The organism is Pseudoalteromonas sp. SG41-1, assembly GCF_014164575.1.
GTDB lineage: Bacteria > Pseudomonadota > Gammaproteobacteria > Enterobacterales > Alteromonadaceae > Pseudoalteromonas > Pseudoalteromonas rhizosphaerae.
In genome coordinates, this window is record NZ_JACJFL010000039.1 from 1 (window position 1) to 45,789 (window position 45,789).

The 45,789-nt window shown below is 41.0% G+C and carries 46 protein-coding genes; 11 read left to right on the forward strand and 35 right to left on the reverse strand.

Going from position 1 to position 45,789, the window contains the following annotated elements; all coding sequences use genetic code 11:
- Nucleotides 1–799: 799 nt before the first annotated feature.
- The 18 genes from rplQ to H5203_RS17320 form a co-directional block, all read right to left on the reverse strand.
- Nucleotides 800–1,201, reverse strand: a complete 402-nt coding sequence (gene rplQ, locus H5203_RS17235; RefSeq protein ID WP_016710207.1) for a 50S ribosomal protein L17 — start codon at nt 1,199–1,201, stop codon at nt 800–802.
- A gap of 39 nt (nt 1,202–1,240) precedes the next feature.
- A complete protein-coding gene (locus tag H5203_RS17240; protein WP_145241913.1) occupies nt 1,241–2,227 on the reverse strand; it encodes a DNA-directed RNA polymerase subunit alpha in 987 nt (328 codons plus the stop codon).
- Nucleotides 2,228–2,251: 24 nt separating this feature from the next.
- On the reverse strand, nt 2,252–2,872 hold the full coding sequence (rpsD, locus tag H5203_RS17245) for a 30S ribosomal protein S4 (RefSeq protein ID WP_016710205.1): 621 nt from the start codon (nt 2,870–2,872) through the stop codon (nt 2,252–2,254).
- Nucleotides 2,873–2,893: 21 nt separating this feature from the next.
- Complete coding sequence (gene rpsK, locus H5203_RS17250; RefSeq protein ID WP_002959471.1) at nt 2,894–3,280, reverse strand: 30S ribosomal protein S11; 387 nt, start codon at nt 3,278–3,280, stop codon at nt 2,894–2,896.
- Between the two features lie 12 nt (nt 3,281–3,292).
- Complete coding sequence (gene rpsM / locus H5203_RS17255; RefSeq protein WP_145241916.1) at nt 3,293–3,649, reverse strand: 30S ribosomal protein S13; 357 nt, start codon at nt 3,647–3,649, stop codon at nt 3,293–3,295.
- Between the two features lie 125 nt (nt 3,650–3,774).
- Nucleotides 3,775–3,888, reverse strand: coding sequence for a 50S ribosomal protein L36 (gene rpmJ / locus H5203_RS17260; protein WP_002959476.1), 114 nt, complete (start codon nt 3,886–3,888; stop codon nt 3,775–3,777).
- A gap of 22 nt (nt 3,889–3,910) precedes the next feature.
- Nucleotides 3,911–5,239, reverse strand: a complete 1,329-nt coding sequence (gene secY, locus H5203_RS17265; RefSeq protein ID WP_145241918.1) for a preprotein translocase subunit SecY — start codon at nt 5,237–5,239, stop codon at nt 3,911–3,913.
- A 10-nt stretch (nt 5,240–5,249) separates the two neighbouring features.
- Complete coding sequence (rplO, locus tag H5203_RS17270) at nt 5,250–5,684, reverse strand: 50S ribosomal protein L15 (protein WP_064668467.1); 435 nt, start codon at nt 5,682–5,684, stop codon at nt 5,250–5,252.
- A 5-nt stretch (nt 5,685–5,689) separates the two neighbouring features.
- Nucleotides 5,690–5,872 carry a 50S ribosomal protein L30 gene (rpmD, locus tag H5203_RS17275; protein WP_016710201.1) on the reverse strand — a complete coding sequence of 61 codons (183 nt, stop codon included), beginning with the start codon at nt 5,870–5,872 and terminating at the stop codon, nt 5,690–5,692.
- 3 nt (nt 5,873–5,875) lie between these two features.
- Nucleotides 5,876–6,382: a 30S ribosomal protein S5 gene (gene rpsE / locus H5203_RS17280; protein ID WP_002959485.1), complete on the reverse strand. Its 507-nt coding sequence runs from the start codon at nt 6,380–6,382 to the stop codon at nt 5,876–5,878.
- 9 nt (nt 6,383–6,391) lie between these two features.
- Entirely contained in the window at nt 6,392–6,742 is a 351-nt protein-coding gene (gene rplR / locus H5203_RS17285) for a 50S ribosomal protein L18 (protein ID WP_008115388.1), read from the reverse strand.
- A gap of 9 nt (nt 6,743–6,751) precedes the next feature.
- Nucleotides 6,752–7,285, reverse strand: coding sequence for a 50S ribosomal protein L6 (rplF, locus tag H5203_RS17290; protein WP_145241920.1), 534 nt, complete (start codon nt 7,283–7,285; stop codon nt 6,752–6,754).
- 13 nt (nt 7,286–7,298) lie between these two features.
- Complete coding sequence (gene rpsH / locus H5203_RS17295; protein WP_145241923.1) at nt 7,299–7,691, reverse strand: 30S ribosomal protein S8; 393 nt, start codon at nt 7,689–7,691, stop codon at nt 7,299–7,301.
- 21 nt (nt 7,692–7,712) lie between these two features.
- The gene (gene rpsN, locus H5203_RS17300) at nt 7,713–8,018 is read right to left on the reverse strand and encodes a 30S ribosomal protein S14 (RefSeq protein WP_058562128.1); all 306 of its coding nucleotides are present in this window, start codon (nt 8,016–8,018) and stop codon (nt 7,713–7,715) included.
- 10 nt (nt 8,019–8,028) lie between these two features.
- Nucleotides 8,029–8,568, reverse strand: coding sequence for a 50S ribosomal protein L5 (rplE, locus tag H5203_RS17305; RefSeq protein ID WP_016710195.1), 540 nt, complete (start codon nt 8,566–8,568; stop codon nt 8,029–8,031).
- A gap of 16 nt (nt 8,569–8,584) precedes the next feature.
- Nucleotides 8,585–8,899, reverse strand: coding sequence for a 50S ribosomal protein L24 (rplX, locus tag H5203_RS17310; protein ID WP_016710194.1), 315 nt, complete (start codon nt 8,897–8,899; stop codon nt 8,585–8,587).
- 10 nt (nt 8,900–8,909) lie between these two features.
- Nucleotides 8,910–9,278 carry a 50S ribosomal protein L14 gene (gene rplN, locus H5203_RS17315; protein WP_011329449.1) on the reverse strand — a complete coding sequence of 123 codons (369 nt, stop codon included), beginning with the start codon at nt 9,276–9,278 and terminating at the stop codon, nt 8,910–8,912.
- Between the two features lie 277 nt (nt 9,279–9,555).
- On the reverse strand, nt 9,556–11,496 hold the full coding sequence (locus H5203_RS17320) for an AsmA family protein (protein WP_182820030.1): 1,941 nt from the start codon (nt 11,494–11,496) through the stop codon (nt 9,556–9,558).
- Nucleotides 11,497–11,734: 238 nt separating this feature from the next.
- Between H5203_RS17320 and H5203_RS17325 the strand changes: the two genes are divergently transcribed.
- The 4 genes from H5203_RS17325 (at nt 11,735) to H5203_RS17340 (ending at nt 14,642) form a co-directional block, all read left to right on the forward strand.
- Entirely contained in the window at nt 11,735–12,154 is a 420-nt protein-coding gene (locus tag H5203_RS17325; protein ID WP_145241927.1) for a hypothetical protein, read from the forward strand.
- Between the two features lie 8 nt (nt 12,155–12,162).
- Nucleotides 12,163–12,363, forward strand: coding sequence for a helix-turn-helix transcriptional regulator (locus H5203_RS17330; RefSeq protein WP_145241929.1), 201 nt, complete (start codon nt 12,163–12,165; stop codon nt 12,361–12,363).
- 148 nt (nt 12,364–12,511) lie between these two features.
- Nucleotides 12,512–13,675, forward strand: a complete 1,164-nt coding sequence (locus H5203_RS17335; RefSeq protein WP_145241931.1) for a hypothetical protein — start codon at nt 12,512–12,514, stop codon at nt 13,673–13,675.
- 289 nt (nt 13,676–13,964) lie between these two features.
- Nucleotides 13,965–14,642 carry a TorF family putative porin gene (locus tag H5203_RS17340; protein WP_145241933.1) on the forward strand — a complete coding sequence of 226 codons (678 nt, stop codon included), beginning with the start codon at nt 13,965–13,967 and terminating at the stop codon, nt 14,640–14,642.
- 134 nt (nt 14,643–14,776) lie between these two features.
- Here the strand turns inward: H5203_RS17340 and H5203_RS17345 are convergent, their stop codons facing one another.
- The 3 genes from H5203_RS17345 to H5203_RS17355 all read right to left on the reverse strand — a co-directional run bounded on the left by H5203_RS17345 (nt 14,777) and on the right by H5203_RS17355 (nt 16,540).
- A complete protein-coding gene (locus H5203_RS17345) occupies nt 14,777–15,670 on the reverse strand; it encodes an aldo/keto reductase family oxidoreductase (protein ID WP_145241935.1) in 894 nt (297 codons plus the stop codon).
- Nucleotides 15,671–15,899: 229 nt separating this feature from the next.
- Nucleotides 15,900–16,229, reverse strand: coding sequence for a Bor/Iss family lipoprotein (locus tag H5203_RS17350; protein ID WP_145241937.1), 330 nt, complete (start codon nt 16,227–16,229; stop codon nt 15,900–15,902).
- The gene (locus H5203_RS17355) at nt 16,226–16,540 is read right to left on the reverse strand and encodes a Bor family protein (protein WP_145241939.1); all 315 of its coding nucleotides are present in this window, start codon (nt 16,538–16,540) and stop codon (nt 16,226–16,228) included. The genes H5203_RS17350 and H5203_RS17355 overlap by 4 nt, the downstream gene beginning before the upstream one ends.
- Nucleotides 16,541–16,732: 192 nt before the next feature.
- Here H5203_RS17355 and H5203_RS17360 point away from each other — a divergent pair, with 192 nt between their 5' ends.
- Nucleotides 16,733–16,921, forward strand: a complete 189-nt coding sequence (locus tag H5203_RS17360) for a hypothetical protein (protein ID WP_145241941.1) — start codon at nt 16,733–16,735, stop codon at nt 16,919–16,921.
- Nucleotides 16,922–17,133: 212 nt separating this feature from the next.
- Nucleotides 17,134–17,508, forward strand: a complete 375-nt coding sequence (locus H5203_RS17365) for a DUF5329 domain-containing protein (RefSeq protein WP_145241943.1) — start codon at nt 17,134–17,136, stop codon at nt 17,506–17,508.
- 55 nt (nt 17,509–17,563) lie between these two features.
- Here the strand turns inward: H5203_RS17365 and H5203_RS17370 are convergent, their stop codons facing one another.
- Complete coding sequence (locus tag H5203_RS17370) at nt 17,564–21,142, reverse strand: M1 family aminopeptidase (RefSeq protein WP_145241945.1); 3,579 nt, start codon at nt 21,140–21,142, stop codon at nt 17,564–17,566.
- A gap of 10 nt (nt 21,143–21,152) precedes the next feature.
- Nucleotides 21,153–22,034: an ABC transporter ATP-binding protein gene (locus H5203_RS17375; protein ID WP_145241947.1), complete on the reverse strand. Its 882-nt coding sequence runs from the start codon at nt 22,032–22,034 to the stop codon at nt 21,153–21,155.
- Nucleotides 22,035–22,590: 556 nt separating this feature from the next.
- Here H5203_RS17375 and H5203_RS17380 point away from each other — a divergent pair.
- Nucleotides 22,591–23,268: a nitroreductase family protein gene (locus H5203_RS17380; RefSeq protein WP_145241949.1), complete on the forward strand. Its 678-nt coding sequence runs from the start codon at nt 22,591–22,593 to the stop codon at nt 23,266–23,268.
- Here the strand turns inward: H5203_RS17380 and H5203_RS17385 are convergent.
- The 3 genes from H5203_RS17385 to H5203_RS17395 are packed head-to-tail and all read right to left on the reverse strand — an operon-like array spanning nt 23,261 to nt 27,907.
- On the reverse strand, nt 23,261–24,322 hold the full coding sequence (locus H5203_RS17385; protein WP_145241951.1) for an efflux RND transporter periplasmic adaptor subunit: 1,062 nt from the start codon (nt 24,320–24,322) through the stop codon (nt 23,261–23,263). The two genes, H5203_RS17380 and H5203_RS17385, sit on opposite strands and share 8 nt — an antisense overlap.
- On the reverse strand, nt 24,312–27,599 hold the full coding sequence (locus H5203_RS17390; RefSeq protein ID WP_182820031.1) for an efflux RND transporter permease subunit: 3,288 nt from the start codon (nt 27,597–27,599) through the stop codon (nt 24,312–24,314). Before H5203_RS17390 ends, H5203_RS17385 begins: the two co-directional genes overlap by 11 nt.
- A gap of 5 nt (nt 27,600–27,604) precedes the next feature.
- Nucleotides 27,605–27,907 carry a metalloregulator ArsR/SmtB family transcription factor gene (locus H5203_RS17395; RefSeq protein WP_087532521.1) on the reverse strand — a complete coding sequence of 101 codons (303 nt, stop codon included), beginning with the start codon at nt 27,905–27,907 and terminating at the stop codon, nt 27,605–27,607.
- 130 nt (nt 27,908–28,037) lie between these two features.
- Between H5203_RS17395 and H5203_RS17400 the strand changes: the two genes are divergently transcribed.
- Together H5203_RS17400 and H5203_RS17405 are read left to right on the forward strand one after the other, a co-directional pair.
- Nucleotides 28,038–28,226: a DUF2892 domain-containing protein gene (locus H5203_RS17400; protein ID WP_145241955.1), complete on the forward strand. Its 189-nt coding sequence runs from the start codon at nt 28,038–28,040 to the stop codon at nt 28,224–28,226.
- 1 nt (nt 28,227) lies between these two features.
- Nucleotides 28,228–28,572, forward strand: a complete 345-nt coding sequence (locus tag H5203_RS17405; protein ID WP_145241957.1) for a rhodanese-like domain-containing protein — start codon at nt 28,228–28,230, stop codon at nt 28,570–28,572.
- 63 nt (nt 28,573–28,635) lie between these two features.
- Here the strand turns inward: H5203_RS17405 and H5203_RS17410 are convergent, their stop codons facing one another.
- Nucleotides 28,636–30,651, reverse strand: a complete 2,016-nt coding sequence (locus H5203_RS17410) for a diguanylate cyclase domain-containing protein (RefSeq protein ID WP_145241959.1) — start codon at nt 30,649–30,651, stop codon at nt 28,636–28,638.
- Between the two features lie 168 nt (nt 30,652–30,819).
- On the opposite strand from H5203_RS17410, the gene H5203_RS17415 reads away from it, so the two are divergent.
- On the forward strand, nt 30,820–32,601 hold the full coding sequence (locus tag H5203_RS17415; protein WP_182820032.1) for an alkaline phosphatase: 1,782 nt from the start codon (nt 30,820–30,822) through the stop codon (nt 32,599–32,601).
- An 87-nt stretch (nt 32,602–32,688) separates the two neighbouring features.
- Here H5203_RS17415 and H5203_RS17420 read toward each other — a convergent pair whose 3' ends face one another.
- The 8 genes from H5203_RS17420 to H5203_RS17455 all read right to left on the reverse strand — a co-directional run bounded on the left by H5203_RS17420 (nt 32,689) and on the right by H5203_RS17455 (nt 43,935).
- Nucleotides 32,689–33,603, reverse strand: coding sequence for a DMT family transporter (locus H5203_RS17420; protein ID WP_145241963.1), 915 nt, complete (start codon nt 33,601–33,603; stop codon nt 32,689–32,691).
- A 295-nt stretch (nt 33,604–33,898) separates the two neighbouring features.
- On the reverse strand, nt 33,899–34,462 hold the full coding sequence (locus H5203_RS17425) for a hypothetical protein (RefSeq protein ID WP_064668489.1): 564 nt from the start codon (nt 34,460–34,462) through the stop codon (nt 33,899–33,901).
- Between the two features lie 37 nt (nt 34,463–34,499).
- On the reverse strand, nt 34,500–35,042 hold the full coding sequence (locus tag H5203_RS17430; protein ID WP_064668490.1) for a PH domain-containing protein: 543 nt from the start codon (nt 35,040–35,042) through the stop codon (nt 34,500–34,502).
- Between the two features lie 125 nt (nt 35,043–35,167).
- Nucleotides 35,168–39,478 (reverse strand): alpha-1,6-glucosidase domain-containing protein, encoded by a 4,311-nt coding sequence (locus tag H5203_RS17435; RefSeq protein WP_182820033.1) that lies wholly within the window; start codon nt 39,476–39,478, stop codon nt 35,168–35,170.
- A 21-nt stretch (nt 39,479–39,499) separates the two neighbouring features.
- A complete protein-coding gene (locus H5203_RS17440) occupies nt 39,500–42,406 on the reverse strand; it encodes a TonB-dependent receptor (protein WP_182758471.1) in 2,907 nt (968 codons plus the stop codon).
- Between the two features lie 303 nt (nt 42,407–42,709).
- The gene (locus H5203_RS17445) at nt 42,710–43,327 is read right to left on the reverse strand and encodes a LysE family translocator (RefSeq protein WP_182820034.1); all 618 of its coding nucleotides are present in this window, start codon (nt 43,325–43,327) and stop codon (nt 42,710–42,712) included.
- Nucleotides 43,328–43,336: 9 nt separating this feature from the next.
- A complete protein-coding gene (locus H5203_RS17450) occupies nt 43,337–43,525 on the reverse strand; it encodes a hypothetical protein (protein WP_182820035.1) in 189 nt (62 codons plus the stop codon).
- Nucleotides 43,526–43,536: 11 nt separating this feature from the next.
- Nucleotides 43,537–43,935 carry a DUF3224 domain-containing protein gene (locus tag H5203_RS17455; RefSeq protein ID WP_145241975.1) on the reverse strand — a complete coding sequence of 133 codons (399 nt, stop codon included), beginning with the start codon at nt 43,933–43,935 and terminating at the stop codon, nt 43,537–43,539.
- Between the two features lie 78 nt (nt 43,936–44,013).
- On the opposite strand from H5203_RS17455, the gene H5203_RS17460 reads away from it, so the two are divergent.
- The coding region (locus H5203_RS17460) for an ABC transporter transmembrane domain-containing protein (protein WP_182820036.1) at nt 44,014–45,789 on the forward strand (1,776 nt) is incomplete at its 3' end.

Here is a 45,789-nt window from a genome sequence, read left to right on the forward strand (position 1 = left end):
ATTGCTTTATATTGTTAAAGAACGTTGCGGTTAAAGTTAAACTTTATCTCGCTAGGGCTGCGCATATTACGCTTTCCTATTTTTTTGTCAACACTTAATTTTAAACTTTCTTAAAAATCTAAACTCAAGTTTTACTCGACTAACTGATTAACTCTTGCCTCGCTAAGCGTTGCTGTCTGCCGTCTCAGTGGGGTCGCATTATAGGGAGATCCAAAAACAGATCAACCTTTTTTTGAAGAAAACTTAAAATAAAACACTGTTCGCTGAGTATTTAAGCTAAACGCTCAAAAACAACACTAAACTAGACTGTTTTTAACTATATAAGTGCAAGTTAAATGAAGAAACCCAGATTCAATCTTTAATCGAAAAAACGATCCACTACTGAAATGATCAATATTTTGATCAAATGACCTAAGTTTATAATCTTTACCTATGTATATTGTTAATAACTTATGAGGGTCAAACACTGACAGTCGCAGTTATCACGCATTTAAATCATAGGTAAAAGTAGACTCTATAGATTTATACAGCTACATATTCAGTAGCAAGATAACTTTCAAAGCTATAAATGTTATTACCGACCATGAAATTTAAATTAACAAGCTAGTTGAATAACAAATGGTTATTAAGGGAAGTAGATTCTAGTGACGCTTAGTGGGCTTACAAAGATGTTGGTTTGATAATGGTATAGTTGAAATGTTGCGCTATATACAGGGATACTGATAGCGATATTATTTTTTGCCAAATTTTAGATATTAAAAAGCCGAGCTTATGCTCGGCTTTTTGGTGTCTTTAAGACTTACTCAGCAGACTGCGCGTCTTCTTGAACTTCTTCGTTCGCAGATGTGCGACCTACTAGTTCAATATAAGCCATTGGTGCATTGTCACCAGCACGGAAGCCACACTTAATAATACGAGTGTAACCACCTGGACGGTCTGTATTGCGAGGACCGATTTCACTGAACAACTTACCAACTACTTCTTTATCACGCGTGCGAGCAAACGCTAAACGGCGATTTGCTACACTGTCAGTCTTAGCCAGTGTGATTAAAGGTTCAATTACACGACGTAACTCTTTCGCTTTTGGCAAAGTAGTTTTGATGATTTCATGTTTCACCAAAGAACCTGCCATATTGCTGAACATCGCTTTACGATGGCTGCTGTTACGGTTTAATTGACGACCACTCTTACGATGGCGCATGACCCTATCCTTCTAACTAAACTAATATAGTGATTTAGATTATTCAGCTAGGCTTGCAGGTGGCCAATTTTCTAGGCGCATACCTAGAGATAGACCACGTGAAGCTAGCACGTCTTTAATTTCAGTCAGAGACTTCTTGCCTAAGTTAGGCGTTTTAAGAAGCTCGACTTCTGTGCGCTGAACTAAATCACCGATATATTGAATTTGCTCGGCTTTCAAACAGTTTGCTGAACGCACTGTTAGTTCAAGATCATCAACTGGACGAAGTAGAATAGGATCGAATTCTGGCTTCTCTTCTTTCTCTTCTGGCTCAGTAACATCACGTAAGTCTACGAATGCTTCTAGCTGCTCAGCTAAGATAGTCGACGCACGGCGGATCGCTTCTTCTGGATCTATAGTGCCGTTTGTTTCCATATCAATGATTAACTTGTCTAAGTCTGTACGTTGTTCAACACGTGCTGATTCAACCGAGTACGCAATACGTTCAACTGGGCTAAATGATGCATCAAGCAACAATCTACCAATTGGACGCTCATCGTCATCAGAGGATAAACGGCTAGATGCCGGCACATACCCACGACCACGTTCAACACGAATTCGCATGCTGATCGCACTATTATCTGCCGTTAAATGACAAATAATATGATCTGGGTTGGCAATGGTTACATCGCCGTCGTGCTGAATATCAGCCGCAGTCACAGGGCCTACACCAGACTTAGTCAGGGTAAGAAAAACTTCATCTTTACCTTCCAAAGTAACTGCTAGACCTTTAAGATTTAACAGAATTTCAATGATGTCTTCTTGTACGCCTTCTTTCGCGCTGTATTCGTGCAACACACCGTCGATTTCAACTTCGGTTACTGCACATCCTGGCATTGACGAAAGAAGTATACGGCGTAAGGCATTCCCAAGAGTATGACCGAAGCCACGCTCTAATGGCTCTAAAACTACTTTAGAACGAGTTGGGTTAATAGCGTCGATATCGACTAACCTTGGTTTTAGAAATTCTGTAACAGAACCCTGCATTTTATCCTCTCTTAACTCTTAACTTTACTTAGAGTAAAGTTCGACGATTAGTTGTTCATTGATGTCCGCAGACAGGTCTGAACGCTCTGGTAGGCGTTTGAAATTACCTTCCATTTTCTTACCGTCAACTTCAACCCAAGTCGGTTTTTCACGTTGCTCGGCTAGTTCTAGAGCAGCGATGATACGAGCTTGTGTCTTAGACTTTTCACGGATAACTACTACATCTTCTGGAGTAATTACGAATGAAGGAATGTTCACTACACGACCATTAACTAAAACCGCTTTGTGGCTTACTAACTGACGTGCTTCAGCACGTGTGCTTGCAAAACCCATGCGGTATACAACATTGTCTAAACGTTGCTCTAAAAGCTGTAACAAGTTTTCACCTGTGTTGCCCTTAAGGCGAGCAGCTTCTTTGTAGTAGTTACGGAATTGCTTTTCTAATACACCGTAGATACGACGTACTTTTTGCTTTTCACGTAATTGTAAACCGTAATCAGATAAGCGACCTTTACGAGCGCCGTGCTGACCAGGTGCAGTCTCAAGTTTACACTTAGAGTCGATAGCTCTTACGCCGCTCTTAAGGAACAGGTCAGTACCTTCACGACGACTCAGCTTGAGCTTAGGGCCCAAATATCTTGCCATGTTATTTCTCCTAACCTATTGTTAAACGCGACGTTTCTTCGGTGGACGACAACCATTGTGTGGTATTGGCGTCACGTCAGTAATGTTGGTGATACGGTAACCAGCAGCATTCAAAGCACGTACAGCAGATTCACGACCTGGACCTGGACCTTTGATGAAAACTTCTAGATTTTTTAAACCGTATTCTTGAGCAGCAGTACCTGCACGCTCTGCAGCAACCTGAGCAGCGAATGGTGTAGATTTACGTGAACCACGGAAACCTGAACCACCGGCAGTAGCCCATGATAATGCATTACCTTGACGGTCGGTAATTGTAACAATAGTGTTGTTGAAAGAAGCATGAACATGAGCCATACCATCAGCAACTTGCTTTTTAACCTTTTTACGACGAATTGGTGTCTTAGCCATAATACTATCCCCTTATCGCTTAATAGGCTTACGAGGACCCTTACGGGTACGCGCGTTAGTCTTTGTTCTTTGACCACGTAGTGGTAAAGAGCGACGGTGACGTAGGCCACGGTAACAACCAAGGTCCATAAGGCGCTTGATATTCAAAGTAACTTCACGACGAAGATCACCTTCTACAGTGTACTTGCCAACTGCTTCACGCAATACGTCAAGTGTTTCGTCTGAAAGTTCACCGATTTTTGTGGTTTCGGCGATACCAGTCGCTACTAAGATAGCCTTAGAGCGAGTCTTACCTATGCCATAAATAGCTGTTAAACCAATAACTGCATGTTTATGATCAGGGACGTTAATGCCAGCGATACGGGCCACTAACACATCTCCTATATTTGAATTCGGTTATCATCTGTTTGAAGAGCCCGTAAGGATACTCAAACGAAGACCAAATCACAACTGAAAACACAGGCCGAGAAACCTCAGCCTGCACGACTTATAAATTAACCTTGCCTTTGCTTATGCTTAGGCTCACTGCAAATTACACGTACAACACCGGCACGTTTAATAACTTTACAGTTACGGCATATTTTCTTAACGGAAGCACGTACTTTCATTGCTCAACTCCGTAAACTGACCTTATCGACCGTAGCCTTTAAGGTTCGCTTTTTTCAGCACAGAATCATATTGATGAGACATCATATGAGTCTGTACTTGTGCCATAAAGTCCATGATCACAACAACGATAATCAAAATTGATGTACCGCCGAAGTAGAATGGCGTTTGCCATGCCATGGTCATGAATTCGGGCACCAGACAGATAAAGGTTATATACAAAGCACCTGCCAATGTCAGGCGTGTCATCACTTTATCAATGTATTTCGATGTCTGCTCGCCTGGACGAATACCTGGGATAAATGCGCCAGATTTTTTCAGGTTATCTGCTGTTTCACGTGGGTTAAAAACCAACGCTGTGTAGAAAAAGCAGAAGAAGATAATAGCCGCAGCTAAAACTATTGCATACAAAGGCTGACCTGGAGTCAACGTTGTAGCAATCGCTTGTAGCACATCAGCGACAGGACCTTCACCCTGGCCGAACCAGCTGGCAATAGTACCAGGGAACAGAATTATACTGCTAGCAAAGATTGGTGGAATAACACCCGCCATGTTTACTTTTAGTGGTAAATGCGTGCTTTGGGCAGCAAATACTTGACGACCTTGTTGGCGCTTTGCGTAGTTAACGACGATACGACGTTGTCCACGTTCAAAGAACACTACAAGATAAGTAACAGCGAATACGATTACCGCAATCAATAACAGTGCTAAAACATGTAAATCACCTTGGCGCGCCATTTCGGCTGTCGAACCAATAGCAGACGGCAGGTTAGCTACAATACCAACAAATATTAGAACTGAGATACCGTTACCGATACCACGTTCAGTTATTTGCTCGCCCAACCACATCAGGAACATAGTACCAGTTACTAAACTCACCACTGCGGTGAAGTAGAAACCGAGACCTGGGTTAACAACTAACCCGTCCATCATACCCGGTAAGCTTGTGGCAATACCGATCGATTGGATAGTAGCAAGCAAGAGCGTGCCGTAGCGTGTGTACTGGCTAATTTTCTTACGACCTTGTTCACCTTCTTTCTTAAGCTCTATAAACGGAGGATACATATGCGTTAATAGTTGCGTAATAATTGAAGCTGTGATGTAAGGCATTATACCCAGTGCTAACACCGAAGCGCGCTCAAGCGCACCACCGCTGAACATGTTGAACATTTCAACAATGGTGCCCTTTTGTTGCTCGAAGAAATCGGCAAGTACAGCGGCGTCAATCCCAGGGATTGGCACAAATGAACCTAGACGGTAAATAATGATAGCGCCCAATACGAATAGTAATCGACGTTTCAATTCCGAAAGCCCACTTTGTGCACTTTGTGTATCTTGACCTGGTTTAGCCATTAGTACTTCCTTAGTCTTCTACCTTGCCTCCGGCGGCTTCGATAGCTTCGCGAGCACCTTTAGAGGCTTTAAGGCCTTTAACGGTAACAGCGCGTGAAACTTCGCCAGATTTAACAACTTTAACGAACAGAACGTTCTTTTTAACTAGACCAGCTGCCTGTAGCGTACCTAGGTCTACCACATCGCCTTCAACTTTAGCGATCTCGTATAGGTTTATTTCTGCAGATACTAAAGATTTGCGAGAAGTGAAACCAAACTTAGGTAGACGACGTTGCATAGGCATTTGACCGCCTTCAAAACCAACGCGTACTTTACCGCCAGAACGTGACTTTTGACCTTTGTGACCACGGCCACCAGTCTTACCTAGACCAGAACCGATACCACGACCAACACGTTTACCAGCAGATTTAGAACCTGCAGCAGGAGAAAGTGTATTCAAATGCATTCGAATTACCCCTCAACCTTAACCATGTATGAAACTTGGTTGATCATACCACGTACACATGCTGTGTCTTCTAACTCAACAGTGTGATTGATACGACGTAAACCAAGACCGCGTAATGTAGCTTTATGTTTCGGTAAACGACCGATAGAGCTCTTTACTTGTGTTACTTTTACAGTTTTATTAGCCATGGTTTACCCCAGAATCTCGTCTACTCGAAGACCACGTTTTGCAGCGATCGACTGAGGAGAATTCATATTCTCAAGAGCTGAGATCGTTGCACGTACAACGTTGATCGGGTTAGTAGAACCGTAACATTTAGAAAGTACGTTCTGCACACCAGTAACTTCTAGTACTGCACGCATAGCACCACCTGCGATGATACCAGTACCTTCAGATGCTGGTTTCATAAACACAAGAGAGCCAGCATGACGTCCTTTAACAGGATGCTGTAATGTGTTGCCATTTAGGTCTACGTTGATCATGTTACGACGTGCTTTTTCCATTGCTTTTTGAATAGCAGCTGGAACTTCACGTGCTTTACCATAACCGAAACCTACTTTACCTGCGCCGTCACCAACTACAGTTAGTGCAGTGAAGCTAAAGATACGACCACCTTTAACTACTTTAGACACACGGTTCACCGCGATTAGCTTTTCAGCTAGATCAGGCTGTTGTTGCTTTGCTTCTACGTTAGCCATTGTCTACTCCTAGAATTGCAAACCGGCTTCACGCGCAGCATCTGCTAGCGCCTTCACACGGCCGTGATATTTAAAGCCACTGCGATCAAAAGCAATCTTTTCGATGCCTTTGTCAGCCGCACGTTCAGCAACCGCTTTACCAACTGCTTGCGCAGCTGCAACGTTGCCTGTGCCTTTAACTGTTTCGCTAATAGCTTTCTCAACAGTAGAAGCAGCAGCCAGTACATTACCCTCAGCGTTTACAACTTGAGCGTAAATGTGACGTGGCGTGCGGTGGATAACAAGACGCGTTGTGCCTTGTTCAATATAATTTCTACGAGTGCGTTTAGCACGACGTAGACGAGCTGTTTTTTTATCCATCGTCTTACCTTACTTCTTCTTAGCCTCTTTACGGCGTACATTCTCATCTGAATAACGAACACCTTTACCTTTATAAGGCTCAGGTTTACGGTATGCACGAATGTTAGCAGCTGTTTGACCAACTAACTGCTTATCTACGCCCTTAACTAGAACTTCTGTTTGGCTTGGAGTTTCAATCGTAATTCCTTCAGGAACTGCGAAATTAACTGGGTGTGAGAAACCAAGAGTTAAATCTAATGTTTTACCCTTAGCTGCAGCACGGTAACCAACGCCTACTAACTGAAGTTTCTTCTCGTAACCTTCATGCGTACCAACAATCATATTGTTGATTAGAGCGCGAGCAGTACCTGCTTGTGCCCATGCATTGGCTACGCCTTCACGAGGTAAAGTTGTAATAACGTTGTCGTTAAGTTGTACTTCAACTGCAGAGTTGATAGTACGCGTTAATTCGCCGTTTTTGCCTTTAACTGTGATGTCCTGGCCTTTTAATGTAACTTCTACACCGGCAGGAACATTAATTGGTGCCTTTGCTATGCGAGACATAGTTCCCCTCCGATTAAGCTACAAAACCAATGATTTCACCACCAACACCAGCACTACGTGCGGCGCGGTCTGTCATTAGGCCTTTAGAAGTTGATACGATAGCGATACCTAGACCACCCATTACCTTTGGTAATTCGTCACGTCTCTTATAGATACGTAAACCAGGGCGGCTAACACGCTGGATATTTTCAATAACAGCTTTGCCTTCGAAGTATTTCAACTCGATAGAAAGCTCAGGTTTAACATCACCGCTGATTGTGAAATCAACGATATAACCTTCATCTTTTAATACTTTAGCTAATGCTACTTTCAGCTTTGAATTAGGCATCGTTACAGATACTTTTTTCGCTGACTGACCGTTACGAATTCGTGTAAACAAATCCGCGATAGGATCTTGCAAGCTCATAGTCTTACTCCCGTGATTCTATTACCAGCTAGCCTTTTTAAGGCCAGGAATTTCACCGCGCATAGCTGCTTCGCGAACTTTAATACGGCTCATGCCGAATTTGCGAAGGTAACCATGTGGGCGGCCCGTAATGTTACAACGATTACGTTGACGTGCAGGGCTAGAATCACGTGGTAAAGCTTGTAGCTTAAGTACCGCGTCCCAACGATCATCGTCAGATGTTTTCACATCACTGATGATAGCTTTTAGTGCTGCGCGCTTTTCAGCGAACTGAGCAACTAATTTCGTGCGCTTTGCTTCGCGCGCTTTCATAGAATTCTTTGCCATAACCCTACCCTTATTTCTTGAATGGGAAGTTAAACGCTTCTAACAACGCACGGCCTTCCTCATCTGTTTTCGCAGATGTAGTGATTGTGATATCCATACCGCGTACGCGGTCTACTTTATCATAATCAATTTCTGGGAAGATGATTTGTTCACGTACGCCCATGCTGTAGTTACCACGTCCATCAAAAGACTTAGCACTTACACCACGGAAGTCACGGATACGTGGGATAGCGATTGAAACCAAACGCTCAAAAAAGTCCCACATACGCTCGCCGCGTAGGGTTACTTTACAACCAATTGGGTAGCCTTCACGTACTTTAAAGCCAGCAACAGATTTGCGTGCTTTAGTAATGAGTGGCTTCTGACCAGCGATTGCTTCTAGATCCGCAACAGCGTTGTCTAGAATTTTCTTGTCAGCTAGGGCTTCGCCCACGCCCATATTCAATGTGATCTTTTCGATCTGAGGGACTTGCATGACAGAGCTGAAACCAAACTTCTCTTGAAGTTCAGCAACTACTTTGTCTTTATATACTTCATGCAGTTTCGCCATCATTCTACTCCAACTATTAGATAGTTTTACCAGTAGATTTAAAGATACGTAATTTCTTACCATCTTCAATCTTGAAACCTACACGATCTGCTTTACTCGTTTCCGAGTTGAAGATCGCAACGTTTGATACGTCAATAGACGCTTCTTTCTCAACAATACCACCTGGCTGGTTCAATTGTGGAACCGGCTTTTGGTGCTTCTTGATTAAGTTAATGCCTTCGACAAATACTCGACCAGACTCGGTAACAACTGAAAGCACTTTGCCGCGCTTACCTTTGTCTTTACCTGCTAGAACGATTACTTCGTCATCACGACGGATTTTTGCTGCCATGATTGACTCCTTACAGTACTTCTGGGGCTAGTGAAACGATTTTCATGAACTTATCATTACGAAGTTCGCGAGTCACAGGGCCGAAAATACGTGTACCAATTGGCTGCAAGTTATCATTTAAGATAACAGCCGCATTGCTGTCAAAACGGATCAAAGAACCATCTGGACGACGAACGCCTTTCTTAGTACGCACAACTACCGCGTTTTTAACATCACCTTTCTTCACTTTACCGCGAGGAATCGCTTCTTTAACAGAAACTTTAATGATGTCACCAATCGCTGCATAACGACGGTGCGAACCGCCTAAGACTTTAATACACTGCACTTTGCGAGCGCCGCTGTTATCAGCAACTTCCAGCTGAGTTTGCATTTGGATCATGTTAATGACCTCCGGTGTAGTTATTACAACTGTCTTAAATTTGTTTAAAATCAAGACATTTAGGTTAAAAACCACTCAAAAAACAATCTAGTTGTCTCCCAAGGGCGGGCAATTGTATCAGCATTGCGGGGGTAGTGGTAGGTTATTTTTTAATTAATTTAGAATAACGAGGATGGTTGTTTTGTCGATGAAACATATTTTGCTATTTTAGCATTGATTATAAAACAATCAGGGCAATTTTATGCCCTGATTGTTTTATCACCGAATAAAATCGGCATTATTTGCCAAACAAACCTTTTAACTTATCTTTAATTTTATCTTTCGCTTTTTCTTTTACTTCATCTTCTGCCGCTTTGCTTACATCTAAGCTGATGCCAACATCATGAAATGGTCCTTTGATTCGCACTGGAATTTTAAAGCCGGTACTGTCATCTTGGGTACCCTGTCCTTCGAGTGAATCGACTATACCTGTCACTAAGCGGTAGTTAACTGTCGTTGCAGGTAGATTAACATCCCCTTCACCACTAATACGTACTAATGGACTTAACAAACTCAGATCTGTGTTTTTACCTACGCCATTGGTAAAGTTAAAGCTACCCGTTAGCGCAGAGAAGTCGGTTTGCTGGGAATTATCAAAGCCAGTATCTAGTCCTTGTGATATTGCACCAAAGTTACCCTTAATTAGCTCTTTGCCTTTGCGAACCATTTCAGCAATGTTGGCGCCTTTTACTGCACCATCGGCAAATTCAAATGCTAGTTTACCCTGTAGGGCACTCATAAAGTCTTTTTGGCTCTGACCTGATGTTGCTAAGTCCCAATTGAGTGAGCCTTTGCCCATTAGCTTATCGAAGCCAGCGGCATCTGTTAGCAATGGTTGTGCATCTATTTTATCTAACGAGAAGTTGGTGCTGATTTTGTAAGGAGCTTGTTTCGCATTAACCGTTACTGTGCCTTTACCATTACCTTCGTAGGCGGCAAACTTATCTAGGCTGATTTTTGCTACGCCTTTGTTAAGGTTTACAGTGAATTGATTAGCACCAAGTTTGATTTCATTTGCTTTTAAGCCACTTGAACGGATCACCACATTCGCATCTAAGGCATTTAAGCCACTTAAATCCATTTTTGTGTCATCCCATACAATTGGTTTGGTTGGCTCGTCACTTTTCGGTTCTGGTTTATCTGCTGGCGCTACCACCTCAGGTAAGTAAGGATTTAAGTCCAGCATACCTAAATCGATGTCAGCATTAACGGCTAAACGCTTACCTAAATTAAGCTCGCTTTTTCCTTTGATCTCTAATGCATCAAGAGTGGCGACTAATTCAGCTAGGTTGAACTTATCACCTTGCATACGCATTTTGCCGCTAACACTAAATGCATTAAAGGCGCTTTCTTTAGCGTTCAGCTCGACTCCCTGCCATTTAGCAATGTCTTTTACTGAATCACCACTGAGCGCTAATTGACCTTGAATATCTTTACCTTGACCGGCTATTAAGCCTTTAAACTCAACATCAACTAACTTTGAAGTGACATCAGTTGTCACATTAAATGTATCACCTTCTATTGCTTTAGCTGGGTTATCAACTGTTACATCAAGCTCAAAGCGCTCTTGCATATAAGTGATCCCACCTTTTACTTCGAGTGATTTATGCAGTGAAGGCAGTAAAATAGCTAATTCTAAATCGCTAATTTGCTGTTTAGCTCCCGTTTGACCATCTAAATAAGTAAACGACCCACCATATATAGCTACTTCACCTAATTGAATATCAAAGTTTTCAGGTAGTTTGACTGCCTCACCTGCTTGAGTTTGCTGCTCAGGTTTCGTAGCTACTGCATCAAATAACTGCCAGTTAGCTTTACCATTTTTATCTGTTTCAAGCAGAATGTTTGGTTCATTGATCACAAACTTTTCTAGTTTAAGTTCACCACCAAATAGCGAAAACCAAGGAATATGAACTGCAAGTTGCTGCATGCTTGCCATATCTGCACGTGAGCCAGTTTTCATATTGGCAAAATGCACATCTTCAAGTTCAAGCTTCAAAGAAGGAAAAACGGATAATGTTTTATCGCCTTTAATAGTTAAAGTACGCCCTGTGGTTTGCTCAACCTGCTCAGAGACTTTATTAAAAATGGCATCGGTTGGAATTAAAAACGGTGCAGCAATAATTAAAGCAACAAGCAATAATAATATGACACCAATAACTTTAAATAAGGTCTTCATGATGGTCCTTTCAAATGTGCAAATAATGTTCTTATCATAGCGGGAGTTAGCATTAAAATCATTGTGCAACGAATAAAAATGCTATTCCCTGCATTCTACATTGAATATATGAATTGTGACTGAAATATTTTGATACCTTTAGGTTACAAAAAACAACTTGACCAAATGATACCCCAAGGTTACATTGATACCTGTAGGTTACAAAAATATAAATTAACACTTTCACAGGATGGACTTTATGAAACAACAAGATATTAAAACCGAAGAAAAATTTATGAACCAAAACGCATGGTTTTCGATCTTCATGGGTATAACCTTACTAATTATTAGCGTTTACCCCATGCTTAATCACACATCAGCACCGCTGCTGTTTTTAGGAAGTGCTGCTTTTCTTGGTTCATTTTTTATGTTTGTGATCAGAGGTGGCTTTACATGGAAATTAAGTTACCGCCTGACTTATAAAGATGAGTATTTAAATACTATAGACACGATAGCCTATAAACATGTTGTACTCGCTCTGCTGTTTAGCATGGGGGCGATATATTTAGCTTCAGATAACCTTGCTGTTGATGTAACACACAGTACCATGGCCACCTTTTACTTAGCTGTTATGAGTTTGGTATATGGCTTTTCAATTTTTTGGCAAAGCCGTGATTAGGAGATAATGTGCAAAACCATATAGCTGAATTTCGCAAAGCCGCTGGGCTTTCACAGCAAGAGCTAGCCGATGCTATCGCCGTTTCACGCAAAACAATCAGCACGGTCGAAACATCACGCTTTACACCTTCAGTGATCATTGCATTGAAGATAGCTCGGCAGTTTGAAACTACTGTGGAGCAGTTATTTTCACTTGAAGAAGCAGATTAACCCCTTTAAATGCAATCTTGTGCAGATTTAACTTATCAAGATTGCATCCCCTGTATTCTCCGGTATGATGCACAGCCCTGTTGTTTTAAGACGTTTTGCGCTAAAATTAAACAACTGAAAAATGTATTTAACCGGAGTACCATCAGGCATGAAAAAATTGCTCATTTCACCTTCACAAATGGCATTAGGCGAACAAGAAGGCCATATTTATCAAAATATTCTAAAGCAGGCTTCTGAAATCAGCTTAAACCTGATGGCGGTGAAAATAGAAAATCATCCTGAAGACTTCTTAGGTTGGTGCTATGAACTACTTAATGCTAGCCGTGACCGTATTAATCATGACTTACTCGAAACCAATCAATTACCAATTTTAAAAAAGCTTAATGACTTATTAGTTTCAGCAATTAGCTTCTTACAATTGAAAACATTACGCGTAGCGCCTTGGCCTGTAGTTAGTGTATTTATAGAGCAACATAAAGATGTGTTAGCCCTTGATGAACAGTTACGCCTTGCCAACTATATAGCTGGTATTCGCGAGCAATCACTGAAAGAGATGATCCCTGAAGATTTATTAGCATTTAGTGGCAAACATACTTCTGCACTGGATCCAAGTAGTTATAATTTTGATGTTGAATGGTTTAGCTCTACTAAAAGCGCCAAAGCTTTTCATCAAATGCTTGCCGACCTGCCTGCATTATTTGATGAAGCATTAGCACATATACCTTTAGAAGGTGAAGTAACTGAAGCTGATTACCAAGAATTTGTGGTCAAATATTTAAAAGCCTTTACTGATAGCAATGAAAAGCCAACGCTTGCACCGGCAACTCGTCTATTAGCAATGCGCCGCCCAGATGTTTTTACACCAATTAATAACACCCGTTTAGATGCACTTTGTTCAGCATTGGCTATTACTAAATTAAATAATCGTGACTTTGCGCGTTATTGGCAGGATATTGTCCAAGCAGTTCATGGTATGTCTTGGTTTAAAATGGCAAGTGGTGACAGCGAGCTGGATCAACAACTTGTTGCAATCAAAGCGTTAATTCCGTGCTTCTTCTACCACGCGGACAAAAACACGCCTGAAAACTCTAACTACATCAAGTTATTGAGTAAACCAAAGCGTACAACAACCACTGGCACTAGAAAAGTGCGTCGTGGTAAAGAGTCTGCTGAAATACTTGTTGATCGCGCACTTGCTGCTGACGATATGCCTGAGCATATTCGCGCAAAGCGTGATTCAATTATCAGCGAAGTACAAAAAGGCCGTGGCGTGAACGAAACAATCAGCCTAATGCGTACTATTTTTGGTTAAACCACAGTAAAAAATACAAAAACCCGCTGCAACTGAGTTGTGCATGCGGGTTTTTTTACGCACCAATAAAGTGCGCAGGCTTCGTAAAAAACAATCTCCTCCTTTCACTATAAATATTTATATCGTTGTTTATAAAGTAATTTAAATATAAATTATTGCTTTTCATTTAACTTGGCACAAGCAGTGCAATTATCCTGGTAGACAACTAAAAATAGGATCCGCAATTATAGACTGCAATCTAATTAATAATTGCGAGCCAAAAAATCAGCATAACAACAGGATACCAAACATGTTAAAACTAAAATCAGCAATTGCGATCAGCACACTTGTACTCATGGGTGCAACATCTACAGCAGCATATGCAGAAGTAACAGCCAATGCCGCAGCAACTTCAAACTACTTATGGCGTGGTCAAGAACAAACCGGTGGTGATGCTGCAATTTCAGGTGGTATTGATTATGCCAACGAATCAGGTTTTTATGCTGGTACTTGGGCTTCAAATGCAAGCTGGGCCGATGAAATGACCTACGAGCTTGATCTCTATGCTGGTTTTGGTGGCGATATTAATGAAAATATGAGCTACGACGTTGGCTACATCTATTACGCTTACCCTGATGCAGCTTCTGGCGCAGACGCTGATTTTTCTGAAATTTACGGTAGCATCAGTATGGGTGGCTTTAGCTTTGGCGCATCAGTTCTTGCAACTTCAGCCGCAAGCGGTGATGGCACAGACTTTGGTGATTCGCTATACCTGACTGCAGATTACGGTTTTGCTGTTGGTACTAATGGCACTGAAATGGCTTTACACTTAGGTCACTACTCTGGTGATTTTATTGGTGATGACGATATCATCGACTACGGCGTATCTATCTCTAAAGATGGCTTCACTTTTGGTCTATCTGATACCGATATGGATGACAGTGATATTAAGGCTTACGTTGCTTTTTCAATGGACTTTAGCCTATAAAAAGAATGTGTTACTTGCTGCAACACTAAGGGCCGTAAGGCCCTTTCTCGATCTTGGTAAGCGGTAAAAGCGACTAAGTTCAGATTTAATGTCAAGACTTACCCTAAACTCAGACTGCTTATAGCTTAAAACTCCTATGGCACACTGTGCCCTGTTGAACCTTGCCAAATACGATACCATTGTTCACGACTGAGTTTTAACTGCTTAGCGGCAACAGCCGATTTAACACGCTCAATGTTGCCAGTGCCCAGTACCACTGATGGGGAACTTGGGTGCATTAATAACCACGCGTAAACCACTTGATCAATAGAACTTGCACCAATTTCGCTGCCGACTTGTTCGAGTACATGACGCAGGCGAATCGCTTTTTCATCATTTTCTGCAAAAATGCGACCGCCAGCCAAAGGTGACCAACACATAGGTTTAATATCAAGTAACTGACATTGGTCTAAACTACCATCATCAAGTGCTTGCATTTCATACGGTGAAAATTCAATTTGATTGGTCACCAATTCAAAATCAAGACGCGACTGCAATAAACTTAGTTGTGATGGCGTAAAGTTTGATACACCAAAATCGAGTACATCACCATTTTGCTTAAGAGTAGTGAATGCCTCAGCTACTTCGTCTGCATTCATCAAATAATCAGGGCGATGAATAAGTAATGCATCTAATCTATCGGTATTAAAATGCTTTAACGATTGCTGTGCTGAGCTAATAATATGTGCGGCACTCGAATCGTAATGATTAGCTTGGCCTGCTAATCCTAAGCTTGCAAAAGCAGGTTTAATACCACACTTGGTAATAATTCTAATCTCATCTCGAATACTTGGCTTTAAAGCCAAGGTTTTACCAAACTCTGCTTCACAGCCATATCCACCGTAAATGTCAGCGTGATCGGTGTGCCTTACGCCAGCTTCAATTGCTTGCTCGAGAAAAGCTAAACACTGTTGTGGAGTAATTTGCCAATCTAATAATCGCCAAAACCCTAGTACTAGTTCGTCAATTTTACGCTCTGCGTTGTTCATTATTATCTCTCAACTATTTGGTGCACGATGCTAAAAAATGCCAGCCTTTATATGAATGGACTATATTCTACTAACTTAATATACTTTTAATAGAGAGAAGAAGATAATATATCCAGCATAGAAAAAGCACCCATTAAAAAGTGAGTGCGATGCTAACTATATGATTGAGTTAAATAAGGTTAAGGTACTTAACTAGTACAACTTTAACATGATCTTTGATTATTAAAAATTACTGCACTTTATACGGTACCTGTGCACAACTCACCTCAACTGTTTTTGGGTACCAAATAGGCCCAACTTCGTTAACAACCAGTTCTGCTAAGCCATTAGTAAATGATTTATAAGTGTGCACACTTTGCCATTGCGGATCAGGGCAAATCTCAGATAAATCAACCGCATTCGAGCCCTCATAAAGAGCGGCGGCAAAGTTGTGATGCCATTGCTCACTTTTATGGTTTTCAGCTAAGTCATCATATTCACCGTTATCAAAATGAATATTAGTACACCCCGCTAACACGACAATAAATACAATAGTGAACAACCCTGTTAACTTTTTCATATTCCAACTCCTTCGCTACCTTGCTCCTGACACCAGACTTTAATTGTGTGTGGTGCATAAATACCTAACGTGACTAACCCTAGCGCACCATCGGTAAATGTTTGTTGTGATTGCATTTGCACCACAGTTTGATCGCCACATACCTTTTTTACATCAACACGCTGCTCACCAACCAGTCCCCACATAAAAAATGGACGGCTATCTTGATAAGTTGGTTTTGAGCTAAGTTTAGCCATTTTTTGTGGTTGGATTGTTACAGCTGAACACCCTCCAAGCACAATAAATAACAAACTTATTAAAAAAATTCGCATAACTTAATCCTGATTAATTTAGTGGTGCAGAGTGTAAAATGAATGCCTACTAAAAAAAGTAAGAAACTGTATTGAAAATGTAGAAACAAACTGTATTCATTAGCTTGGCAAGCTTTTGTAGGAACTTTATCTTATTTAGAGCACCTAAAATGCAGTAACATTCTTTTTAGTCAAATTACTTTAAAGTCATTGATGCAGATAAAATCATTTTCTTTTATTGCTATTGTAGCAATTGCCATTGCTTTGCTAAGCATCACAGCATTGGCCACAGCACCATTGTCAGACGAATATAAAGGCGTTACTGAAACAGCTCATACACTCACGCAAGATGTAACAACATCAAGGACCGATTATTTTTGCAGGGGAACTCAATGCATGTAGTGATGCAAGGCAAAAGGTAGCTATTACCGCACTTTATAAGCTTGGTTTCTCAAAAACGCTTTATATTGATGATAAACGGACAAATGCTTTTGGTCTTGCGCTTTAACAAATATAGCCCCGCGGTGTGACCGTTAATACAACCCGTGTGCCACAACAACAAAGCTCAGATCACAATCCTATAATGGTAAATTTACACCTAAATGAGGCTATAGATGAAACACTTACCCCATAATATATACGTTTTTATAGCGTGCCTTTTACTGTGCGTTAGTCGGCTAAGTGTTGCAGCAAGCGCAGATCAGGAAGTCAGTCACTTAATTAGTTTTATTAAGCAAAGTAAAGCAACGTTTATTCGAAATGGCGATGAACATAACAGTGAAGAAGCGGCTGAGCATTTAGCCATGAAATACCGAAAAGCCAAACGCTATGCAAAAACCGCTGATGATTTTATTGACAACCTTGCCAGCAAAAGTTCATGGAGTGGTAAAGCCTATACGGTTATTTTACCTGATAGTAGCACATTAACCGCTAGCAAATGGTTAACTGATGAATTAGCCCGTTTTAGAGCAATAGAAAAGCCGCAATAAATGCGGCTTTTCACCTTGTGAAAGTGGATATAAACCAAGTCTCAGCTAACGAACTCTAAAACTTAGCCAAGTTATCAACACTATCTTTATCAATTAACTTAACAAAAGGATCAACCCCTGCGAAAAGCGGCTTTTCTTTCACTTTTAGTTCAATGGTGTTAGTGCCGGTTACTAACCGGTGCTTTTGTGAATAAATCACAAAATCTTCAGCTAGTAGGTTTTCAGGATCATCGTTAAATAATGCAATATCAATCATTTCATCAAGTGGTTGCTCTGCTTCTTCACCTTGACCATCGGCACGCTTTTTAGCGGCCTCGACAGTTAGAGTGACCGTGTACAAGCCATCACTATCAGCCTCATCAGATACTTTCGCTTCTTTCATTGTCAGCTCATATAAAGTGATATACATAAACTGATCATCAATGAACGCTTGCTCTGCGGGAGTCGCGTCACGTTTCAAATAACTAAGTAAATCTAACGTGGTCGGGTAAGGATTACTTTGATATTTAAAGTCACTAACAAACTCTTTTAAAATGCTGTTTAAACGCTCCTCACCAAACAAATCATGCATGGCCATCATCACCACTGAACCTTTTTGGTAATAAATATGCGCTTGGCTTTCTACTTTATACAACGGCATTTCTTGATACGCTTCAACCGAGCGACCTTGCAAATACTTATCAAGTTCATACTTTAAGAATTTACGTAGCTTTTGCTCACCGTATTTTTTCTTAAGTACCATAATTGCGCTGTATTGCGATAAACTTTCTGACAATACTGCAGCACCTTGCACATTAGCTCCGGTAACCTGATGCCCCCACCACTGGTGAGCCACCTCATGAGCAGTAACATAGTAAGGCACATCAATCTTAGTACTGTCTCGGTTATCTGTAATAAAGCCTATTTGCTCTGAATAAGGTACAGTATTAGCAAAGCTTTGTGCAAATGACTCATAACCAGGGAACTCAATAATACGCATTTGCTTATGTTGATAAGGACCAAACTCCGCAGAAAAATAATCAATTGAATCAGTAACCGACTCAATCATACGATCCACGTTCCACGTATGGTCTTGATGGTAATAGACTTCAACATTTACTCCATTATGCGTTATTTTTTTAGACTCTAAACGAGCGGATAAAATGGCATAAAAGTTTATTATTGGTGAATCCATTTCATAACGGAACGTGCGTCGTCCGTCAGTCACTGTTTCACTTTTTAAATAACCTGGTGCAATTGCAAATTGCGACTCATCAGTAGTAATGGTTGCAGCAAAGTTGATAAAACCACCATTCGCGCCAAACATGCTTTGTTTGTAATACTGAGTGTCTTCAAGTTTATTAGCACGCTGTAGCTCAGGTAAGCCACGTTTACGACGCTCATGTTTATCCGTTAATTGATAACTGTCGTTATAACCAAAGCGCGGGAATAAGCGCCAATTATCAATAAAGGTGCCATTAGCAACAAGCTTAGTATCGGTGTTGCTATCGGCAAAACCTTGGTGGCTGCGCTCGACTGAAATCTCACCTTTGCGCACTTCACCAGGCATTAATGGCTGAGTAAATTCAAACCACGCTGAGTTATAGTCAGGCAATTGTTCAGTGATGTCCCCTCCGGCAATTTTAACACTCCACTGAGGGCTGTTATCCGGTTTACTCACCAAAAATCGCTTAATTGCTTGCTCACTAGTATTGGTAATAAGCACATTGGCAGTGGCGAGTATTTTGCGCTGCTGTGGATATATCGCAACATTAAGATCAACGTCAGTGATTATCGGCAGTGGGTCATCTTTATACTGCACAAACTGTTGCTCGTATTCAACTTGCAAGTTTTCAAGTTGATCTTTAGTATAAAAATCATTCAGCACTCTTGTATTATAATAAATTTGTGTGCCCGCAGCGATAAATACCACTAACCCAAGTACTGCCGCCGCTTGCCCTTTTCGACCTAAGTTATATTTTAACTGCGCAAAACGATTGCGTAAGCTTTGTGACGGGCCACGGTGCCACAATGCAAGCCCAATAACGGCTAGCACCACACTTAACCCTCCCCAATAAAGTGTGTACCATGCCACTCCAGTTAAGTAATGACCATAACCGTTAATATCTGAATAAGCAGCAGGACTTAATTGGGCAAAATGAAACATATTATGACTAAACCCATAATTACTTAGCACTATTGACACTAAATAATACAGTCCAAATAATCCCATGCCGATGTATTTATTAGCACTAATTATCTGCAGAAAAAAGGCCAGAATAGCGAGCATTACAAAAGGTAAAAAAGCAAAAAAACCTAACCTAAATAGATATTGTCCAAGCTCTAAATTAAACTGTCCTTTAATTAGCTGTACAGTAATTGTCAGTACCATACTAAAAATATAAAGCAGACCAATAACACTCACTAAAGCCAATAGCTTAGACACCCAAAACACACTATTATGCACCGGAAAGCTATCGACAATATCACCCATGCCGCTATTACGTTCACGCCATACTAGCTCAGCGCTGTAGTACACAATAACAATAGTAATTAATAGTCCTATTGCATTTTGAATGATACCAACCATGTTTTGAGTAACAGGCCAATTAACTGTGCCATACCAACCAACTGGAGCTAGTAATGGCACCATAAGTACAGCTAAAGTAATAATACCTAAAATCAAAAATGGCGCACTGATAACAACTTGTTTAAACTCAAAAACACAGCGCAATAATAGCTGTTGTTTGAAAGAACTTGCGCTCGCTTTATGATTTACCGAAGAAGCAATGAGAGCCGCCTCTTTTTGTTTAGTTAAATTAGAGGCAGCGAGTTTCTTCTTTTCGCGCTTGATAACAATGCGAGATGACAGCTTGCCTGAGGCAAAAAATATAACAGCTGCCAATATAACCCATAATATACGATTAAATAGTAAAACCCCTGTTAGCTCTAACGTTTGAGTATTTTTATCACTCGCAGTCCAATAACGAGTAATATCAAGTAATGAGCCACTTGCAAAAGGATCGGCATAACCCACTATCCATCGAAACGCTAAATCATCAAAGTAAACAGATACGGTAGAGTAGGCGATTAAAAATGCAACCGCGGTAAGATATACTGCCATCATTGAGCGAAAATACGTTGCCACACCATTAAATATAGCCGCTAAAACAAACAAGCTAGGCACTGCCATATAAAAATAGGCCGTTAAGTAATAGCCTAACTTGTTATCTCCTACCAACTCAGGATCAAGCCAACCAACTAGCAAACCAAAACCAGATCCTAAATATATTCCCAGCGGTACAAACGCAAAAATAAGCGCAACAACACAGTACGAACCTAAAAAGCGCCCTAATTGATACATTAATGGCTTGAATGGCTTGCTAAAAACTAGCTCTGACATATTCGTTTCATCATTACGAATCGCAGAACCAGCAACAAAATTTACCACTAAAAAAATAGCAAACTGAAGCAAAATACTAACTAGCATCAAGATACTAAATGGTGAATTCACATTAACGTTGCTGCCACCAAGTAAGACGTTGTCACTGCTACTTGCAAAAAAAGCCACTAAAAAAAAGATTAAAGCGGTTACATAAAATGAAGGCTGACGTATAAAATAACGCAGCTCAAAGGTAAGCATATTTAAAAACATGATATCCCCCCTACGCTGCACTAATATTACGATGCTGATGCAAAGTAGAAAAATACACATCTTCTAAGTTAGCATGACTAGCAGTAAACCCTTCAGGAGCTTGCTCACCATACACATTTAAAATTGTCTGCCCAGCGAATAAACGCTTTGAAATCACTGGTAGATGCTGTTCAAGCTCTTGCGCTTCAGTTTGGCTGGTTGTTTTTTGCCAAATTTTACCTTGGAGTTTATCAGTAAGTGCTATTGGGTTACCTTCAAGTAAAATTTTGCCACTGGCTAATACCGCCATATTAGGGCAAAGCTCCGCGACATCTTCAACAATGTGAGTTGATAAAATGACCACTTTTTTCTCGCCAAGGCTTACTAATAAATTATGAAAACGATTACGCTCTTCAGGATCAAGACCTGCTGTTGGCTCATCAACAATCAGTAAATCAGGGTCACCAAGTAATGCTTGTGCGATACCAAAACGCTGGCGCATACCACCAGAAAAACCACTCACGGCTTTATTACGATGTTGATACAAATTTGTATGTGCCAACAAGCCTTCAACCGACTCTTTACGCAGTGCTTTATTATCGAGCCCTTTTAAAACAGCCATATGATCAAGTAAGTCATAAGCTGAAACTCGCGGATAAACACCAAAATCTTGTGGTAGGTAGCCTAAACGCTGACGAAGCGCTTGTGGGTCTTTAAATGCATCAATACCGTCAAAGATCACAGAACCTGCATCGGCTGACTGCAAAGTGGCAACAGTACGCATTAACGATGATTTACCGGCGCCATTTGGTCCAAGTAATCCAAACAGACCTTTTCCTATTGATAAATCAACCCCTTGTAGTGCGTGCACCCCGTTATCGTAAGTTTTTGATAACCCAGTTATTGATAGCATTTTTACTTCCTAGTATTTGATTATAATAATTATTTATACGAAGTAAGTTACATTACCAGTAAGTTAGTAACAATAGCAGGAGGTTGTAATTTTGTAACAGAATGAAAACAGAAAAGCCGCAATAAGTGCGGCTTGGTTTCACTCTTAGGAGAGGTGAACTTAAATTCTGAAGTAACACTAACTCAAAGCTGTATTTAATACTGCAGTAGTTATTTCATCATCAGTTTGCACTAGCGATAACTTTATATAACTAAGTTATCGACAAAATCTGCCTGAACTAATGATTTTTGAATGTCTAAATAATAACTGCCGGTATGCTCGGCTGAGTATTCAAAGCATGTGCTTGTAATAATGTTGCTTTGTTTTTAGCTACCCATGCATTCTTAATTTCGAACTATACTGTATGATAATATAGCTGAACAATCTGTGAACACAACGTGCAATTAGTAATCATTATTTTAGGAAATAACATAACTGTAAAGTAGATATTACTTGCACCTAATCTCGCTACTGGGTATAAAAATAGTTATCAACATTTAATAAGAAGCGAAAAGCCATGCAGCAACATGACCACCAACCACTTACAGACTTTATTGAATATCCACATGAACAGATGCTTGAACGCGCTAATGAGTTTTTAACGACAAGCCAGCGTCGTCATACAATTCGTAGTTTTAGCGACCGACCGGTGCCAAAAGATATTATTCAAACCTGCATTAAAGCCGCAGCTACAGCACCAAGTGGTGCAAACCACCAACCGTGGCATTTTGTAGCAATTAATAGTAGTGATGTGAAAAAGCAAATTCGTGAAGCAGCCGAGAAATTAGAGCGCTCATTTTATGAAGGCCGCGCTGGTGAAGAGTGGTTAGATGCTCTAAAGCCATTAGGCACTGATGCCAGCAAACCTTATTTAGAGCATGCACCTTGGCTAATTGCCGTATTCAGCCAAAAGAAAGGCGGCTTAAATACTGATGATAAAAACACCAACTACTATGTGCATGAGTCAGTCGGTATTGCCACCGGCTTTTTAATTCAAGCATTACATCGCGCAGGGCTTGCAACACTGACTCACACACCTAAACCAATGAGCTTTTTAACCGACATTTGTGGCCGCGACAAAGACAACGAACGCCCCTATATGCTGCTCATTGCCGGTTACCCAAGTGATGATGCTACTGTTCCTAATCATGCCTTGGTGAAAAAATCACTCGATGAAGTTGCGACCTTCATTTAGGTTTAAAATCCACCGCTAATGTGTCGCCGGCGTTAAGCCCGGCGATAATATGCTGTTTAGCATTAATCACCTCCCCTAAACGAACAAAGCGGCGCTCAATCTTTTGCTCGTTAATAACATATACCATGGCTAATTGACCGTACTCATGCACCCAACTTGGCTCAATTAAAATTCCTTGCTCGGTATCCAGTGGCAAGTGAAGCTGTGCATATAAACCAGGCATCAAGTTTGATTGTGTTGGCAACTCTAAACGAATTAACATACTACGTGCAGCACTATCGGCAATCGGAACAATTTCACTCACCACCGCAACAGCGGTTATATTAAGTGAAGGCAAACTGACCGTTAAGCTTTGACCCAGTGTGAGGCTAATTGCCTGACGTTCTCGCACATTAAATTCAAGCTGTAATTGTTGTGGATTATAAAGTGCCAATAAAGGTGAACCAGGCACTGCGGTATCACCTGGTTCAACTAACCGCTCTACAACAACTCCAGAAATGGGCGCTTTTATACGGGTAAATTCAAGTGCGACTTGTGCTTGGGTTTGCTGTTGCTTGGCAACAGCTAAGCTTGCGGTTAAGTTATCAAATTTCGCTTTTGCCTCATCATTATCACTAACCGATACCAACCCTTGTGAATATAAGTCAGTTACGCGCTTAAGCTGTTTATCAGCTTGTGTAAGTGACGCTTGAATGGCTTTTATTTGCGCATCACTTTGTGCCAATTGCGCTTTAAAATCGTCTTGCTGCAAAGTAATGAGAACATCGCCTTGCACAACACTATCACCAGCACGTACATTTAAACGTTCCACTTGTGCCATCACTCGTGACGAAATTTGCGTGTTTTGTTTTGCAATCACAGTACCGGGAACATCTTCACTGCGCTTGATCGCCGTCAGCTCAACGGTAGCGACTTTTCCCTCATATGTCGTTGCTAATACGGGTTTATTTCCTGCGGCTTGTTTATTTGAAAAGCTGCCTGCCATATAAAGCACAGCAACAATAATCACTAACAACGCAATGATTGAGCCGAACAGTTTTGATTTACCTTGCATGAGCTTCATCCTCGGTTGTTTGTGTGTTCGCAAACACTAAATAATAAACTAGCGGCACCACAAACAACGAAAACAATGTTGATGCCACAATGCCAAAAATAATAGCGATAGCAAGACCACTAAATACGGGGTCTAACGTAATCACTAAGTTGCCTAATAAAGTTGTGCCAGCAGTCAGTAATACTGGCCGCATCCGCGTTGTGCCTGCGGCAATCAATGCCGCTTTTATTGCCATCCCTTGCCCGCGAGCTTGATTAATAAACTCAACTAAAATAAGCGAGTTACGCACCACAATACCAGCAAGTGCTATCATGCCGATCATCGCTGTTGCGGTGAATAGCACAGGCTCTGGAGCACCGGCTATGGAGCGCTCACCAAACTGATTTAATAACCAAAAACCCGGCATAATACCAATCACAGTAAGTGGAATAGCCGACATAATAATCAGCGATAAACTGGCAGATTGCGTTTGTATTCGTAAAATAATAAAAATGGCGGTTAACGCAAAAGCAAACGCAATTCCCATATCTCTAAACACATCAATTGTGATCCGCCATTCACCTTCACCACTAAACGTTACATGCGTGCCTTGTGGTAATTGCCAAGCCTGAGTTCCACCGTTATTAAAAAAGCTGCGGGCTAACCAATTTGTTTGCTCAAAATCATCGCTACTTACATTTAAATCAGCGTTTACGTCCGCAATGATTTCTGCAGGAGTACGGCCATTAAGCTCTGCCATCACGTATACAACCTCGCGTTGGTCTTTACGCATAATCGGTTTTGCGACATTTAGGTTATGAAATTCACCCAGCTCAGATAAAGCCACCAACGGTCGTGGCGCACTAGTTAAACCAAACTCATTAGTTGATTTTGCCAGCTCTCTATCACCTCTGATTTGTATAGCAAGCAGTTGCGCTAATTGGTTTCGCTGCTGATATGGTAATTGCATTTTGATCTCAACGGGCTGCGTTTCACCACTGACATACATTACGCCCACATTTTTACCCGCAGATGCAATCGTTAATGTATTGGCAATATCTTGTGTTGATACCGCCGACAAAGCCGCCTTGGCTTTATCGGTAATAAAGCGCTGCATCGGAGCCGTGGCTGCAATACTTGTATCAACTTCAACTACATGGGGCTCTTGCTTCAGTCGTAGTGCAACTTGTTGAGCCGCTTGATGGTGGGTTTGCGTATCAACAAACGGATCACGATACACTTCAGCCACTAAGGTGCTAAATACTGGCGGCCCGGGTGGAACTTCAACCACTTTTATCACAATGCCATTAACGGCCAATGGCTCAAGCTGTTTACGTAAACGCATCACGACACCATGAGACTGTTGCTCGCGCTGCGCTTTGTCTAATAGTAATACTCTAAGCTCAGCTAAATTAGCGGCCTCACGGCGATAATAACCGCGCACCATACCATTAAAATCCATGCTTGATGGTTGCCCAACATACGCAGCTATTTCACTTACTTCACTAAGCTGCCATGTTATAGCTTGTACTTTACGAGCGGTCAGTGTTGTTTGCTCCAGATTCGTCCCCTCGGGCATATCTATCAGTACTTGTAGTTCATTTTTATTATCAAACGGCAATAACTTCAGCGGCACCATTCGCATCACGGGCAGCAATGCACTGATAATAAATAATCCTAAGGTTGCCCATAAAATCAGTTTTGCGCGCCCTTTACTGGCCAGTAAAGGCGTTAATAAGCGTTCATAAATAGCTACTTTAGGGGAAGTTAAATCATTGTGCTCAACAACCGGTTCTTTTAATAACTTCATGGCAAGCCAAGGAGTTACAAAGAATGCCACAATGGTTGAGACCATCACGCTTACAGGCACATTAAATGCCATTGGTGCCATATATGGGCCCATCATGCCAGTGATATAAGCCAAAGGAATAAAAGCCACCATGATGGTCAGTGTCGACATTAATAATGCACCACGTATTTCGCTCATTGCAGCGACAATCTGTTGTTTTTTATTGCCTTTGTTTTGTAAAAAACGGCTAATATTATCAATGCCCGTTATCGGATCATCCACCAGCAAGCCCAGTGATAATATCAATGCAAATAACGTTACTCGGTTGATGGTGTAACCAAACGCAAAATCGAGGCTTAAGGTTATGCCATAACAAATTGGCACAGCTAAACCAACAACGATAGCGGGTCGCCAGCCTAAGAACACGCCAACAAAAATCACTACGGTAAATACCGCAAACACTAAGCTTGAGGTTAAGTTATTCACTTTTTCGTTAGCGGTTTGCCCGTAATCTCTAAGTATTGTGTAATCTATTTGCGAAGGTAAAAAATTAGTTTTTAAATCAGCCATCATCGCGTGTACATCATTTGCGACCGCGACTGCATTTGTGCCCGCTTTTTTAGCAACACTTAAGGTGACTAAAGGATGCTCTTGTGTGGTATCAGATTGCGCTAACCATTGATAATTTTGTGGCTCACTCGGCCCATCAATTACGTTAGCAATATCTTTTAAATAAACACTTTTGCCGTTAATAACATTTACAACAAGCTGCTCAATCGCGGCTTTTGTTCGTAACACATCACCAGCTTGTAGCATGATTTGTTGCTCTGCATTAACAACACTGCCAACCTGAGATAATTGATTAGATACACTCAGTGCATAATAAACATCGCTGAGCGTAGTTTGATGAGCTGCTAGGGCCGTCGCATCTAAATTGACCGTTAAAGTGCGTTTGCGCCCAGCAATCACTTTAACTTCACTGGTGTTTTCTATGCGCTGTAAACTATTCGCAATTTCGTTAGCAAAACGGGTTAACTCATAGTCGTTATATAATTTAGGATCTTTACTAAATAAGCCTAGCATCACAATCGGCACGTCATTTACTTCGACCGGGCGCACCTGCCATGAGCTAATAACTGACGCCATGGTATGTTGATAACTATATAGTTTGGCGTAAGTATCGAGGATTGCTTGTTCACGATCATGACCCACAGTAAAGCGCAATGTCACCACAGTGCCATTACTTTGTGTGGTTGAATAAATATGCTCAACACCGCGTAATTGCGCTAACAGTTTCTCAAGTGGCTGAGTAACCAGCCTAGCAACTTCTGGCGCTTCAACATTAGGGGCTGAGACATAAATATCAAGCATGGGAACGACAATTTGAGGCTCTTCTTCTCGAGGAGTTTGCTTTAAAGCCATCATGCCAAGCAATACAGCCATGACAAAAATAATGATCGGAATACGACCATTTAGGCTATTTTTTACTGCACTATCAAGTCCACTCATTAAGCTCAGTCCTTACAAAACAAACCATATAATGTCGCCAGCATAGCTTGCGCATTTTCATCGATCACTCGGTAAAAAATTGTTTGCCCATCTCTACGGGTATTTACAATATTTGCTTTGCGTAATGCAGCTAAGTGTTGCGACAAAGCAGACTGCGCAAGAGGTATCGATTCATTTAATTCAGACACACTCATTTCACGCTCCTGTAAAGAGCACAAAATCATCAAACGGTTTTTATTAGCAAGAATTTTCAATAATTGCTCAGCGCGCTCAACATTAGTAGCCATGGCAGCGAAGTTAATGCTCATAAATACAGCCTTATATTCAAATTACACGCTAAGTATAAAAGTATATATTAGAAAAGTCTAATATTAGAATTTACTAATGTATATTTATCGAATATATTAAAAGTAACAAACACAATAAATAAGGTTCACTATGAAACTAAACGACGCACTGCGCCTAATTGCAGGAGTAATGATTGGTATTTCATTATTACTACAACACTTTCACAACCCACAGTGGGTTTGGTTTACTGTGTTTATTGCTCTAAACTTAATTCAATCGGCATTTAGCAAATGGTGCCCTATGATCACAGTATTAAAAAAACTTGGTTTCGAGGAATAATATGCTTACATCAATCCCTGACTTACTAAAAATTATTGCACCAAATCAACGTCGTATCGACGCCACACAAGCTAAGCTAGAAATTGCCGAGAATAAAGGCCTGCTAATTGACGTACGTGAGCCTGCTGAACATGCTGCAAAAGCTGCAACAGGGGCAATTAATATCCCTAGAGGTTTACTTGAAATGAAGCTCATGGAAATTGAAAAAGATTCAACACGACCTATTTACTTACATTGCGCCAGTAGCGCACGGGCCACATTAAGTGCAGAAGCCCTGACTCGAATTGGCTATGAGAATGTCACTGTGATTACTTGTAATGCAGGGGAAGTTTGTCAGGTATTTTGACTATAAATCATCAGCTCACCTTAAGTTTGCTGTTTATATAAATAAGCTAACCTGAAACTTAGGTTAGCTTTGAGTGTTTTCACCATAAAATATATAGTCACTTGTCATAGAATTTTTGGCTTGATACATGGCTTCATCTGCTTGTTGCAATAACTCATCAACTGTTAAATTGATACCTGAATAATCCCAAATACTAATCCCAAAGCTTGCAGATAAAGTCAATTTTTGCTTATTGTAGTACATAGGTGTCTTTATAACTTGTACCAACTTTTGTAATAACTCAATGCATTCCTGTTTGGAATTCAGGTTATTAATAACAGCAACAAATTCATCCCCACCAATTCGAGCTAATGTATCCTCAGCTCCGATTGTCTTAGACATACGCTCTGATAAAGTCGTTAGTACAAAATCCCCTGCATCATGCCCAAAAGTATCATTGATTGGTTTAAATTTATCGAGGTCTATAAAGACACAATAAATAGATTGCCTCTCTTGCTTAGCTAATTTTAATGCTTGTTCAAAACGTTGTTGTAATACTATTCGATTGGGGAGCTTAGTTAATGAATCCGTAAATGCAGCTTCTTCTAAATAACGTTGGTGTTTAACTTTATCGGTGACATCAGAAAACACAGCCAGATAATTACGCGTTTTTCCTCGCTCATCTTTAACCACCATTACTGTGGCGGCTTCAACGAGTAATTCATTATTTTTTTTCTTATTCCAAATCTCTCCTACCCACTCTCCCGTTGTTTGTATACTGTCCCATAACTGGCTAAAAAAAGTTCCATTGTGATTATTAGAAAAAAGTACTTTAGGACTACTTCCTATGAGCTCTTGCTCTGTATACCCAGTTATATCAATAGCAGCCTGATTCACTCGAATAATTTTTTTGTTTTCATCTGTAACAAGAACCCCCTCTCTTAATTTTTCAATTATATTATTAGAAAGGTTGATCTCCCAGTTAGAAAAAATCAAATTACTTGCTTGTGCTTTCACTTCTTTTTCTAATGAATTCACCGCAAAACGAATCGCAAAATAAATTAAAACCTCAATGAATAAAAAGCCAAATATTCCTAATAAAATATTGTACTTTATTGTTTCATTTAAAGATTCGACCTGTTTATCAATGTTACGCCAAAAAATAACAGCCCCAATAGCTTCTCTCTCAGGATGTTTTTTTCCTATATAATCTTTCAATGGGAAAAAAGTTAACATCAGGTTTTCTCCATCGACCTGAATACGCTCTATACCTGAGTCAGAAAAATCAAATTTTTTGTCTTCAGATTTTATTATTTTATCAATACCACCTCTGGATGTTGCTTCTAGATAACAATCGCAATTAACTAAAATATTTTTAAATCGTTGTTCTATTGCGTCTTGCCACATAATACTTTCTATATGCTTCCTCGATAAAAATACTGCGACTCCAATATTTAATTGTTCATCGAGTGCTGATACTAAAGAATTAAATGAAGAGCCCACTTCGAGAGCGCCGATATACTTTTTTTCAACAGCACTGACTCCAGCATTAAAAACCGGAACTACACCTCTAATACCAGAATACACCCTACCCGTTTCAAAACCAGATACAGCTTTTTTATACGTATTAACATCAACGATAGTATGGCGAACATCATCCATATTATCGCCAAATTTTTCTGGTCGATGAACTCTAAGATAACTTTTGGCCCCAGGACCAAATAAAAAGTGTAACTGACGAGCAGCAAACTTATTCTGAACTACTTTCCATGCAGGAGAAACTTTTTCATACAATTGCTGGCGCAGTTTGGCTGATTCCTTTAAAGCTTCCTCCCCGCCTTTTTCAGCATTATCTTTTGCTTTAGAGAAAATGGCTGTCACAGCAGGGTCACTCGCAATAAAAGTAGCCATCGCTTGCATATTTTCTTGCTCTTTAGCCATAACTAATTCATAACTTGAGCGTAATACATTACTGTCTTTTACAAGGGATTCGTGAAGTGTCTGTTGGGCTAAGTCGATATTCATTCTTATATACATAAAATCAAAACTAGCAATAAGTAGTGTAATTACTAAGAAAACTTTTTGTTTTAATGTAAACAAAATAGCTGCAGCCTTAAGAATGTATTATTAACTTTTTATTCCTGAATTTTTACCCTAGTTTGTACCTAACGTCAAGCTAGCTGCTTTAATACAAATAGCATCACAACTTCATATAAAAGTCACACTGGTCGGATAAGCTCGTAGTTTTACTTTTAACGGTACAGAGCAATGACGTTTACACGAAGAAGTTTTTTAAAGGCATCGGCAGCTGGTTTTGGCGCTGCCGTTTTATCATTAGGTATCACAGGTTGCACTTTAGATAACGATGATGATGAAATTATTGAGGTTAGCTTTGATCACGGTGTAGCCAGCGGCGACCCACTTAGTGACAGCCTAATTTTATGGACTCGTGTAACACCCGTTGACGCAACAACCACTAGCATAAAAGTACAATGGCAAGCAGCCACCGATCCTAACTTTAATAATATCAGCCATGACGGTGAAACCCTGATATCAGCAACCAGTGACTTCACTCTAAAAGTTGACTTACAAGGCTTAGATGCCAACACCACTTACTACTATCGCTTTATTTCGAACGGTAAAGCTTCACCTGTTGGCACAGGTAAAACATTACCAACGGGTAGCATTGATAAAGTAAAATTTGCAGTCGTGTCTTGCGCTAACTACCCTGCTGGCTTTTTCCATGTGTATGGTGAAATAGCTAAACAAACGGACCTTGATGCTGTACTTCACCTTGGTGACTACATTTATGAATACGGCAATGGTGGCTATGCCAGTGAAGACGCTGCTTTACTTGGTCGCCTCCTACCTGAAGACAATAGTGACGAAATAATCAGCCTAACTGATTACCGTAAACGTTATGCCCATTATCGCAGCGATAGTAACTTACAAGCTGCCCATAGCAATTGCGCGTTTATAACCGTGTGGGACGACCATGAGGTTACTAATGATACTTGGCGTGAAGGCGCAGAAAATCATAACGATGGTGAAGGTGAATTTAACGCGCGTAAAATGCACGCTTTACAAGCCTACTTTGAGTGGATGCCTATACGTAATGTAGCTGATAAAGAACGTATTTACCGTCGTTTTGAATTTGGTGATTTAGTCTCGCTGTATATGCTTGATACCCGAGTACTCGCTCGCGATGAGCAACTAAGCTACGGTGACTTTAATTTAACCAGTGCGCAGGGGCAAAGTGACTTTGTTGCTGCGATTAGCTCGCCAACGCGTGCATTGCTGGGAAATGAGCAGCTAACCTGGCTTACCGATGGCATGACAAACTCTAGTTCAAAATGGCAAGTACTTGGCCAACAAGTATTAATGACCAAGATGCACCTACCGTTTGAAGTACTGCAACTTTTAGTTAGCCTGCAAGTAAGTCAAGCTAATGGCGCCGATACAAATGCTTTATTAGCCCAAGCATCAGCATTATTTACAGAACTAGCACAAATTAAGGGCCGCATTCTAGCCGGTGATCCAACAGTCACTGATGCAGAACGCGCGCGGGTTGATACCACTGCGCCTTACAATTTAGATGCATGGGACGGTTATGCTTATGAACGTGAAGTATTACTAGGCACTGCGATAGCGACACAAAAGAACCTAGTTGTATTAGCTGGCGATACTCATAATGCGTGGGCGGGCCAATTAACCACCGACGCCAGCAACCCAATTGCTGCATCACAAAATGCTGGTGTTGAATTTGCTACCTCATCAGTGTCTTCGCCCGGTCTTGAAGAGTACTTAGCGCTGAATACCCAAGGGCCAGAAGCAACCGCACAAATGGAGCAAGTAATCCCATTATTGGTTAATGATTTAATCTATAACAACCTCGTAGATCGTGGCTACTTAACCGTTACTTTTACCCCAGAGCAAGCCACCGCTAAGTGGAATTACGTGAGCAGCATTAAAACCGCTTCATACGAAATGCAAACCGAGCGCAGTAAAGAACTACGTATGCTAGCAGGTCAGCCAGTAATACAAGGGTAAAGATTCTAGGTGCTAGGAAAAAGCTTTAGGTGAAAGATTAAAACAGCCCGGCGATCACTTGATCGCCGGAATTTTTGCGTTAAGACTTTAATCATTGGTAATTCCTTTCATATTCTTAGTGTCGCTATTCCTCTCAAAGTGCATGAATAAAACATGAGCGATACTTGATAGCACGATCAATACAATGCCTGCGATACCCAATAAAGTTTGAGTTTGTTGAAGAAAAATGTAGCCCAAAATACTAGAAAATAGAATTTGCGCATATTCAAGCGGCATTAGCTTAGATAAGTCACTTTTATTAAAAGCGAAAAAACGTGCTGCAAGTTTAGTAATAAGGAGCCCACCATATAGCATAATTAGTAGAGCACTATTTGTATCTAAAGGTTTCCACACAAAAATAGCGACGGGTAATAAGATAATCGCCGAATAGAGGGGAGCAAAAACCATTTGAGGCACAACTTTCTCTGCATTGCCTATTTTCTTTAAATTAATATTATAAATGACTAAAATAGCTACCGCTGACAGTGCAAAGATCAATCCTAGATAGAGGTTTTGCTGCGTTACTTGGCTCGCCATTAGTTTTGGAGAAAGCAGCATCATCACTCCAGCTAAATTCAAAATAATAGCGATATAGACATAGGCTTTTGGTTTTTCTCTAAAGATAAACACCGACAAAATGGACGTTATAAGTGGCACAAAAAAGTTAATCGCGGTTACTTCCGCTAAACTTAGATATTGCAGAGCATAAAACAAACATATTGTTGAACTAACACCAAGCAGTCCTCTGAAAATATGTAGCTTCATTTTTTGGGGTTTGATATTTTCCCATTTGCCTTTCGAGAATAATATAATGGCCGCAAAAGCTGCAATTACATTAACCAAAAAGACAACTTGGAATGGGCTGATAGCTTTACCTAAAAAACCACCGATTAGTAACATCACACTTAAGATAAATGAATCTGACAACATCCAAATCACTGCGGTTGACTCTTTACTAGCCATTTAACTTCTCTCCATGTGTTTGTGTAGCACAAATATATGCTACGAAATTAGAGCCCTATTAGAAATCAACTACTTTGAACCCTAATAAAACTGCATCCTTTTCAGATAAAATCGCTTTAAATTACACCCACAAAAGGTACAAAACAAGGGGTTTAGAGATAATTTGAGCTAATAGCATAAGACACTTTGGGAGGGTTAAAACAACAGGAACCAATAATAGTTAATGTAATAGTCTTGGGTTATCGAATGTAAACTTAAGCTCCCTGTTTAGTGAATACATTGGCATAGCATTGTATTAATTTCGCGGATACTCGCACATTGCCATATACCAATTGCCAGTTACATGTTCGTACTTACCATAATCTTTAGCGCCGTAACCGAGCACACATAAACCTATTTTCTCAGGGTTACCAAAAACAAAATAACCTTCTTGTTGCCTATCCTGGTATGAAAAGGTAAATGCTTTTCTAATCAACCAAACACCCTGAAAATATTGAATCCAAAGAACATCTATATTTTTATTCAGTAAAAACTCAGTGAGCTCATCCAAACTTGAATCGGTCACCTTCACGAATTCTTTACTGCCTTTTTTTCTTATTAACTTATGCGCGAAACGCTCACCACTTTTATCATCAACCCATTGTACAGCCTGAAGATCCCTTTGCTCTGCAAGTAAAATGGCGTGCTCCAAATCATTCTCGTGTTTTTTGAGAAAGTTTTTAGCTTTTGATTCAGGGCTATTAACCGTAAAAAATAAAAAGCTTGCTAGAAAAATAACTACAAGCACCGAGAATAAAACAATGAATCTTGGTATCAGAGTCTTCCTACGAAACAGCTTAATATAAGGTGTATTTTCCATATGTTCCTTAAAGCAAAATAGGATTACTCATATCTAACTATTTCCGCTCATCCAATAACGTCACTAACATTTGTTCAATATTTTTCACACTGTAAGTAAGTGCGCGTATTAGCTCAACTTGGCTTTGTGGCTCATCACTGTTCGCTTTTGTTGGTTGCTGTGCGGTTAGATTATCTTTTTGAGTTAAGATTGCCTCGCGAAACTCACTGGCATCAACTACCCCAAGTAACGATACTAATGCGCCATGACCAGACTGACCTGCGGTTTCAAAGCTTAGTCGATATAAACCAAATAAACGCATCAACGGGCCTTGGCTTAACCCGACGTCAGTTATTTTTTCAAGTGGGATGGACTTTTCTTCTTTGAAAAATACACCGCGCTTTACTACCAGTTTACGCTCAAGTAATTGAGCCGACATAGCGGCTAATATACTGCCACTTACAATCCAAACAATCAGTACTATTACCGGGATAAGCGGAATAGTCACAACTCCTAAGGTGCTTGCACATACTGCAAAAATTAACCAATAAGGCTTTATTTTAGGATCAAACGTAGCACTTTTTAACATAGCTTCTGACATCGTAGTTACCCATAATCGTATTATGATTATAAATTACGCTAACTTTGCCTAGGCTGCAATTTGATCATAAAAAAACCGAGCATCTAGGATACTCGGTTCTGATTGTTTATAAAGTGTATTAATGCTTAGTTCTTATTGATCAGTACCTGCACATTATTACGATTAGGGCCAATAACCGTAAAGGTATAATTGCCTGCGTCAGCAATGGCTACATTAATATTTGCCCCTACAGCTTCAAGCAAACTTTGCTCGCCAACTATAACCTGTGGAGATTCACCTTTGCCGCCGTAGTCCACAGTGTTCCAATCTTCAGAGGCTATTTTGAACTCATAATCACCGGCATCTAAATCAAGTGATGTACTATAAATAGCATTCCCTTGATAGATTAGGGGGTTGTCGGTACCCCAGCCATTTAAGCTGCCACGTAAGTAAACTTGAGTGTCTGCAAACATTTGCGCATTAAATACACTCAGCGTGGGTGCATTCAAATCACTGGCATCAAAAATGAACTGATATTCACCCTCGGTTGCAACATCCATCGTCATATTAGCGCCTTTAACAGCTAATAACTTATCTTCGGCAACGGTTACGATTGCATCCGCTTCACCGGAACCATAATCAACGGTATCCCAATCTTCAGAAGCAATTTTAAATTCATAACTGCCTACACTGAGTATTTTAGTAAAGGTATAAACGCCTTTACCTTGATAGATTAACTCATCACTGGTGCCCCATTCATTTAAGCTGCCACGAACAAATACAGGCGTGCCAACGAATCGTTCTTCGTTATAAATTCTCAGCGTTGGATTGTCTTTATCGCTGGCATCAAACGAGAATACATAAGTTGCATCAATTGCGGCATTAAAGGTCATATTCGCGCCACTGCGCATTAAAGGCTCGGTTTGATTTTCCAACACTGCTTTATCAGCATCAGACAGCGCGCCAAAATCCACACTCGACCAATCTTCAGAGGCAATTTTAAATTCATAATCTCCTGCAGTTAAAGTAATAGCGATACGGTATTCACCATTGCCCATATACTCAAAGCTGTCAGCTGTGCCCCAATCATTTAAACTACCTCGCACATATACTGTGGTGCTGCCAAAAGGCACTACGTCTGGCGCGCCCACTGTTGCATTCGCACTTAAGCCTACACCTTGGTTCTCGCCTTGTGGTTTTACAAATACCGCGATTGTATAAGCTGGGACTGTAAATGTACCGTCGGTTTCACTGGCAGTAAAACTCACTCCAGACATACTGCTATCGGTGCTGTTTTTAAGTGTTGGATGTAATTCAAACCCAGCAGCGGTTGGTACTGTATGTGAAAGCGCTTGCTCAGTTGCATTAATTACTACTACGAGCGCGTCAACTTGGTTATCTAAATCTGCAAAACCTTGACCGTCATCAATGCTCATTACAATCAAACCATGTTGCTGGTTTTTACCAACATTGTGAAAACCTACACGGTCAATAACATCTTGCTCTGTGGTTAATCTAAATAATGGGCTGCTACTACGAATAGCTAAAAACTCTTGGAACACATCCCCTGCGTAAGCTATATCTTGCGGCTGTGCAGCAGCTTGTGGATTACCTGAGACCTTAATGATTTCAGGCCATTTCTGTTGGTTCTTCTCAGCATTAGGTAAACCAATATTCCAATTATTATTTTCTTTCGTTAAATCTACCGCATTAAACCAATCCCCTGCATTGTAGCTGTCACGATCCATTGATTTTGAGCGTAGTAAATCAGCCCCAAGTTGCATAAACGGGATACCTTGGCTTACTAATGGAATTGCTAATGCCATATTATGCGCACGCACTCGTTGCTCAATACTCATACTTGTTGCATGTTTATATTGCAGTTGATCCCATAAGGTTTCGTTATCGTGCTTTGATACGTAGTTAATGCTGTCAGCAGGGTCTAAAGCATAAGCCGTCGGCTGAGTATTCCAGCTAAAGCTATTACCTTTTGCCGAATTACCTTTAAAGTCTTTCAGGATATAGTTTTGTAAATTACCCGCCAGTGATAAACGCAGAGTATCTTGGTCTGCTAAATTACCATCGGTCGGGTTATTGCTAAACATAGCACCACCGCGCACAGCCTCACGGATGCGGTCATTGAATGTGCCAACTTCAGAGCCAGCCATATCAGCTTGCTTAGCTTGAGTGAACAATCGGTTATTAGCGACTTCACCAAAATCCCAACCTTCGCCATAAAAGTAGTTGTCAGGGTCAACAGCTTGCACCGCTTCACGCGCTGCTAAAATTGATGATTTAGGCATGTGCCCCATAACATCAAAGCGAAAGCTATCGTAGCCAAAGTCGCGAGCAAGTATGACTAGTGAATCGCTAACAAACTTGTCCATCATCACATGTTCAGTCGCGGTGTTTTCACAACAGGTTGAACGCTCGATATCGCCCGTTACTTCGCTGTATCTGTGGTAATAACCCGGTACGAGTTTATCAAACACTGACTTTTCCCAAATGCCTGATGAGGTTGTGTGGTTGTATACCACATCAAGAACCACGCGAAGGCCGATCTCTTGAAGTGACTGTACCATGGCGCGTGTCTCTTTAACCCGGGCAACCCCTTCACTGCTTGATGCATACGAACCTTCTGGGGCAATAAAGTGATGCGGGTCGTAACCCCAGTTAAAACCGTCTAAATCACGCATCGCGCTGGCAAGTGCTTGAGCATCATCAGAACCCGGAAAGTAGCTTTGCATTAAATGAGCAATGATGCTGTTTTTATTTTCGATTTTACAAGCATCGGCGGCATCGTCTATTCGCTCACATAACTTACCTAGGGTGTCAGTGATTTCAACGCGCTTATCCGCATCTTCTTCAATGGTGCCAATGTCTGTTACAGGGAGTAAGTGAAAATGCGTTAAACCTTTGTCAGCTAGTTGCTTAAGGTGCTGCATAGGGATGCTTTCAAGCTCAGTAAATGCTAAATATTTACCTTGGTTTGCTGCGCTTACTGACGTATCGCGAATACTAAAATCACGTACATGACCTTCATAGATAATGGCATCTTCCGGGTTGGTAATTGTTGGTACACTGCGCTCATCCCAGCCTTGTGGTTTGGTATCGTCATCATTTAAGTTGATCAACTGCGAATACAGGCCATTGCTTGATACATTCAGTGAGTAAGGATCGGTACTCCATAAACTTTCAATCGCTTGAGTAGTAGGGTGGTAAACATCAAACGCATAGCGGTAATAAAGACGGTCGTATTTGCTGTCTAAACTCACTGACCAAATACCTGTATTGCTGTCTAACGTCATGGCAGTGCTATGTACTTGTGCTTTATCGGCGTCAAATACATTAAGCATCATATTGCTAGCGGTTGGTGCCCATACTGAAACATCAATTGCATTGTTATTATAATGCACGCCTAGCATGGCTTCATTTGCGTCGTTTTCACCTTGGGTGTAAAGTGCATCAAGGGCTTTGGCGGTTTGCACAAAACTTGCTTCAAGTAGCTTGCCTTCTGCATCGTAGCCCGCTACAACGAGCTGTTGTTTTATAAGTTGTTTTGCAGTAGCGGCATCCCAATTACCTTGATAGGCAGTCCAATCTGTTAAGTGCGGTACTTTCGCTGCTTGTGCATCGGTTAAACTCGTTGCCATTAATTCAACGGTTTCACCATTTAAGCCAGTATCAACATCAACAACCAAATCGGCAGCAGCTGATGAATGCAGCTTAATAATCTGCGTAAGCTCATTGCTTGGCTTATACAGCACAGTATTTAAATCAATCCAGTGTGCTGATGCACCGTCAATTGCAACGGGGCGTTCGCCAAGCGCTTCTACTGGGTATTCAAATACTGTTGGCTCACCGTCAAAGGTAAAGTTCATACGTACAAAACGCTCGTCGTCCTGCATCAGTGGCATGGTTAAATCCACATCACCATGGGCTTTACCTGAACCTTCTGTGCCAATATGAATAATAAAATTAGCGCACTCGGTATAACCGTCTTTTAGCGCGACAATCCAATAAGCTCCATAGTTTGGATCGACACCATTATATTCATGGCCATTAGCCCAATCGGTGGCATCAAACGGCGGCGCGTAAGCATCACAGCCGTCGGTATTCCAAGAGTGTAAACGATAGCCTTCATAACCCTTATTTTCTGGGCGCTTATAAAATAAAATAGCCTCACCTTCGCCTGCAAATACCACAGGGTCTGGTAAGTCGGGGTTATAGCCACTGGTACAGCTTTCATTATTTGCATCTGGAAACAGCGGTGCGTCACAAGAGATAGGCTCAGGATCAACACATTGAGTGCCTGCTGCATTAGGGACTTGCGGTACATCACAAGCCAATAAGGCTTGGCCTGCTTTTACATCGCTACTGCCTGAGCCTCCACAGCCAAACAGTAGTGTTAAGCTCACTGCTAATAGCAAATGAGTCAATTTAGTTATTTTATTCATTATTTATGCTCCAATTTGCTATTAGTGGCTATAGGTAAAACCTAAATAAACCTGACGACCAAAGTACTGGGTAGTACCGGTGATGTTTTCATTGCCAAAGTAACTTTGGGTTGGTTCATCAGTAAGATTATTAACCTGTAGCAACATGCCAAATGAGTCTGTAAATTGATAAGAGGTTTGAAAATCGACCACGGTCTCGGCATCAAAATTAACCACTTGCTCATTGATCGCCACTTGCTCTGAAACAAAGTCTGAGCGGTAACGCACATTAAGGCGGGTTTCAAAATTATCTAAGCTGTAAAATAAAGTGCCGTTTAACACGTTTTTAGACAAACCAGGTAAACCTTGTGTAACCGTTTCACCACCTAAGCTGGTGATAGATTCAACTTCGCTCTCGGTGTATGAATAGCTACCGTTAAACCCAAGGCCATCAAAAGGGGCGGGTAAAAACGAAAATACTTGCGTGTAGGCAAGTTCAATACCGCGAATATAACCGCCATTGGCGTTATTTACCGCCGTTGTGTAAGTGCCGTTAGTTGTGGCAACTTGCTCACCACTGACTGGATTTTCTATATAGTCAGGGACGTTAAAGCCATTACCTTTGAAGTCAAACCCTTCAATGGCGATGGTATCGATAAACGAATCGATGTTTTTATAGAAACCTGCGATCACTAGCGCACCATCTGACTCATCAAAATAATGCTCGTAAGAGATATCGTATTGGTCGGCATAAAATGGTTTTAAGAATGGATTATTGGTACTTGAGCCGTTAATTTTGCCACTGGTTTTATCAGCTTGCGCACTGGCGTCCCCCGCTAGGCGATTAATCGGTGGGCGCGACATTACTTTAGCCGCCGCAAAGCGTAATTGCGTGTTATCCGTTAGCTGAAAGTTTAAATTAAGGGATGGCAGATAATCGGTATAAGTTGTGCCAAGTACATTAGGTAAATAATTTTGATTTATGATGCCGATACTGTCGGTAATGTTTTGTGCACCGAGTGATAAATCACCATTAACATTTTCTAAAATAGTGGCCGATTGGTCGGTATCAACACGGCGAATACCAATATTACCCAGTACCGGCATAGTACCAATTTCAGTATTAATATTAAGCATGGCGTACGCTGAAAGCACTTCCTCATATACTGAGCCACTTTGTAACATGGTCCATGAGTAGTTAGTGGTATAGCCTTGTGTATCAGGTATTTCATCACCATCAAGATCGACAACGCCATCGGCGTTACCCCAGGTTTTAACTGGCTCCGGTGCGCCTTCAGGAAACCAAGCATTAAGCGCTTTGTCTAAATCAATCGCCAAATATGATGGGAAATAACTAAAGTCACCTTCCCAGTCAACAACATTTACCATGTCATTGGTTAAACGCAGTGGCGGCTCACTCACTGAAAAATCACCATCATTACCGTATTCAAATACTGAGCGGTTATTGCTGTATTCACGATCTGAATAACGCGCGCCAAATTCAATAGAGCTAAACCAGCTGTTATTCAGCTCGTATTTAAAATCAAGGCGATAAGCGCTTACTTCATCTTCATTTTGATAAGGGTAAATACCGTATTTACTAACCATTACTCGGTCGATATCGCTAAATGCAGCCGCTTGATTAAAGCCTACATCAGGTAAATTTAAACCATTAAGTTGGTAGTTTATTGATACGTTTTTATCTAACACAGGTTCTTCGGCTGAGGCGTCTTCGGCAACCAACGCCCACAATAAGCCATTGCGAAAGTTACTTTTAGCCCGTGACAGCGACACATCAACATTAACGTTTAAACGTTCTGTCACTTGCCAATCGGCGTTAACACCGTAGCTATCTACTTCATCAAAGTCTTGGTTATCATCATTCACAATTTCAACGCGAGTGTAGCCTTTTGAAGTACGATTAACAGAGGCACCAACTACTGAATTTCCCTCTAGCTGAGCGTTTGTATAAGTGGCCGTTGGGCCACCTAATTTCACTCGTAACCCACGGGCAAATGACTCAGTATCAAAGCGTGATAAAAACACGTCCCCTTTTAATTTAAAATTATCCACCGGTGCCCATTCAATCGCCGCCATATAACCGTTACGGGTTTCTTCTCCACCTAAATGCTGAAGCTCAAAACCTTCGCTGATATACTCATTTTCAGGTTTAAGTTCGGGGCCATTAGTATCATTTGCAACACCATCAACGTCTTTATTATCGTTATAGGCAAGGCCAATAAACTGTGTTGCTACGCTGGGTTGAAATAACCGTGCATAACCAAGTGCGACACCTAAAGTATCGTCAAGATATTTACCTTGATAGGAAAAACTAATGCGGTCGCCAAACTCAGTGGCATCGTTCACCTCTGACGCTCGGTCGTTGTACATACCTCTGGCGTTAACCACAAACTTATGTTGCTGATCATTATCAAGCGGGCTAGCTGTTTGCAGTTCTACCGTACCTGCAACACCACCTTCGATAAGCGATGCTTTTGGTGATTTATACACGGCTGCTGAGCTGATCAATTCAGACGGATATTGGTCAAACTCAATACTACGGCTGCCACTAGTTGATACCTGTTCACGGCCATTTAAAGTTGAAAATACAAATCCACCGGACATACCGCGAATGTTGATTTCTGCCGCCTGCCCGCCGGTTCGTACCGCTGAGATCCCCGGTAACCGAGTGAGCGCATCAGCCATAGATACATCAGGCAAAGCACCTAAGTCATCCGCCGATAACTGCTCAGATACCGTATCAGTAAAGCGTTTTTGATTAAGTGATTGGATTAAACTACGACTAAAGCCACGCACTTCAATGACTTCAAGATCTTCTTCTAGTTGTGGTTTTTTTACGGTACTTTGCGCGTCACTTTCAACCGCAGCTAATACACTGCTGGCTGCAAACATTGCGAGCATTAACGCACTTAGTTTGAATTTCCCCATGAGCTTTCTACCCTATTGATTTTATAATTGTGTGCTGTTTGTTTTGAAATTGTGGATAAAATAAAACCAATAAAGTGTAACTAAAAAGTAAAATAAGTGTGATGAATACGTATGCAGCAGTAAGGGCAATAGCTAGCAAGGTGAGGAACTTAGTTTAGAAGTGCTGCGATCATGTAGATAACGTAAAATAAATTGACTGACTAACGGAATAACTCAGTCATAAGCCACTATTACACAGGTGAATTAGAAATTGCTAAAAACAGCTTTAAAGGGAAGTAGTAAGGATTAGTTAAGTTTAATAAACTACACCATTAGCACCACCCTTATTGCTAGACCAATAAAAATCACCGCTAATATTTTATCAAACCATGGGGATGATTTAGTAAAAGCAAAGCGCTTCTTTGAAAGCTCTGTCAATGCTGCAACAATCAGATACCAGCCAGTATCAATAGTAAAAACCGTTAAGCACATAATCAAACCGACCTTAAAACTGAGATTGGCAGGATCTATAAACTGTGAAAACAGGGCTAAAAAGAATACCGCTAATTTAGGATTTAGAAACGCAATAGCAAAGCCGTCTTGCAAGGCTTGTTTTGCACTGCCACTTTGCTGAGCCACTTTTAACTCACTATTACTTGGTTTGGCTAATAAGATTTTAACCCCTAAATATGCCAAGTACGCTGCACCTAAGTAAACTAACACTTGATACACAGTAGGAAATTGCAACATTATTGCACCGAGGCCAAGTAACGATGCTGCAGCATAAAAACCGACGCCAACACCATGACTCAGCGCTGCCAACATGCCGTTCTTCATACTGCCATGAATGCTGTGTTTTAACACCACAGCCAAACTTGGCCCAGGAGACATTGCACCCATCATACAAATGGCGACTAAGCTTAGCCACAGTGATAACGTCATTTATATTCCTTATAGTTCTTCATTTTCAATAAGTAAGATGTATGCATAAACTTGGCCGTATAATCCTGCAGAGGCGCTAACATTTATTACTTTCCAGCCATCTTGGTTTAATTGATAAATTCGCTCATTAAGTGCGTCAATATCAATACCGCCTCTAAAAAAGCCACGCTGCTTTTTAAACTCAATTATTTTCTGCATGGCTGTATCGCTTATAATTGATACTCAAAATCATAAATGTGTATACCTGCTTCGATGCGAATTGCCATTTTTCCGCTAAGGCCTGCAAGTTCATTACTGCCAGAATCTGGCACCACGTTTAAAATTAATGAATCTTGGCCTTTATCCATAGTGCCAAAATGTTGCAGCACAAAGCTGCCTTGAAGACCTGCAAGTGTGCCAACTACTTGTTCAATTGCCACATAACCGGCACTGCCTTGAGTTGCGGTCATAGCACTGAGCATTTCGCCAGTGCTGGTTGCATCAAGCTCACCTGTAAACGTTTTATCAATCGACATACGACCCAGGTTTACGCCATCAATGCCCTTTGCATAACCTTCAATAGGATTGAGTTTAACGTTAAATTCGCCCGTTACTTTTTCAGTTGTCATGGTTAGTCCCTTAGTTAGTTATTGAAATTATGATTTAAGTAACCATATCTATACCCTATTCATCTAAAAGAATCCACTATGAGCAATAGTAAAACCGAGCAAAAAGACAAAGCTGCTTTTAGTAGTTTAATTCCTATTTTTCAGTTTATTAAGCCGTATAAATGGGTGGTTTTTGCAGCTCTTGCAGCATTACTTGTTACTGCCGGGGTTAATTTATCATTGGGCCAAGGAGTTAAATTTGTTATTGATCACGGCTTTATTGCGGGCTCTCAAGAACAATTAAAACAAGCCATAATCGTGCTAATTGGCTTGATCAGCTTATTAGCCATAGGAACATTCAGCCGTTTTTATTTAATGTCATGGATTGGTGAGCGCGTCAGTAATGATATTCGTAAAGCGGTATTTGATCGCATAGTCACCCTGCACCCGAGTTACTTTGAAGAAAACCGCAGTGGCGAATTAATGTCGCGCTTAACAACCGACACCACTTTGTTGCAATCAATCATTGGCTCGTCATTTTCAATGGCACTGCGCAGCGCTCTGATGCTAGTCGGTGGTTTAGCCATGTTGTTATTTACTAACTTAAAACTCACTTTAGTTGTAGTTGCCTGTGTGCCGCTGGTGTTAGTACCCATGATGATTTTTGGTAAAAAAGTACGCAAACTTGCCAGCTCCAGCCAAGATGCGATTGCCGATATCAGCACTTATGCGGGAGAAATAATTCAAAATATTAAAGTAGTGCAAAGCTATAGCCACGAACAACGCGAACAACACGCTTTTGCACTAGAGACCGAAAAAGCCTTTAACGTTGCGAAAAGCCGCATTAAACAGCGCTCATTTTTAATTGCTGCAGTAATATTTTTGACCTTTAGCGCAATTAGCGTGATGCTGTGGATAGGTGGTAGTGATGTACTGGCAGGCACAATGACTGGCGGTGAGTTAGGTGCATTTGTGTTTTACGCCATTATGGTAGCGATGTCGGTAGCAACCGTTGCTGAGGTATATGGCGAGCTACAACGTGCAGCGGGCGCTGCGGCGCGGTTACTTGAACTGCTCGCGGTTAAAAGTGAGATCACAACCCCTGCAGCACCACAAGATCAGTTATTACATAACAACTCTAACGCTCCAGCCATTAGTCTTGATAAAGTAACTTTTAATTATCCATCGCGTCCTGATGTGAGCGCCTTAAAAACTATTTCATTAACGATTGAACAAGGCCAAACAGTAGCAATCGTTGGTCCGTCAGGTGCTGGTAAAACCACGTTATTTGAATTACTACAACGCTTTTATGACCCTGCCGGTGGCGACATTAAGTTTCATGATATTAATATCAAAGATCTATCCCTTAATACACTCAGAAACAGCATGGGCATGGTGGCACAAAACCCGATTTTATTTAGCTCTGATGTGATGCATAACATTCGTTATGGCAACCCAGATGCAAGCGACGAACAAGTATATGCTGCCGCTAAGCATGCTCACGCGGATGAATTTATTGCACAATTACCTAACGGCTACGAGAGCTTTTTAGGCGAGCAAGGGGTGCGCTTATCAGGCGGCCAAAAACAACGAATTGTATTAGCAAGAGCAATATTAAAAGACCCAGAAATACTGTTACTCGATGAAGCAACCAGCGCTTTAGATGCGCAAAGTGAGCATCATGTACAAGCTGCGCTTGAACATTTAATGCAAAACCGTACTACGCTTATCATTGCCCACCGCCTCGCCACAGTAAAACATGCTGATATGATAGTGGTAATGGAGCACGGAGAGATAATCGCAACAGGTACTCATCAACAATTGCTAGCGAGTAATCCACTTTATCAAAAATTATGTGAGCTGCAGTTTAATAGG

Bases quoted from the DNA above. Each gene is read 5' to 3' on its own strand.
- H5203_RS17390 (WP_182820031.1), bottom strand. From the start codon at position 27,599: ATGAGTGGACTTGATAGTGCAGTAAAAAATAGCCTAAATGGTCGTATT.
- H5203_RS17415 (WP_182820032.1), top strand. From the start codon at position 30,820: ATGACGTTTACACGAAGAAGTTTTTTAAAGGCATCGGCAGCTGGTTTT.
- rplO (WP_064668467.1), bottom strand. From the start codon at position 5,684: ATGCATTTGAATACACTTTCTCCTGCTGCAGGTTCTAAATCTGCTGGT.
- H5203_RS17345 (WP_145241935.1), bottom strand. From the start codon at position 15,670: ATGAACAACGCAGAGCGTAAAATTGACGAACTAGTACTAGGGTTTTGG.
- rpmD (WP_016710201.1), bottom strand. From the start codon at position 5,872: ATGGCTAATAAAACTGTAAAAGTAACACAAGTAAAGAGCTCTATCGGT.
- H5203_RS17455 (WP_145241975.1), bottom strand. From the start codon at position 43,935: ATGACAACTGAAAAAGTAACGGGCGAATTTAACGTTAAACTCAATCCT.
- rpsK (WP_002959471.1), bottom strand. From the start codon at position 3,280: ATGGCTAAGACACCAATTCGTCGTAAAAAGGTTAAAAAGCAAGTTGCT.
- H5203_RS17365 (WP_145241943.1), top strand. From the start codon at position 17,134: ATGAAACACTTACCCCATAATATATACGTTTTTATAGCGTGCCTTTTA.
- H5203_RS17320 (WP_182820030.1), bottom strand. From the start codon at position 11,496: ATGAAGACCTTATTTAAAGTTATTGGTGTCATATTATTATTGCTTGTT.
- rpsE (WP_002959485.1), bottom strand. From the start codon at position 6,382: ATGGCTAACGTAGAAGCAAAGCAACAACAGCCTGATCTAGCTGAAAAG.
- H5203_RS17380 (WP_145241949.1), top strand. From the start codon at position 22,591: ATGCAGCAACATGACCACCAACCACTTACAGACTTTATTGAATATCCA.
- H5203_RS17360 (WP_145241941.1), top strand. From the start codon at position 16,733: ATGCAGATAAAATCATTTTCTTTTATTGCTATTGTAGCAATTGCCATT.
- H5203_RS17425 (WP_064668489.1), bottom strand. From the start codon at position 34,462: ATGGAAAATACACCTTATATTAAGCTGTTTCGTAGGAAGACTCTGATA.
- rpsD (WP_016710205.1), bottom strand. From the start codon at position 2,872: ATGGCAAGATATTTGGGCCCTAAGCTCAAGCTGAGTCGTCGTGAAGGT.
- rpmJ (WP_002959476.1), bottom strand. From the start codon at position 3,888: ATGAAAGTACGTGCTTCCGTTAAGAAAATATGCCGTAACTGTAAAGTT.
- rpsN (WP_058562128.1), bottom strand. From the start codon at position 8,018: ATGGCAAAGAATTCTATGAAAGCGCGCGAAGCAAAGCGCACGAAATTA.
- H5203_RS17340 (WP_145241933.1), top strand. From the start codon at position 13,965: ATGTTAAAACTAAAATCAGCAATTGCGATCAGCACACTTGTACTCATG.
- H5203_RS17375 (WP_145241947.1), bottom strand. From the start codon at position 22,034: ATGCTATCAATAACTGGGTTATCAAAAACTTACGATAACGGGGTGCAC.
- H5203_RS17435 (WP_182820033.1), bottom strand. From the start codon at position 39,478: ATGAATAAAATAACTAAATTGACTCATTTGCTATTAGCAGTGAGCTTA.
- rplF (WP_145241920.1), bottom strand. From the start codon at position 7,285: ATGTCTCGCATAGCAAAGGCACCAATTAATGTTCCTGCCGGTGTAGAA.
- H5203_RS17395 (WP_087532521.1), bottom strand. From the start codon at position 27,907: ATGAGCATTAACTTCGCTGCCATGGCTACTAATGTTGAGCGCGCTGAG.
- H5203_RS17335 (WP_145241931.1), top strand. From the start codon at position 12,512: ATGAAAAAATTGCTCATTTCACCTTCACAAATGGCATTAGGCGAACAA.
- H5203_RS17440 (WP_182758471.1), bottom strand. From the start codon at position 42,406: ATGGGGAAATTCAAACTAAGTGCGTTAATGCTCGCAATGTTTGCAGCC.
- rplQ (WP_016710207.1), bottom strand. From the start codon at position 1,201: ATGCGCCATCGTAAGAGTGGTCGTCAATTAAACCGTAACAGCAGCCAT.
- H5203_RS17400 (WP_145241955.1), top strand. From the start codon at position 28,038: ATGAAACTAAACGACGCACTGCGCCTAATTGCAGGAGTAATGATTGGT.
- H5203_RS17420 (WP_145241963.1), bottom strand. From the start codon at position 33,603: ATGGCTAGTAAAGAGTCAACCGCAGTGATTTGGATGTTGTCAGATTCA.
- H5203_RS17370 (WP_145241945.1), bottom strand. From the start codon at position 21,142: ATGTTTTTAAATATGCTTACCTTTGAGCTGCGTTATTTTATACGTCAG.
- H5203_RS17385 (WP_145241951.1), bottom strand. From the start codon at position 24,322: ATGCAAGGTAAATCAAAACTGTTCGGCTCAATCATTGCGTTGTTAGTG.
- rplE (WP_016710195.1), bottom strand. From the start codon at position 8,568: ATGGCGAAACTGCATGAAGTATATAAAGACAAAGTAGTTGCTGAACTT.
- H5203_RS17350 (WP_145241937.1), bottom strand. From the start codon at position 16,229: ATGAAAAAGTTAACAGGGTTGTTCACTATTGTATTTATTGTCGTGTTA.
- rplX (WP_016710194.1), bottom strand. From the start codon at position 8,899: ATGGCAGCAAAAATCCGTCGTGATGACGAAGTAATCGTTCTAGCAGGT.
- H5203_RS17445 (WP_182820034.1), bottom strand. From the start codon at position 43,327: ATGACGTTATCACTGTGGCTAAGCTTAGTCGCCATTTGTATGATGGGT.
- H5203_RS17450 (WP_182820035.1), bottom strand. From the start codon at position 43,525: ATGCAGAAAATAATTGAGTTTAAAAAGCAGCGTGGCTTTTTTAGAGGC.
- rpsH (WP_145241923.1), bottom strand. From the start codon at position 7,691: ATGAGCTTGCAAGATCCTATCGCGGATTTGTTTACACGAATTCGTAAC.
- H5203_RS17240 (WP_145241913.1), bottom strand. From the start codon at position 2,227: ATGCAGGGTTCTGTTACAGAATTTCTAAAACCAAGGTTAGTCGATATC.
- rplR (WP_008115388.1), bottom strand. From the start codon at position 6,742: ATGGATAAAAAAACAGCTCGTCTACGTCGTGCTAAACGCACTCGTAGA.
- H5203_RS17430 (WP_064668490.1), bottom strand. From the start codon at position 35,042: ATGTCAGAAGCTATGTTAAAAAGTGCTACGTTTGATCCTAAAATAAAG.
- H5203_RS17325 (WP_145241927.1), top strand. From the start codon at position 11,735: ATGAAACAACAAGATATTAAAACCGAAGAAAAATTTATGAACCAAAAC.
- rplN (WP_011329449.1), bottom strand. From the start codon at position 9,278: ATGATCCAAATGCAAACTCAGCTGGAAGTTGCTGATAACAGCGGCGCT.
- secY (WP_145241918.1), bottom strand. From the start codon at position 5,239: ATGGCTAAACCAGGTCAAGATACACAAAGTGCACAAAGTGGGCTTTCG.
- H5203_RS17355 (WP_145241939.1), bottom strand. From the start codon at position 16,540: ATGCGAATTTTTTTAATAAGTTTGTTATTTATTGTGCTTGGAGGGTGT.
- H5203_RS17405 (WP_145241957.1), top strand. From the start codon at position 28,228: ATGCTTACATCAATCCCTGACTTACTAAAAATTATTGCACCAAATCAA.